This is a genomic window from Bradyrhizobium sp. UFLA05-153 (assembly GCF_054185185.1).
On sequence record NZ_JBBIAM010000001.1, the window covers coordinates 113,945 to 171,137 of the forward strand.

A 57,193-nucleotide genomic window follows, 5' to 3' on the forward strand; every position below is an offset into this window, starting at 1 on the left:
TCCATGCGGCGAAAGACGATGACCTGGAGCAGGATGCCGACCAGCGCTGTCAGGATGAAGGCGATCATGAAGCTCAGAATCCACGAGCCGGTCGAGGCGCTGATGGCGTAGCCGACATAGCCGCCGAACAGATAGAGCGAGCCGTGCGCGAGATTGACGTTGCGCATCAGGCCGAAGATCAGCGTGAAGCCGCTCGCGACCAGGAAGTACAGCCCGCCGAGCGTGATGCCGTTGAAGACGGCGTTGAGGAACACCCGCTTGCGGCCGATCGCCTCTTCCAGCCCCGGCGGCCAGACCGCGAAGATCAGCCATAGCGCGAGCGCAATCGCGATGATGACGATCAGCGCCCAGGTGGGATGGCGTTCGACAAAGCGGGTCATGATGGCCGCTCGCTCTTCACCTCGCCCCGCTCGCGGGGAGAGGTCGGAATTTGCGCAACGCGCAAATTCGGGGTGAGGGGAGGGGACCACGGGTCCAACCGCCACCGACCTCGCGGAGGCTCCCCCTCGCCCCGACCCTCTCCCCGCAGGCGGGGAGAGGGGGCAGGCAGACCGTCACCGGCTGCTAGCCCTGCCATGGACGTGCATCTCCCTGGGTTCGCGATCCTCTTTCGGGATCGCGTTCCGTGTATCCTAGCGAGGAGGCGAGGAGGGTGTTTGATCGAGAGTATCTTTTCGCGCGCGGCTTTATGCGCGCAAAACCTTGGCTGCGCGGCGATAATCGGTCGGGGCCATGCCGACATTGGCAGCGAAGAAGCGGGTGAAACCACTCTGCGAGGAGAAGCCGAGATCGAAGCCGATATCGGCGATCGGCGCTTCGCTCGCGACCAGCGCCTCCAGCGCCTGCTCCATGATCAGCGTGTTGAGATAGAGATGCGGGGTCACGCCGGTCTGGGTGCGGAACAGGCGGTAGAAATGCGGCCGCGACAGGCCGGATTCACGAGCGATGGTGTCGAGCTCCATCTCGGCGCCCGGACTTTCGGACATCAGCTTGATGCATTTGCGCACGCGAAAATCGGTAACGGCGCCGGCCGCGCGGGTATCGCGGGCGATCTCGGCCTGCTGCCAGCTTTCGTCGTAGCAGATGTCGATCAGTCGCCTGAGCTCGGAGTCGAGGCTCGAGAGCGAGGGCGCGCCGCACACCAGCGCCGCGGTCCTGCGGATGTGCTTATCGAGCGCCGGCGTGCGCTTGAATTGGGTGCGGCCGAAACGCAGCCGGTCGGCGCCGGGCGCATCGGGCGCGAACCACTCGGCGTTGACATAGAGCACGAAGAAGATCGCGCCGGCGTCGAGATCGGAGGGCAGGAAATTGTGCGGTTCCCAGGGGTTGACGGCGACAACGGAAGTTTCATTGAGCTGGAAGCGGCCGTCGCAAACGTCGATGCACGCGGGCATGCCGCCGACATGGAAGATCAGATGACCCTCGCGATGCGCGTGGATGTTGAAAGGGCGGTTCAACTGATAGACCGTCGCCCGACCGAACCGGCCGTGGAAGACGGCGAGCGCCCGGCTCATGCCATCCCCTCCCGATGTTCTGTTGTTTTGCCCTTAGCGTTCAACAACCGGGGAGAGATTGCAAGGGCGGTGAGATCCGCGCCTCGCAAATCGCTCCCCGGTCGCCGCAGTTGCGAACGTGATTGCGTCAGTACTTCTTACATTCCGGTACTGTACGGCTCGGCAGTCCGATCTTGGCGAACACCGCCGGATCGTAGCCGAGGGTCTGGTTCACATTCGGGATCACTTTCACGACCTTCGAGAACAGCGCGCCCTTGCCGTCATCGACGACCTCGGTCACGAAGTTGGTGCCGATTGCCTGGCGGTTGGAGTCGAGCTTGATCTTGCCGTTCGGCGCGTCGATCTCGAGCTTGGCGAGCGCTGCCTTGAACTTCTCCTGGTTGTTGGAGAGGTCGCCGTTGACGGCGCGCAGGCCAAGGATCAGCGCCATGGTCGAGCCGTAATAGTTGGTCGCGAGCAGCGACGGGCTCGGGAAGCGCTTGTTCGGCGGGAAGGCGTCCTGATAATCCTTCACGAACTTCTGCCAGCCGGGATCCTCCCAGGTGTCAGCCTGTCCGCTCGCCGCCAGCGTGCCGATCAGTGCGTTCTTGGCGTTGCCCTTGGAGGACAGGATGGTCTGGTCGATCATGATCGAGCCGCCCATCAGATGCGCCTTGCCGCCGGCCTGCTGGTACTGGTTGAGGAAGTTGACGGCGTCGGCGCCGCCCAAGCCCAGATAGATCGCATCGACATCGTCGGGCAGTGCGGCAATGACCGAGGCAAAGTCCTTGGTGCCGAGCGGTACCCATTGCCGATTGGTGACCTGTCCGCCCATGCCGCAGAATTCGAGCACCAGCCCGAACACCTGCGTGTAGATGAAGGAGTAGTCCTCGCCGACCGTCGCGATCTTGCGATAGCCCTTGTTCTCATAGGCGTATTTGCCGAGGCCGACCTGCCACTGCGCGCCGTCCATGTTGTAGCGGAAGAAGTTCGGCGCGGGATCGACAAAGGTGGTTTCCTGGGCGCCCGAGGCCGCGTTGATGAAGGTCAGCTCGGGATGGGTTTTGGCGAAGTTCTTCACGGCGATGCCTTCGTCGCCGGACAGCGGCGAGAGCAGGATCTGCACCTTGTCTTGCTCGATGAGCTTGCGCACGGCGCGCACGGCGGAGTCGGGCGTTGCATCGGTCGAGGCGATGATGAATTCGAGTTCCTTGTCGCCGACCTTCTTGCCGAGCACGTTGAGCGCGGTCTGATGGCCGCGGATGCCGTCCTCGCCGAGCACGGTGTAGGTGCCTTCGAGGGTTGCGGTGACGCCGACCTTGATCTTCTCCTGAGCCATGGCTGCGCCCGAAAGCAACAGGCTGCTCAGCGCGATGAGTCCCACACTGCCTTTCAACATTGCTCTCCTCCCTTTAGTCGTCATTCTTGTCGTCATTATTTGCCGGTAGCTCGTTGGCACGAGGCTCACGGTTCTTGAACTGTCTCTTATACACATCATGTGTATAAGAGACAGGTAGCGGAGCGCCCGCAAATGGTGTTTTTGGTGCTGGCGAGCGGCGCGTCTGTCGTGCCATGCGCGGGTGACAACGAATGAGAAAAGGACCGATACAATGAAGTCGGAAACGGCCAGGATGACACTGACGGCGAAGGACGTTTTGCCGGAGGACGGGACGCGCGGCACGCTGGTCGGACGCGTCTGGCTGCCGCAGGTCAATGGTCCTGCCGTGGTCGCGGTGCGCAGCGATGGCGTGTTCGACGTCACCGCGCGGTTTCCGACCATCAGCTCGCTGTGCGAGGAGGCCGATCCGGCAAAGGCGGTGAGCGAGACCAAGGGTGAGCGGATCGGCGATCTCGAGGCGATTGCGGCGAACACGCCGCCCGACCAGCGCGACCGGCAAAAACCCTGGCTGCTCGCGCCGGTCGATCTTCAAACCCTGAAGGCCGCCGGCGTGACCTTTGCCGTCTCCATGCTGGAGCGCGTGATCGAGGAGCGGGCGAAGGGCAACCCGGCCTCGGCCGAAGCGATCCGGAAAGAGGTGACGCGGCTGATTGGCGACGATCTGTCGAAGCTCAAGCCCGGCTCGGAGGGGGCGATGCGGCTGAAGCAGGTACTGATCGAGCAGAACGCATGGAGCCAATATCTCGAAGTCGGCATCGGCCCCGATGCGGAGGTCTTCACCAAGGCGCCGGTGCTGTCGTCGGTCGGCGCCGGCGTGGATGCCGGACTGCATCCGAAATCGACCTGGAACAATCCGGAGCCGGAGCTGGTGCTGTTTGTCTCGAGCCGCGGCAAGATCGTCGGCGGCGCGCTCGGCAATGACGTGAACCTGCGCGACTTCGAGGGCCGCTCGGCGCTGCTGTTGTCGAAGGCCAAGGACAACAACGCCTCCTGCGCCATCGGCCCGCTGCTGCGGCTGTTCGACGACACGTTCTCTCTCGATGACGCACGCAAGCTGGACATCAGCCTCAATGTGAAGGGGCAGGACGGTTTTGTGCTCAACGGCCATTCCTCGATCAGCAAGATCAGCCGCGATCCCACTGATCTCGTCGCGCAGACGATTGGCAGCGTGCATCAATATCCGGACGGCTTCGTGCTGTTCCTCGGCACGATGTTCGCGCCGGTCGATGATCGCGATGCGCCGGGGCAGGGCTTCACCCACAAGCACGACGACATCGTCACGATCGCTGCGCCCGAGCTCGGCAAGCTCACCAATCGCATGCGCACGAGCGACGAGTGCGAGCCCTGGAGCTTCGGCATCGGCGCGCTGATGAAGAACCTGGCGCAACGGAAGCTGCTGTAACGCTGGGGTGCCAGCATCGGCGTAGACCGCGTTCAAAGCCGGTGCTGGCCTTGCCTCCGCAAAACTATCGAAAACAACCCCATGCAAAGTAGGGCCGCGGGGTGCGTGGCGCGTGTCGACGACAAATCCGGGGATCAGTCATATAGTCAAATAATATTACTATACAGCGCCAAACTTCCGTGAAATGGTGCCTCCCGCCGCCCAGAGGGGCGGTCTAGCAGGTGCCATGATACCAATTGGCACCCGAGATAAACATTTTTTGGGAGACACGCCTGATGACCCTCAAAGCCCTCTTTGCGGCCAGCGCCACGGCCGCGCTGCTGCTTTCGCTGCCGGCCAATGCCGGCCAGCTCACGATCGGTTTTTCGCAGATCGGATCGGAATCCGGATGGCGCGCCGCTGAGACCTCGGTCTCCAAGCAGGAAGCAGCCAAGCGGCAGGTCAACCTGAAGATCGCCGACGCCCAGCAGAAGCAGGAGAACCAGATCAAGGCGATCCGGTCCTTCATCGCTCAGAACGTCGACGCGATCTTCCTTGCGCCGGTCGTCTCGACCGGATGGGACGCGGTCCTGAAGGAGGCCAAGGAAGCCAAGATCCCGGTCGTACTGCTCGACCGCGACATCGATCCCTCCGGCAAGGACCTCTATCTGACCGCGGTCACCTCGGACAGCGTGCACGAAGGTGCCGTCGCCGGCGAGTGGCTCGCCAAGACGGTCGGCGAGAAGGCCTGCAATGTCGTCGAATTGCAGGGCACGGTCGGCGCCAGCGTCGCCACCAACCGCAAGAAGGGCTTTGACTCCGTCGTCGCCAAGCATCCGAACCTGAAAGTGGTGCGGAGCCAGACCGGCGACTTCACCCGCGCCAAGGGCAAGGAAGTGATGGAGAGCTTCATCAAGGCGGAAGGCGGCGGCAAGTCGATCTGCGCGGTCTATGCGCATAATGACGACATGATGGTCGGCGCGATCCAGGCCATGAAGGAAGCCGGCCTCAAGCCCGGCAAGGACGTCCTGACCGTCTCGATCGACGCGGTTCCCGACATCTTCAAGGCGATGTCCGCAGGCGAAGCCAATGCCACGGTGGAGCTGACGCCGAACATGGCAGGGCCCGCGCTCGACGTCATTGCCGCCTTCAAGGACAAGGGCACCGTTCCGCCGAAGTGGATCCAGACGGAATCGAAGCTCTACACCGCCTCCGACGATCCGCAGAAGGTCTACGACAGCAAGAAGGGTCTTGGTTACTGAGCCCTCCCGTGCGCCACCGCGGCTGATGCGCTCCGGTGGCGCACCCCCCTTCGAAACTGCTAAGCGTGGTGAATTGGCCGGACGTCCGCAACCCCACAAGCGGACGCCGGCGGGAGTGACGTCGCAATGGAGACCAGCCCGGATTCTGCCCCTTGTCTGCTCGAGGTGCGTGGGATCAGCAAGAGTTTTGGCGCTGTGCGTGCGTTACAGGACGTCGATTTCACGCTTCGTGCGGGCGAGATCCATGCCCTGCTCGGCGAGAACGGCGCCGGCAAGTCCACACTGATCAAGGTGGTCACCGGCGTATTCCCGCGCGATGCGGGAATCGTTCGGCTGGGCGGCGCCGAGGTCGCGCCGCGATCGTCGAAGGCGGCGCTGGAAGCTGGCATTGCCACCGTCTACCAGGAAGTAAATTTGCTGCCGAACCTGTCGGTGGCGCAGAATCTTTTTCTCGACCGGCAGCCGATGCGCTTCGGCATCGTCCGCGAAGGCGAGATGCGCCGGCGGGCAAAGGCGTTGCTTGCCGAGTTCGGCCTCGACATCGACGTGGCGGCGCCGCTCGGCAGCTACTCCGTCGCAATCCAGCACGTCACCGCGATCGCTCGCGCCGTCGACTTGTCGGCGCGCGTTCTCATTCTCGACGAGCCGACCGCGAGCCTCGACCGTCATGAGGTCGAGATTCTCTTCAAGATCATGCGTCAGCTAGCTGGCCGCGGCATCGGAATCGTCTTCGTCAGCCACTTCCTCGACCAGGTCTACGAAATCTCCGACCGCATTACCGTCTTGCGCAACGGCCGACTGGTCGGCGAACGCGAGACCGCATCGCTGCCGCGGCTCGAACTGATCCGGATGATGCTCGGCCGCGAGCTTGCCGAAACCACCAGCGCACGCGCGCCTGCAAGCGAGCAGCAGGTGCGCGAGATCTGCGCGAGCTTCGAGGGCTACGGCAAGTCTGGCTACGTCGCGCCCTTCAATCTCGAATTGCGCCATGGCGAGGTCGTGGGTCTCGCCGGCCTTCTGGGCTCGGGACGAACCGAAACCGCGCGGCTGGTTTTCGGCGCCGAGCGTTCCGATCAGGGCCGGGCGAAAGTGGAGGGCGCGCCAGTGCGGCTCCAGACGCCGCGTGACGGAGTCCGACACGGTTTTGGCTATTGCCCGGAGGAGCGCAAGACGGAAGGCATCGTCGCCGAGCTCACGGTGCGCGAGAACATCGTACTCGCGCTCCAGGCCAAGCGCGGCCTTTACCTGCCGCTGTCGCGCCGCGAGCAGGACGAGATTGCGGCACGTTTCGTCAAGCTGCTCGACATCCGCCCGCCTGATCCGGAACGTCCGGTCGGCCTGTTGTCCGGCGGCAATCAGCAAAAGGTGCTGCTGGCGCGCTGGCTTGCGACCTCGCCGCGGCTCCTCGTGCTGGACGAGCCGACCCGCGGCATCGACGTTGGGGCGCATGCGGAGATCATCCGCCTGATCCGCGAGCTCTGTGACGATGGGCTGGCGCTGCTCGTGATCTCCTCCGAGCTCGACGAGATCGTCACCTATTCGGATCGCGTCGTCGTGCTGCGCGATCGCGCCCATGTCGAGGAATTGCAGGGCGAGGCGATCGACGTCTCCAATATCTTGGCGGCGATCGCCGCCGACAACAGTGCCATGGCGCAGGAGGGCAGGCCATGACCGCTCTTCTACCGCGCCGTGGCCTTGCCCAGATCTTCGCGCTGATCGTCATCCTGATGGTCGATCGTGCCGTCTCGCCGCAATTCTTTGACCTGCGCTTGCAGGATGGGCGGCTGTTCGGCAGCATGATCGACGTGCTCAACCGCGGCACGCCGGTGGCGCTGCTCTCGCTCGGCATGGTGCTGGTGATCGCGACGCGCGGCATCGACCTCTCGGTTGGCGCCGTGATGGCGATCTCGGGCGCGATCGCCGCGAGCCTCGCCGACAGTCACGGCTTGCCGGTGGTGCTCGCGGCCGCGCTCGGTGCGGGCCTCGTCTGCGGCCTCTGGAACGGTTTCCTGGTCAGCATCCTCGGCATGCAGCCGATCGTCGCGACGCTGATCCTGATGGTCGCCGGCCGCGGCATCGCCCAGCTCATCACCGAAGGGCGCATCGTCACCTTCACCTCGCCCGATCTGGTCTGGCTCGGCAACGGCGCCATCCTCGGCGTTCCCGTGCCGGTCGCGATTGCCCTGGGGATGCTGATCCTCACTGGCGCCGTGGTGCGCGGCTCGGCGCTCGGGCTCTTGATCGAGGCCACCGGCGGCAATGCGCGGGCAAGCGAGCTCGCCGGCGTCGGCACCCGCGCCATGATTTTGGCCGTCTATGTCTGGTGCGGCGTCTGCGCGGCGCTTGCGGGCGTGATCGCCGCGGCCGACATCATGGGGGCTGATGCCAACAATGCCGGCCTTTGGCTGGAGCTCGATGCGATCCTGGCCGTCGTGATCGGCGGAACCTCGCTGTTCGGCGGCCGCTTCAGCCTCTTGCTCGCCGTGCTCGGCGCGCTCATCATCCAGACGATGAACACGGGCATTCTCTTGTCGGGCTATCCCCCGGAATTCAACCTCCTGGTCAAGGCCGTGGTGGTGCTGGCGGTGCTGCTGTTGCAATCGCCGAAGCTGACCGGTATGGCCGGCATCGTGGCGCGTATCCGGGGGACGAAAGCATGAAAGGCCTGCCGCCCGTCCTCATCACGGCCATCGTGCTCGTCGCGGGCTTTGTGCTTTGCGCGCTGCAATTTCCCAACATCGCCTCGACCCGCGTGGTCTGCAATCTCCTGACCGACAACGCCTTTCTCGGCATCGTCGCGACCGGCATGACCTTCGTGATCATCTCGGGCGGCATCGACCTGTCGGTCGGCTCGGTGATCGGCTTCACCACCGTGTTCGTCGCGCTCGCGATCGAGCGCTGGGGCATGCCGCCGCTGGTCGCCTTCGTGGCGATCCTGGCGCTGTCCGCGGCCTTCGGCGCGGCGATGGGCGCCGTCATCCATCTGTTCGACTTGCCGCCGTTCATCGTCACGCTGGCCGGCATGTTCCTCGCGCGCGGCGCGAGCTTCCTGCTCTCGACTGAATCGGTACCGATCGCCGCGCCGATCTATTCAACGGTCTCGGACTTTGCGCTGCGACTACCGGGTGGCGGGCGACTGACGGCGGTTGCGATTATCATGCTGGTCATCGTGATCGGCGGTGCGCTGCTGCTGCAGCTCACCCGCTTCGGCGCCAATGTCTACGCGCTCGGCGGCAGCCGGGTCACGGCGAGCCTGATGGGCGTCGCCGTCGGCAAAATGACGATCCGCATCTACATGCTGTCGAGCCTGCTCGCAGGCATCGCCGGCATCGTCTTCTCCTTCTACACCGGCGCCGGCTATTCGCTCTCGGCCGTCGGCGTCGAGCTCGACACCATCGCGGCGGTGGTGATCGGCGGCACGCTGCTCACGGGCGGGCAGGGCTCGGTGGTCGGAACGTTCCTCGGCGTCCTCATTCAGGGCCTGATCCAGACCTACATCAATTTCGACGGGACACTGTCGAGCTGGTGGACCAAGATCGCGACCGGTGTTCTGCTGTTCGCCTTCATCGCTCTGCAGCAGGTCATGATCGCGCTCGCGCGCCGGCCTGCCGTGAGACCCGCGGGAGCCACGTCATGACCTCGCGCATCGTCGTCATCCCGACGCGGCGGGCCCACTCCAACCATGCGGAGGTATCCCGCTCGATCGGCGTCGACATCATCGCCGGTCGCTATGCCGAAGGCACGCGGCTGCCTGGTGATGCCGAGCTGACCTCGATGTTCGGCGTCTCGCGGCCGGTGCTGCGCGAGAGCGTGAAGACCCTCGTGGCAAAAGGTCTGCTCACCACCAAGGCGCGGGTCGGCACCGTCGTGCGCGAGCGCGGCGCCTGGAACATGTTCGACGCAGATGTGCTGGCCTGGCATCTCGACGCCGGCATCGACAAACGCTTCCTCAACGACCTCGCCGAGATCCGTCTCGCGGTCGAACCGCGCGCGGCGATGCTCGCGGCTGCGCGACGCTCGGAGGAGGACCTCGCCGAACTCAAGCGCAGCATGGACCGCATGCGGCGCGAGGCATCTGATTCCGCGGGCTTCGCCGACGCGGACCTCGCCTTGCACGTTGCGGTCGCGCGGGCGTCGGGCAATCTGTTCATGCGTTCCATCGGCCATGTCATCGAAGCCGCCTTGCGGGCGTCCTTCCTGCTCAGCGCGCCGGTCGAGGTCGAGGATCGTGACACGGTGCTGCTCTGGCACCAGAAGATCGTCGATTCGATCGCGGCGGGCGACGGCGAGGCCGCCTCGGCCGCCATGGTCTTCGTCATCCACAATGGCATGAGCCGCCATGAAGGCACGGTGATCGAGACGGCGCCGGCCGAGCCGGCGCAATCGGCTCAATCTGGAGAACAAGCGTGACTGAACTTCGTATCGCCATCGTCGGTTTCGGCAAGATCGCGCGCGATCAGCACGTCGCCGCCATCGCGGCAACACCGGGCGCAACCCTTGCCGCCATCGCGAGCCGCAATGCCTCGCTGCCGGACCTGCCGCACTTCGCCACCATCGAGGAGCTGCTCGCAAAGGGCCCGCCGATCGATGCGGTGTCGCTGTGCACGCCGCCGCAGGTGCGGCGCGCGCAGGCCTTCGCGGCGCTTGCCGCCGGCAAGCACGTGATGCTGGAGAAACCGCCGGGCCTCAGCCTCGGCGAACTCGATCCGTTGGTCACGATGGCGAAGGATGCGAAGCGGGCGCTGTTTGCGACCTGGCATTCGCGCTTTGCCCCCGCTGTCGAGCCGGCGCGGCAATGGCTCGCCGCGCGCCGGATCAAGTCCGTGCACATCGCGTGGAAGGAGGATGTCCGCGTCTGGCATCCCGGACAAGGCTGGATCTGGGAGCCGGGCGGGCTCGGCGTATTCGATCCCGGCATCAACGCACTCTCGATCCTGACCCGCATCCTGCCGCGTCCGGTGTTCGTGACCGCGGCGCAACTATCCTTCCCGGCCAATTGCGAGGCGCCGATTGCGGCGAACCTGACGCTTGCCGATGTCGACGGCCTGCCAATCATGGCCGAATTCGACTTCCGCCAGACCGGCCCGCAGAGCTGGGACATCGTGGCCGAGACGGATCAGGGCCGAATGACGCTGTCGGGCGGCGGCGCCCGCATGGCCATCGACGGCAAAGTGCTTGCGGAGGAGCCCGAAGCCGAATATCGCGGGCTCTACCGGCGTTTCGTCGAGCTTGCGGCGACGGGGGAGAGTGACGTCGACCTGACGCCGTTCCGTCTCGTCGCCGACGCCTTCATGCTCGGCAAGCGCAACGTCGTCGAACCGTTCGTGGAATGATCATGGCTAGCGCACGCATCACAAGGGACGTCTTCGGAACGCTGCCGGATGGCCGCGCCGTCGAGCGCGTGGTGCTGTGCGGGCAGGGTGGTTTCGAGGCGCGCATCATCACTCATGGTGCAGTGATTCAGGCGCTGATCGCGCCCGATGCCAAGGGCGGCACCGGCGACGTCGTGCTCGGCTATGACGACTTTGCCGGCTATCTCGCCGAGCGGAAGTTTTTTGGCGCGACCGTCGGCCGCTATGCCAACCGTATCGCGGACGCGCGCTTCGTGCTCGATGGCGAGACGGTGCAGCTCGCCGCCAATAATGGCCCGAACGCGCTGCACGGTGGCCTGGACGGCTTTGACCGCAAGCTCTGGCAGATCGCCGACCTCGCTGACGGCGCGGAGCCTGCGGTCACGCTCACTTACACAAGCGAGCACGGTGAGGAAGGTTACCCGGGCCGGCTCGACGTTCGTCTCACCTATCGGGTGACCGGTCCCGCCCAACTGTCGGTCAGCATGGAGGCGACGAGCGATCGTCCGACCATCGTCAATCTCACCAATCACAGCTTCTTCAACCTCGAAGGCGCGACGTCGGGGACGCCGATCCTCGATCACAAGCTCATGGTCGCAGCTGATCATTTCCTGGCGATCGATCCGACCGCGATCCCGCTGGCCGGGCCGCCGCACGCGGTTGCCGGCACGCCCTTCGACTTCCGGACGCCGACGCCGGTCGGTGCGCGTATCCGTCAGAACGATCAGCAACTGCGCAACGGCAAGGGCTACGACCACACGTTCTGCCTTCCGCTTGACGGCGGCTTGCGTCTCGCCGCGCGCGTGGAGGCGCCGCGCTCGGGACGCGTCATGGAGCTATTCACGGATCAGCCGGGCTTGCAGGTGTACTCTGGTAACTACCTCGACGGCTCGGTGGCGGGCAAAGGCGGCCGGTTGTATCGGCAGTCCGACGCGCTGTGCCTGGAGCCGCACATCTGGCCGAATTCGCCGAACCGGCCGGATTTTCCGAGCTCGCGTCTTGCGCCCGGCAGCGTTTACAAGCACCACACCGTGTATCGATTTGGGGTGAGCTCGTCATGACCGAGCAGGTGCCGACCTCCGTACTTTGCACCGAGCATTGCCATCTCGGCGAGGGCCCGACCTATGACGTCGCCACCGATACCGCCTGGTGGTTCGACATCCGTGAAGGCCGCCTTTATGAGGCCCATCTCGCGAGTCGCAATATTCGCGTCCATGTCCTCGGCCGGATGGCGAGCGCGCTCGGCCGCATCGATGCCGAGCGGCAGTTGATCGTGGCCGAGGATGGCCTCTACGTCCGCAAGCTCGCCGACGGCGCGATGACGCTCTATCGTCCGCTTGAGGCCGATAACCCGACGACGCGGTCGAACGACGCACGCGTGCATCAGTCCGGCACGTTCTGGATCGGCACCATGGGCCGCAAGGCTGAAGCGGGCGCCGGCGCGATCTACGCGCTCCATCGCGGCAAGATCTCGACGCTGTTTCCCGGCATCAGCATTCCGAACTCGATCTGCTTTTCGCCGGACGGCGCCATCGGATACTTCGCTGACACTGCGCGTCACGTGCTCTATCGCGTTTCGCTCAATCCGGCGACGGGGTTGCCGCGCGGTGAGCCGGAGGTGCTGGTGCGCCACACCGGCGTCGGCGGTCTCGACGGCTCGGTGGTCGATGCTGACGGATTGATCTGGAACGCGCGCTGGGGCGGCGCCTGCGTCGACGTCTATAGTCCCGAAGGCGAGCGCTTGCGCTCGCTGGCGGTGCCGGCGCAGCAGTCGAGTTGTCCCGCCTTCATCGGGCCCGATCTGTCACGCCTTCTTGTCACCTCGGCGTGGCAGGATATGGATGCGGCGGCACGCGCCGCCGATCCGCAAGCCGGCTGCACCTTCATCCTCGAGGCTGCCGCGCGCGGTCGCGCGGAGCCCGACGTCACGCTCGAATAGGAGATCCAAGGAGTCACTTAAAGGCACAACACACCTGAGTTCTTGCTGTAACTACAAACGTTCTTACACCCCAAGGGAGTGAAGCATGCTGAAACTGAAGACGACCGTACTCGCGCTCGCATTCGCGGGCGCCGCCGCGATGGCCTCATCGGCCCCGGCATTGGCCCAGGACAAGCCGACCGTTGGTATCTCGATGCCGACGAAATCATCGGCGCGCTGGATCGATGACGGCAACAACATGGTCAAGGTGCTGAAGGAGCGCGGTTACAACACCGACCTGCAATATGCCGAAGACGACATTCCGAACCAGCTCTCGCAGGTCGAGAACATGGTGACGAAGGGTGCCAAGGCGCTGGTGATCGCCGCGATCGACGGCACCACGCTCTCCGACGTGCTCAAGCAGGCCAAGGCCAAGGGCATCACCGTCATCGCCTATGACCGCCTGATCCGCGGCACGCCGAACGTCGACTACTACGCGACCTTCGACAACTTCCAGGTCGGCGTGCTCCAGGCGGAATCGCTCGTGCAGGGTCTCGGCCTCAAGGATGGCAAGGGTCCCTTCAACATCGAGCTGTTCGGCGGCTCGCCCGACGACAACAACGCCTACTTCTTCTACAACGGCGCGATGTCGGTGCTGCAGCCTTACATCGACAGCAAGAAGCTCGTCGTCGTGTCCGGCCAGATGGGCATGGACAAGGTCGCGACCTTGCGCTGGGACGGCGCCACCGCGCAGGCCCGCATGGACAACCTGCTCAGCGCCTACTACGGCAACAAGAAGGTCAACGCGGTGCTGTCGCCCTATGACGGCCTCTCGATCGGCATCATCTCGTCGCTGAAGGGCGTGGGCTACGGCAGTGCCGACCAGCCGATGCCGATCATCAGCGGCCAGGACGCCGAGGTGCCCTCGATCAAGGCGATGCTGCGCGGCGACCAGTACTCGACCATCTTCAAGGACACCCGCGACCTCGCCAAGGTGACCGCCGATATGGTCGACGCGGCGCTGGCAGGCAAGCAGGTCACGGTCAACGACACCAAGACCTATGAGAACGGCTCCAAGACCGTGCCGTCCTTCCTGCTCAAGCCGGTCGTGGTCTACAAGGACAATTGGGAGAAAACCCTGGTTGACAGCGGCTACTACAAGAAGTCGCAATTCCAGTAAGCTGCGCCTGCTCCCTCTCCGCGTTCTTACGGGGAGAGGGAGCATAGGCCGCCTTTGGGCCGCCGTTGTAGAAGATTGGGGTGAGGGGAAGTCTCTACGGGGCGGCGAGAGTTGCTCTTGCGGAAGCTCCTCCTCGCCCGATCGCTTCGGCGTTTTTGAACGGCAGCCAAAGGCGGCCTGTGCTCTCCCCGCAAGCGGGGTGAGGTGGGTTAAAAGACGGGACACGAAGCCATGACGGCAATGTTGGAAATGCGCGGCGTCAGCAAGAGCTTTGCGGGTGTGCAGGCGCTGCGTGACGTCAATTTCTCGGTTCAGGCCGGGCAGATCCATGCCCTGGTCGGCGAGAACGGCGCCGGAAAATCCACCCTGATGAAGGTGTTGAGCGGGGTCTATCCCCACGGCAGCTATGAGGGAACCATCGTCTTCGAGGGCGAGGAGCGACACTTCCGCGACATCAACGATTCCGAGGCGCTCGGCATCATCATCATCCACCAGGAGCTGGCGCTGATCCCGTTGATGTCGATCGCGGAGAATATTTTCCTCTCGCATCCACCGTCGCAGATGGGCGTCATCGACCGCGACGAGGTCTACCGCCGGACGCGGGAACTCCTGGCGCAGGTCGGCCTGAAGGAGTCGCCGGACACGCTGATCACCGATCTCGGCGTCGGCAAGCAGCAGCTGGTCGAGATCGCCAAGGCGCTCTCCAAGCGCGTGCGCATGCTGATCCTGGACGAGCCGACCGCCAGCCTGAATGAGGCCGACAGCGCCGCTCTGCTCGAGCGCCTGATGAAATTTCGCGAGCAGGGCATCGGCTCGGTCCTGATCTCCCACAAGCTGAACGAGGTTGCCAAGGTCGCCGACCACATCACGGTGCTGCGCGACGGACGCACCGTTGATGGCATCGACTGCCGGACCGAGCAGGTCCAGGAGGACCGCATCATCCGCAGCATGGTCAACCGCGATCTTGCCCACCGCTTTCCCGAGCGCACCGCCAAGATCGGGGAGCCGGTTCTCAAGGTCGAGAACTGGTCGGTCTATCACCCGATCCATCCCGAGCGGCAGGTCATCAAGAACGTCAATTTCGGCGTAAAGCGCGGCGAGGTCGTCGGGATCGCCGGGCTGATGGGGGCGGGGCGCACCGAGTTCGCCATGAGCCTGTTCGGCCGCTCCTGGGGCACCAATATCACGGGCCGCATCAGCCTCGAGGGTAACGAGATCGTCCTGCCGAGCGTGGCGGCGGCGATCGATGCCGGCCTTGCCTATGTCACCGAGGACCGCAAGCAGCTCGGGCTGATCCTGGCCGACGACGTCCGCAAGAATATTACGCTGGCCAGCCTCGACCAAGTGGCCCCCGGCAAGGTCATCGACGACATTGCCGAGCTGAAAGTGGCAAGCGACTACCGCAACCGGATGCGCATCCGCTGCTCCGACGTCTACCAGGAGACCGGCCAGCTCTCGGGCGGCAACCAGCAGAAGGTCGTGCTGTCGAAATGGCTGATGACCGACCCCAAGGTTTTGATCCTGGACGAGCCGACGAGGGGTATCGACGTCGGTGCCAAATATGAGATTTATTGTATCATCAACGAGCTGGCGGAGGCCGGCCGGGGCGTCGTGGTGATCTCGTCGGAGATGCCGGAGCTGCTCGGCATCTGCGACCGCATCTGCGTCATGAACGACGGCGCTTTCGTCGGCGAGTTCGCGGGCCATGAGGCGACGCAGGAGAAGATCATGCGCGCTATCATGCGCAATGAGAGAAACAATGGGAACGGCGTGCCTGTGGCCGCGGAGATGGGAGGAATGCAGCCATGACCGACAAGACGGTTTCGCTGCCTGAAGAGCGCCGGCACACGGGCTTCATCAAGAACAACTTACGCAACTACGGCATGCTGATGTCGCTGGTCGCGATCATGCTGTTCTTCCAGGCCATGACCGGCGGCACGCTGCTGCAGCCGCTCAATCTCACCAATCTCGTGCTGCAGAACAGCTACATCGTCATCATGGCGCTGGGCATGCTGCTCGTGATCGTCACCGGGCATATCGATCTGTCGGTCGGCTCGGTCGCGGGGTTCGTCGGCGCCGTGGCCGCGCTGCTGATGGTGAGCTACAAGGTCGACTACACGGTCGCCTTCATCGCCTGCCTGCTGCTGGGCGCGGCGATCGGTGCCGCGCAGGGCTATTGGGTGGCCTATTTCAAGATCCCGTCCTTCATCGTGACGTTGGCCGGCATGCTCGTGTTCAAGGGCCTGGCGCTCGCGGTGTTGCAGGGCCAGTCGCTCGGACCGTTCCCGTCGACGTTCCAGAAATTGTCCTCGGGCTTCATTCCGGAGTTCCTGCCTGAGGCCGGCACGCTGCACCCGACCTCGATGTTGATCGGCGCCGTGTTGGCCCTCGGACTGGTCTATGCTGCCGCGAAGAACCGTTCGCGCGAGCAGTCGCACGGCATCGAGGTCGAGCCTTACGCGTTCTTCCTCGGAAAGAACGTCGTGCTGGCCTGTGCGGTGCTCTACTTCACCTATCTGATCGCGACCTATCGCGGCCTGCCGAACGTGCTGGTGATCATGAGCGCGCTGATCGCGCTCTATGGCTTCGTAACCCGGCGCACCGTGATCGGGCGGCAGATCTACGCGGTCGGCGGCAATGCCAAGGCGGCAAAGCTTTCAGGCATCAAGACCGAGGGGCTGACCTTCTTCACCTTCGTCAACATGGGCGTGCTGGCCGCACTCGCCGGCCTCGTCTTCGCCGCGCGGCTCAACACCGCAACGCCGAAGGCGGGCCTTGGCTTCGAGCTCGACGTCATCGCCGCCTGCTTCATCGGCGGCGCGTCGGCCTATGGTGGCGTGGGGCGCGTCGGTGGTGCCGTGGTCGGCGCCATGATCATGGGCGTGATGAACAATGGCATGTCCATCCTCGGCATCGGCATCGATTACCAGCAGGTCATCAAGGGCCTGGTGCTGCTCGGCGCGGTCTGCATCGACGTGTACAACCAGCGGCGGTAGCCAATTCGACGGTGGCGTAGGGTGGGCAAAGGCGCGCGAGCGCCGTGCCCACCGTCTTCTCTCTACGTTGCGCAGAAGAGGTGGGCACGCTTCGCTTTGCCCACCCTACATCTTGGTCTGTTTGCGCAATGTCGTGGGCACACCAACGGGCAATGCTCGTGCGACATTGTTGGCTATGTTAGGCTGATCGGATCGAGGACGGGCTTCACTTTCTCTCGCGCGAAGCGGCTCTGGATTCAGGACCCGCTTCGTCGAAGGCGACAACGGAGCCTTCCCGGAAAGGGGCAAGGGCAGGCTGCGGCGCCGACAATTCCTGGCAATACATCTGATCGATCTTGCGCTGCATGAGCCCATAGCAGTCGCATGCGGCCCTCTCCAGCCGCGCCCGGTGGATCTCTACGAAGCCGCGCCGGTCGGACGGGATGGCGCCCGCAGCGCGAAGCTTGCTCATGGTCAGAGTCACGGTCGTCCGCCGCACCCCAAGCAATTGCGCAAGCGCCTCCTGCGTCACGGGAAGATGATCATCGGGAACGCGGTCGTGCAGTTGCAGTAGCCATCGCGCCATGCGGCCGTCCACCCGATGCAGCGCGTTGCAGGCGGCCACGTGCTGGAGCTGCAACAACAGCGCGCGGGCGTGGACCTGCACGACATGCCTGATCGCTGCGCTCCGCGCGTAGGCAGCCCGGAACTTCGCCGCTGATATCAGCGATGCCGTGCCGGCCAGGCGTGCAGTCGCTGTGACGGATGAATGCGACGGACCGAGTACGGAGAACGAGGCCAAAGCACCTTCCCGTCCCATCAACGTGGTTGCGACCGTTTGCCCGTCCGGCATCTCGAGCATGAAGGCGATCGCGCCGCTGTGGGGAAAATAAACCGGGTCGAGTTCGTCGCCCGACCGCACCAGGATGGCATCGGGTTCGAACGAGACCTTCTGGAAGTGGGGCGCGAGCAAGGCCAAATCCTCGGGCGGCAGCGCCGCCAGAAGCCGATTCCCAATGCCGGTGCGGTGAGCGGTCACGATGCCTCTTGGTGAACGAGCAACCCAGGAACGACGGTGGCTAGCATCCATGAAAGTGCGCTTGAGTCAACGCAGCGCGCGTCGGCATGGGCGTTTTCACGTGTGCGGCAGCCCCGAGGCGGTTCCCACTGAGTGGTCGAGGCAAAGGCAATCAACAACGCAGCAAACGACATTTCGATTCCAAAAAATCAGATTATTCGAAATTGAAGTGCCGAACGGAATTCATCCAAACAGAGCCGTTGCTGGAGATCAAGCACGGGCGATTGCGGGGACCTGTCTCGTCCTCGCCGAGCAGGATGGGCCGCGCTCTTGCGTCAGGATGGCAGCACCGGAACCAACCCGTAGCGCAGCATCGTTTCCTTCATTCTTGCCGGATCGGGCGTGCCGGCCGAGAGCAGGGCGGCCATTTCCTTGAAGTATTGCGGGCCAAGTACACCTGGGCTGAGGATACACAGGCAGGTCGCCGGTCGGGCCGAACGATTGATGAAGCCATGCACGACGCCGCGCCTGATGAACACGGTCTCGCCCGGCGCCACGTCGGTGTCTTTTCCATCGATCCGCCAGGTCGAGATGCCGCTCAGGCCGTAGATCGTTTCGTCCCAGCGATCGTGATAGTGAGGGATCGGCATGCGCGCGTTGGGCTGGAGCGTCATCTCGAACAGATCGAGACTGCCGCCGGTGTCGTCCTTGCTCTGCAGAAACGTCAGCTGCAATGCGCCAAGATTGATGATCTGAGGCATGGCGGACTCATCGGGTAGCGAGCGATGACGAATATTAGCGCCCTGCGGCGCTAAGCCAAGGAGGATGAGTGGCACCATCCGGTGGCAGTGGAGACCGGCGCCCGTGCGGTCTGTCCCCCTCCGGATGAGGAACCGACGCTCTACTGCGTCGTGAACAGCACCACCGCGATCGCGACCGACAGACATACCGCGGATACGGTCGCCGCCGTCGACAGCACGCCCATCCGCCGGAGCGCTGCGGCGAACAGGATGATGATGGGGGTTGCGGTCATCAGACCAAGTTGCGCCTCGCTCATGGTTGGCCTTCGCGAAAATGATGGAACCTCGACGGTCACTCTACCGACTGCCGCCGTCACGGAGGTTGCGACGGCGCAAACGGCACGAAAGCTGCCTCCGGTTTGTCCGCCGACAAATTGCGATGCGCTCCTGCGCGATATTGCATCCCGGCATCGCGCCTTGCGGAGACCAGATGTCGGCGACGGACTACGAGCAGCAGGGAAGTGGCTGGGGCATCCTCGAGGATCTACCCGGCGATCCCATGATCTGGGTGCTGATTTTCAGCGAGCTCGCTGCCTTCGGGCTGTTCCCGGGCGCCTTCGCAATCGCCCAGCTCGTGCAGCCAGCGCTGTTCGCCTCCGGGCAGGCGGCGCTCGATTCGGGGCTTGCTGGCATGAACACCGTGGTCCTGGTGACCAGCGGCTGGGCGGCCGCGCGCGGCACGCTGGCGGCGCGGAACGGGACGAGGCGGATCGCGCGCCGTTGGCTGCTCGGTGCCATGGCACTTGGCGGCGTCTTCATTGCGATTAAGCTGATGGAGTATGCGCAGGAGATCGGCCACGGCAACGGTCTCGAGACCAGCCCGTTCTTCACGCTGTATTTCCTCCTGACCGGCTTTCACCTCCTGCATGTCGGCCTCGGCATCGTGATCCTCGCCGTGGTCTGCCGGCGTGCGGAAGCTGCGAGCGTCGAGACAGGAACGGCATTCTGGCACATGGTCGACCTGGTCTGGATCGTCATGTTCCCCATCGTCTACCTGGTGCGGTGATGAACCGTCTCGACGTGAATCGACTCAATGTGACTTGGGCCGTGCTGATCGCCCTTGCGATCGCAACCGTGCTGGTGCCCTGGCTCGTGCCGCGCGCACTCTTTGCCAACGCCGTGTTGCTCGCCCTGGCCGCAGTCAAGGGCCGCCGGATCGTGCTCGACTATCTCGATTTGCGCGCCGCGCCGGCGCTGTGGCGCGGCCTGATGAACGCCTGGATCGTCATCCTCGTGCTGTTCGCCTGGCTCGCTTCCGCGGCCGTCGCCCTGGTCTGATCGTTGCGCATCGTCGCGCTCATTGCGCCGCAACAAAGAGCTCCGGCGCCCAATCGGCAAAATATCGTCACCGCTTTTCTCGACAGGACTTAAAACCGGAAAGGATTGGCAATGGCTGAACGCCTAACCAAGTCGGCCGCCCGAAACGTCTTCTACGGCGGATCGGCCTTTTTCTTCGCCATCTTCTTGGGGCTGACGGCGCACAGCCACTACTACATGATCACGAGCTCGACGGACGCAGCCACGCTGACGTCGTCGGTCGCCCGCGGCAAGCACGTCTGGGAGAAGAACTCCTGCATCAACTGCCACACTCTGCTGGGCGAGGGCGCCTATTTCGCTCCTGAGGTCGGCAATGTCTGGGACCGCTGGGGCGGCAAGGAAGATCCCGCCAGTGCCCGCGAGACGCTGAAAGCCTGGATGCAGTCGCAGCCGTCCGGCGCGCCGGGCCGCCGGCAGATGCCGCAGTTCAACCTCACCGACCAGGAGCTCAACGATCTCGCCGACTTCCTGCAATGGGTGAGCACCATCAAGCGCCAGGATTGGCCGCCGAACAAGGCCGGTTGAGCGCTCAACAATCCCTCAAGACAGAGAGCCTGAGATGAAATATCAGACCCAGAAAGTCGCGATGCTGTATTTCTACGGCGCGCTGACGCTGTTCCTGGCGCAGGTCACGTTCGGCCTCGTCGCCGGAACCATCTATGTCCTTCCCAACACCCTGTCCGTTGTCCTGCCGTTCAACATCGTCAGGATGATTCACACCAATGCGCTGATCGTGTGGTCGCTGATCGGCTTCATGGGCGCGACCTACTATCTCCTGCCCGAGGAAACCGAGACCGAGCTGTTCAGCCCGATACTCGCAAAAATCCAGTTCTGGATGTTCTTCTGTGCCGCCGGCATCGCGGTGGTCGGCTATCTCTTCCACTATCACGAAGGCCGCGAATTCCTCGAGCAGCCTTTCATCATCAAGGTCGGCATCGTCGTCGTCTGCCTGATGTTCCTGTTCAACGTGACGATGACGGCACTGAAGGGACGCAAGACCACGGTCACCAACATTCTGCTGTTCGGCCTGTGGGGCGTTGCGATCTTCTTCCTGTTCGCCTTCTACAACCCGGCCAATCTTGCGGTCGACAAGATGTACTGGTGGTACATCGTCCACCTCTGGGTCGAGGGCGTGTGGGAGCTGATCATGGCTTCGGTGCTTGCCTTCCTCATGATCAAGCTCAACGGCATCGATCGCGAGGTCGTCGAGAAGTGGCTTTACGTTATCATCGGCCTGGCCTTGTTCTCCGGCATCCTCGGCACCGGCCACCACTTCTACTGGATCGGCGCCCCCGGTTACTGGCAGTGGATCGGCTCGCTGTTCTCAACGCTGGAAGTCGCGCCTTTCTTCACCATGGTGATCTTCACGGTGCAGATGACCTGGAAAGCCGGACGCAAGCATCCGAACCGCGCCGCGCTGTTGTGGTCGGTTGGCTGCTCGGTGATGGCATTCCTTGGTGCGGGCGTCTGGGGCTTCCTGCACACGCTGTCCTCGGTGAACTACTACACCCACGGCACCCAGGTGACCGCGGCGCATGGGCATCTCGCCTTCTTCGGCGCCTATGTGATGCTGAATCTGGCGATGATGGCCTACGCCATCCCGCAGCTGAAGGAGCGCGCGCCGTATAACCAGTGGCTCAGCATGACAAGCTTCTGGATCATGTGCACGGCCATGATGGTGATGACCTTTGCGCTGACCTTTGCCGGCGTGATCCAGGTCCATCTCCAGCGCGTGCTCGGCCAGAGCTACATGGACGTGCAGGACCAGCTTGCGTTCTTCTACTGGATCCGGCTCGGCTCCGGTGTGTTCGTGGTGATCTCCGCGGTGATGTTCGTCTGGGCCGTGCTGGTGCCCGGGCGCGAGAAGCAGGCGGTCATCCCCGGTGCACTGCAACCCGCCGAATAGGCTTATGGCGGCCGCGCCAGTCGCGGCCGCCCCTTCCAGGGAAATACCGGAGAGACATCATGAAACCCGCACTCCATGCCGTCCCAGCGCCCGCGCCCGAGCTTCCGGCCTATGTCGCAAGCGGCAACGAATGCGCGTTGTTCGAGCACGCCTGGCGTCATCGCCTGCCGGTTCTCCTCAAAGGTCCGACCGGCTGCGGCAAGACACGCTACGTCGCCCACATGGCGGCACGGCTCGGATTGCCGCTTCACACCGTCGCCTGCCATGACGATCTGACTGCTGCCGATCTCACCGGCCGTTATCTGCTCAGGGGCGGTGACACCGTGTGGACCGACGGTCCGCTGACCCGGGCCGTAAGGGAAGGCGGCATCTGTTATCTCGACGAGGTGGTGGAAGCGCGCAAGGACGTCACCGTGGTCCTGCATCCGCTCACCGACGACCGCCGTATCCTGCCGCTCGAGCGCACCGGTGAAGAGCTTGTCGCGCCCGCGAGCTTCATGCTGGTGGTGTCCTACAACCCCGGCTACCAGACCCTCTTGAAAGCGCTGAAGCCGTCGACGCGGCAGCGCTTCGTCGCGATCGAGTTCGGCTTCCTGCCGGCGGAGCAGGAGATCGCAGTGGTCTCCGTCGAAAGCGGGCTTGCGCCCGATCGCGTGCGGCCGCTGGTTCAGCTTGCCGCTCGCCTGAGGGCACTGAAGGGCCACGACCTGGAGGAGGGCGTCTCGACCCGGCTGGTCGTCTATTGCGCGACACTGATTGCGGCCGGGGCCTCGATCGCCGACGCCGTGCTGGCGGGTATGATCGAACCGCTGACCGATGATACCGACGTCAAGGCGGCGCTGCTCGACGTCGCGCGCGCCGTGATCGGGTGAGGGGAGGCCGATGCTCGACTTCCTCGAGCTGGAAGAGACGGTCGGCCGTGCCTGGCATCGCCTGGTTGGCGGCACCGCGAGCTATCCGGTCCATGCCGAGCATGCGGTTTCGCTGGCCGAGGTTCGCCCGCGGATCGCCGTGATGTTCCGCGCGCTCGGTGGCGAAGCCGGCGTGCAGATCGCGAGCGCCGGCGCGCGCCGCTCCGGCCACAGGCTCGGCTGGCGTCAGCGCATCGGGCTCGGCGATGAGCGCCTCGAGCAGCCGGGGCGTGATGCCGCTACCATCTTTCTGCCTGATAGCATCGCGATTTTCGAGGACCGCGCGCTGAATGTGTCGCTCTATCGATGGCTCGCCGCCTGGTTCGCGACCGCGCCGATCGAGGCGATCGACGAGGTTGATCCGCTGCGGCGCGATCTCTTGACGCTGCGACGGGCCAGCGAGACGGCGGTGTGGGTGCTCACGCAGTTTCCCGGATTGGCTGATGACTACGCGAAGCTCGCCGCGGCAACGGCGCTGGCGCGTCCGCGCCGGCCACTGCCGCGCATCGAACGGGAAATGGAAGAGATCGTGCTCGCCTTGCTCGGCGCGCGCAAGCCACCTTCAGGCGAACTGTGGAAGGCCATGGCCGGCACGGGCGCGCTGCCGACAAAGGCGCCACCGGGATATCGCTCCATTCTGCCGTGCCCTCTATGGGGCGATTGCTGGGCGCGCGAGCTCTCGACCGCGGGCGCAAGCGACGATGAGCACGCGCAGGGCGCAGAACCTGCGCCAGCGGACGATCGCAAGCGCTTCGCCGTACGCGAGCGCGACGAGGATGCGAGCCGCCGAGATCCCTTCGTGCTCAACCGCTTCGAAAAGATCCTCGCAATGGCCGAGATGGTCAATGTCGATCGCCCCGCCGATGACAGCGAGGATGAGGACGCACAGAAGGCGGCTGACGATCTCGAAGAAATCACGCTCAGCCGCCGCAGCGGCAAGCCCGCAACCCGGCTCAAATTCGATCTCGACCTGCCGCCGGAAGCCCTCGACGCATCGCGGCTGAACGCGGACCTCACCTATCCCGAGTGGGATTATCGTAGCGGAACTTATCTGCCCGATCATTGCCGCGTCCTTGCCGCTGCGGCGTCCGAGATCGGCGAGAGCTGGGCGCCGGATGAGACCATGCGCTGCCACATCCGCCAGGTGCGGCGCCGGTTCGAGGTGTTGCGGCCGCGCCACGAATTGATGCGCGCGCAAGCCGATGGGCACGACCTCGATCTCGACGCGCTGGTGCGCGCGCGTTGCGACCTTCGCGCCGGCAGCGGCGCGCTCGACCGCGTCCATTTGGCGATGCGGCCGCAGGGCCATGATCTCGCCGTCACGCTGCTGGTCGACGTCTCGCTGTCGACGGACGCGTGGGTTGATGGTCACCGCGTGCTCGACGTCGAGAAGGAGGCGCTTCTGGTACTCGCGCATGGACTTTCGGCCTGCGGTGATCACCACAGCATTTTGACCTTCACCTCGCGCCGGCGCTCCTGGGTGCGGCTCGAGACGATCAAGGCCTTCGGCGAGCCGATGAGTGGGGCAGTGGAGCGCCGGATCGGGGCGCTGAAGCCTGGCTACTACACCCGCATTGGCGCGGCGGTGCGCCATGCAGCGGCCGGGCTCGCCCGCCAGCCGCAGCGCAAGAAGCTGCTGCTCGTTCTGACCGACGGCAAGCCGAACGATGTCGATCACTATGAGGGGCGCTTTGCGATCGAGGACACCCGTAAATCCGTGCAGGAGGCGCGCCGGCTCGGCATTGCCGTGTTCGGCGTCACGGTCGACGCGACGGCGCAATCCTATTTTCCGACCCTGTTCGGGCGTGGCGGCTACGCGATCGTCGGCAATATCCGCCGGCTGCCTGCGGCACTGCCGGCGATCTACCGGCAGGTGGCACATTAAGGCCCGGGAAAGCCGCAAGAGGCCGGTGCGTCAGTGCTGCTGGCCCGATTGGGGGCAAGAAAACTCGCGTGAGGAAACGTTGATCTAGCGCAAGGCGCGCACCGATCGCGAGGGCACATCGTTTCCGACGGGCAGGAAACCGTGGAGCCAATCCATGAACCAGATGAGTTTGAAAAAAATTGCAATAGCGACCTCGACCTTCGCGTGCGCGACATTGCTCTCCTTCAGCTGGACTGAGCAACGCGGCGTCTCGCTATCGATCGACAGTGCTCAGGCGCGAGTCGGTCGTCCGCTCACTCCAGTGAGCGTTGCGGGTGTTGCACGCCGGCAAAACCGGCGGGCCGCGTACCAGTACGACTCGGCTGGCATTGCAGGCCCGATGGCGGTCAACTACGCCGGCCTTGCAAGCGCGGCTGGCACGGCAACCGTCGCCGCCACCCAGCCTTGGGGCTGGGGTGGTACCGGTTACTATGGCGGCCGGCCCTACGTCGGTAGCGGGGCTTTGGCGGCCAATGCCTATTATGGCGGCGGCGCCATCCAGACCAGTCCGTTCTACCTGCAAAGGGCCTATCCCGCGAACGGTCCCTGGTACGGCGTCAACGGATGGGCTGGCTACAAGGCGCGCTATGGAATCGTCTGTGATCCAGGCAGCCTGATCAAAGGCGATGACGGCCTGATGCACGTCTGTCAGTAGGAAACCCGTATGGCGACGACAAGGGGCGGCTCAAAGAGCCGCCTCTGCTCGTGTCGCAAGACGGCGCTCGGTCGTCCCTTAGTGAATGGTCACCTTCAACATCGAGGACGTGTCGAGATTGGGCAAGGGTACGATCAAGCTTCCAATCTGGCTGCGCATCGCGGTCGTCGCGGGCCTGGTTATCCTCGCCGCCGCTGCAAGCCTCATCGCGTACCGCTGGTACGTCCGGCCGGTGACCCTATCGATCGCGGTCGGGTCGCTGGACGGCGACGCGCCAAAAATCGTATCGGCGTTGGCGAGTAGACTTGTCGTCAATAACGCGCCGGTGCGGCTCAAGGTGGTGGAGACCAGCGGCCTGATCGAATCCGCGGCAGCGTTCTCCTCCGGCAAGACGGACCTTGCCGTCGTTCGCGGCGATGTCGGCGACCTCTCGCATGCGCAGGCCATTGTGGTCCTGGCCCAGGCGGTGGCGATGCTCGTTGCGCCTCCGGGCTCCGCGATCACCGACATGGCGGGCCTGAAGCGCACCACGGTGGGGGTGGTCGGTAGCGACACCAATCAGAAACTCGTCGACGTCTTGAGAAGGACATATGACCTTGACCGCGCCAACGTTGCGTTCAAGGGCGTTGCGCTCGATCAGGTCCGCCGGGCGCTCGAAACCAAGGAGATACGTGCCGTCCTGTTCGTGATGCCGCTGAGCGACAAATACCTGTCGCTGGTGCGAGGGCTGTTCCCTCAGAACGCGAAGACCGCCCCGGTTCTGATTCCGATCGAGAGCGCAGGAGCAATTGCCGAGAAGGAACGAGCCTACGAGAGCTTCGACATCCCCAAGGGCACGTTGCGCGGATCCCCTCCCGTTCCCGAAGACGATGTGACCACGCTTCAGACCGCCTTCTATCTGGTCGGCAAGAAGAGCCTCGACAACGATATGATTGCCGGCTTCACGCAAGCCATTACGACCGCTCGCAGGGACCTTCTGGCCGAATTGCCAATTCTTGCGCAGTTCAAGGCGCCGGACACCGATGCCGGCGCCTTTCTTCCCGTCCATGCCGGAGCGGCGGAGTTTTACAATGGCAATCAGCTCACGTTCCTGGACAAGTGGAGCAACGCCATCTTTCTCGCACCAATGGCGCTTGGCGCGCTTGTCACAGTGCTCGCGGCGGCCTGGCGGTTTCTCCGATCCGGCGAGCTGAAGCCGAGCGAGCCGGCGCTCGACACGCTTTATGCGTTGGGGCAACGGATACGGCACGTCGGAAACGCCTCGGAATTGCTGGAGATCGAAAATCAGATCGACGAGGTCTTGCGCGCGCAACGCGCCAGGACGGACGACGATGAACAAGCTCTGGATGCTGCCACCCTGAATGTTGCGGCCCATCGTCTCGAGAATCTGATTCATGATCGCAGGGCAGCGCTCGCTGCCGCGAATTCGGTGGCGCCGCAAAAAACAAAACTGTGACGAATCCGGATTTGAGGGGCGGGGGCTTCCCATCATCTGTCGTCGGGCGGTGCCCACCCGCGCCTGCAAGTGACATGCGTCTTACGCAATGTGGGTCTCCCACCTTGCTCCCCTCATGGCTTCGTCGCTGACGTTCCTCGCATGCACTCCCCCAGCCACCGTTTCCTGCCTCGGGCGCAACGCCGCACGGTGAGCTATTGCTCAGCGCGTGAGTATATGATCGAATGTCACGATGGACGCTACCAGGCCCGATCTGATCATCTTCGACTGCGACGGCGTGCTGGTCGACAGCGAGCTCCTGAGCTGTCGCTGCCTGTCGGAAGTGCTGTCCGAATTCGGCATCGTGCTCAGTGCGGAGCAGGCGCTCGAGCTGTTCCTCGGGCGCAGCACGAAGGCGATCGAGCAGCATTATCGGGATCTCGGACAGGTCGTGCCGGAAAGCTTCTTGCCTCGCTTCAAGTCGAGGGTGCTGAGCACCTTCGCAAGTGCATTGCGGCCGATCCCCGGGATCGGCGCGTTGGTATCGGAGTTGAACAGGCCGTTTTGCGTCGCCTCGTCGAGCGACATCGATCGCGTCTCGCTTTCCCTCGAAGTCACCGGTCTCAAGCCGCATTTCGGCGACCGGCTGTACACGGCGCAGATGGTGCGACACGGCAAGCCGGCGCCCGATCTCTTCCTTTATGCCGCGGAGAAGATGCGCACCGATCCGGCGCGTGCGCTGGTCATCGAGGACAGCGTCAGCGGCGTGCAGGCGGCCAAGGCGGCCGGCATGACGGTCTGGGGATTTGTCGGCGGCAGCCATTATCGCGCCCGCGACGGCCGCGCTATATTGACCGCCGCCGGAGCCGATCGGGTCTTCGCGCAAATGGACGATTTCTGGAAGGACGCGTGACGCCGGCCATGGCGGTGGAGAACGAAAAATCCAGACTCGACGATGCCGCGCGCGCCGGCTGGCTCTACTTCATTGCCGGTCACACGCAGGACGAGATCGCCAGAATGCTCCAGGTCTCGCGCGCCTCGGCGCAGCGACTAGTCTCGTTGTGCCTGGCCGAGCGCCTGATCACCTTTCGCCTCGAACATCCCATTGCCGCCTGCATGGAACTGGCCTCGCGGCTGAAGGCGCGCTTCGAGCTTGCCCATTGCGAGGTGGTGCCGACAGACCCGGCGGCGCCGCAGGCGACCGCAGGGATCGCCGAGCGCTGCGCCAACCTCCTGGACTCGACGCTGCGTTCGGAGACCCCCGTCATCGTCGCGCTCGGGACGGGGCGCGCGGTGCGCGCGGCGGTCGAGCGCGTCACCCCGATCGAGCGACCGAATCACCAGATCGTCTCGCTGGTCGGCAACATCTCCGCCGATGGTTCGGCGAGCTTCTACGACACCGTCGGGCGCCTGGCCGACCGCACCGGCGCGCGGCATTATCCGATGCCGCTGCCGTTCCTGATGTCTTCGGAGGACGAGCGCAACAAGATGGGCCGGATCGAGCCGATCGCGAAGGTGAAGGCGATCGCAACCAAAGCCGACCTGCGGCTCGTCGGCATCGGCCAGATGGACCAGAAAGCGCAGGTCCACGTTGATGGCTTCGTCACCCGCGACGAGTTGTTCGAGATGATGCGGCTCGGCGCCATCGGCGAGATCACCGGCTGGGCCTATGACGCCAAGGGCCGCCTGCTCAAGGGCGGCACCAACAAGCGCCTCACCAGCATCCCGCCTGAGGTGCCGGTCAAGACCACGACGATCGGCGCTGCGGTCGGCGCGGCAAAAGTGTCGGCGATCTCGGCCGCGCTGAACGGCCGCCTGATCAACGGCTTGATCACGGACGAAGCGACCGCCCGCGCGATCCTCGAGCGCTGAAGCCGCGGCGTCGCGGCGCATCTCCACCACCATCTCTCTTGCACTGCACCACCCGGAATTGAGGGGAGGGCGCGCGCGCCTGCTTGACAAAGCGCCGGCCTGAGTTGAACATACGCCCAACGCGTGGGCATATGCTCAAAACGCGAGTTAAGGGAGGTCACCGTGAAAAAAGTCCTAGGCGCCGTCTGCGGCGTGTTTGCACTGCTGTTTTCCGTTCCCTCGATGGCCGAAACGACCCTGACGATCGCCACCGTCAACAACAGTGACATGATCCGCATGCAGGGACTGACCAGCGAATTCACCGCGAAGAACCCGGACATCAACGTGAAGTGGGTGACGCTCGAGGAGAACGTGCTGCGCCAGCGCGTCACCACCGACATCGCCACCAAGGGCGGGCAGTTCGACGTCCTCACCATCGGCACCTACGAGGTGCCGATCTGGGCCAAGAAGGGCTGGCTGGTGCCGCTCGCGAATCTCGGCGCCGACTACGACGTCGCCGACCTCTTGCCGAAAATCAAGGATGCGGTCTCCGTCGACGGCAAGCTCTACGCCGCGCCGTTCTACGGCGAGAGCTCGATGATGATGTACCGCACCGATCTGTTCGAAAAGGCCGGCCTGAAGATGCCGGAAAGCCCGACCTGGGATTTCGTGATCGATGCGGCCAAGAAGCTCACCGACAAGAATGCCGGCGTCTACGGCATCTGCCTGCGCGGCAAGGCCGGCTGGGGCGAAAACATGGCGTTCCTGACCGCCATGTCGAACTCCTACGGCGCGCGCTGGTTCGACGAGAAGTGGGAGCCGCAGTTCAACTCGCCGGAATGGAAGACGACGCTGACGACCTATGTCAATCTCATGAAGGAAGCCGGCCCTCCCGGCGCGAGCTCGAACGGCTTCAACGAGAACCTGGCGCTGTTCAACGCCGGCAAGTGCGCGATGTGGATCGACGCGACGGTTGCGGCGTCCATGGTCTCCAATCCGAAGGAATCGAAGGTCGCCGACAAGGTCGGCTTTGCGCTGGCGCCGAACACCGGGCTCGGCAAGAACGCAAACTGGCTGTGGGCCTGGAGTCTGGCGATCCCGGCCGGCTCGAAGAAGACGGACGCTGCCGAGAAGTTCATCGCCTGGGCGACGAGCAAGGACTACACCAAGCTCGTGGCTTCCAAGGAGGGCTGGGCCAACGTGCCGCCGGGCACGCGGACCTCGCTCTACCAGAATCCTGATTACCTGAAGGTCGCGCCGTTTGCGAAGCTGACGCTGGCCTCGATCGATGCGGCGGACCCGAACAAGCCGACCGTGAAGCCGGTGCCTTATGTCGGCGTGCAATACGCCGCGATCCCCGAGTTCCAGGGGCTCGGCACGCAGGTGGGGCAGCAGTTCTCCGCCGCATTGTCCGGATCGACCACCGTCGATGCCGCGCTTTCGGCGGCGCAATCCACGACCGAGCGCGAGATGAAGCGCGCCGGCTATATCAAGTAAGACCAAGGCTCACCCTCCTGAGAGCCTAACCTCCGGCCATCCACCTCTTGGGATGGATGGCCGCCTTCTTCCCGGAAGAGGAGAAGCTGACAATGGCAACCCGGCAGACCCAGTATCTTGCGCGGTCGCTCCTGGCCCCGGCCGTCGGGCTGCTGTTCATCTGGATGATCGTCCCGCTCGCGCTGACGCTCTATTTCTCGACGCTGCATTACAGCCTGCTCGATCCCGGCTCCGAAGCGTTCGTCGGCCTGGAAAACTTCCGCTACTTTCTCACCGATCCGGCCTTTCTGGCCTCGCTCCAGAACACGCTGGTGCTGGTCGGCTCGGTGCTGGTGCTGACCATTTTGCTCGGCATTCCCCTGGCGCTCCTGCTCGATCAGCCCGTGGTCGGTCGCAACATCGTGCGGCTGATGGTGATCGCGCCGTTCTTCGTGATGCCGACGGTGAGTGCGCTGGTCTGGAAGAACCTGCTGATGCATCCGGTTTCCGGATTGTTTGCCTGGCTCGCAAAAGTGTTCGGGCTGACGCCGATCGACTGGTTCAACGACATGCCGATGTTCGCCATCATCCTGATCGTCGCCTGGCAGTGGCTGCCGTTCGCGACCCTGATCCTCCTGACCGCGCTGCAATCGCTCGACGAGGAGCAGAAGGAAGCCGCCGAGATGGATGGCGCGAGCGGGGTTTCGACCTTCATCTACATCACGCTGCCGCATCTCGCGCGGCCGATCACGGTGGTGGTCCTGATCGAGACCATCTTTTTGCTCACGGTGTTTGCCGAGATCTTCGTCACCACCGGCGGCGGACCCGGCCTCCAGACGACCAACATAGCCTTCCTGATCTACTCGCAGGCGCTGATCCAGTTCGACGTCGGCAGCGCCTCGGCCGGCGGCCTCGTCGCGGTGGTGATCGCCAACATCGTCGCCTTCTTCCTCGTTCGCATCGTCGGCCGCAATCTGGAGGCTTAGACCATGGCACGCATCGCAACGACGCAGCGGGTCGCGGTCTCTACGGCAGGCGCCTGGCTTTGCGGTTTCCTGATCTTCTTCCCGATCCTCTGGATGGTGCTCGCAAGCTTCAAGACCGAGCTGGAGGCCTTCGCCATTCCGCCTTCATTCCTGTTCTTCCACTGGACTCTCGAAAATTACGCGACGGTGCAGGAGCGCAGCGACTACCTCCACCATGCGCTGAACTCGATCATCATCGCCGGCGGCTCGACGTTGATCGCGCTGCTGATCGCCATTCCGGCCGCGTGGTCGATGGCGTTCTCGCCCACAAAGCGCACCAAGGACATCCTGCTCTGGATGCTCTCGACCAAGATGATGCCGCCGGTTGGCGTGCTCGTGCCGATTTACCTGATCTACAAGAACGTCGGCCTGCTCGATTCACGCATCGGCCTCATCTTCATCCTGTGCCTCGGCAATTTGCCGATCGTGATCTGGATGCTCTTCACCTATTTCAAGGAGATTCCGCGCGACATCCTGGAAGCGGCGCGCATGGACGGCGCCACCGTCGGCCGCGAGCTCGTCTATGTGTTGACGCCAATGGCAATCCCTGGCCTGGCGTCGACCTTGCTGCTCAACCTTATCCTCGCCTGGAACGAGGCGTTCTGGACGCTCAACCTGTCGACATCAGAGGCGGCGCCGCTGACGGTGTTCATCGCTTCCTATTCGAGTCCCGAGGGATTGTTTTGGGCAAAATTGTCGGCCGCCTCGACGCTGGCAATCGCGCCTATTCTCGTCCTCGGTTGGTTCAGCCAGAAGCAGCTCGTGCGCGGGCTCACCTTTGGCGCGGTCAAGTAGCGAAAGGGCTGTCGCATCATGGGTCAAATCACACTTCAAGGCGTGCAGAAAGCCTTCGGGCCCGTGCACATTATCAAGGGCGCCGACCTCGATATCGCGGACGGTTCCTTCGTGGTGTTCGTCGGTCCATCCGGCTGCGGCAAGACCACGCTCTTGCGGTTGATCGCCGGGCTCGAAGACGTGACGGATGGACGGATCCTGATCGACGGCAAGAACGTCGTCGCGGTTCCGCCCGCCAAGCGCGGTCTGTCCATGGTGTTCCAGTCCTACGCGCTGTACCCGCATATGAGCGTGCGCGGCAATATCGGCTTTGGACTCAAGATGGCGGGCCTCGCAAAGGACGAGATCAACCGCAAGGTCGAAGCGGCGGCCGCGACCCTGAACCTCACGCCCTATCTCGAGCGTAAGCCGCGCGAGCTGTCCGGCGGCCAGCGCCAGCGCGTCGCGATCGGGCGCGCGATCGTGCGCGAACCCAAGGCGTTCCTGTTCGACGAGCCGCTGTCGAACCTCGACGCCGCGCTGCGCGTGCAGATGCGGATCGAGGTGACGCGGCTTCAGAAGCAGCTCGGCACCACCGCGATCTACGTCACCCATGACCAGGTCGAGGCCATGACGATGGCCGACAAGATCGTGGTGCTCAATGGCGGAAAAATCGAGCAATATGGCTCGCCGCTCGATCTCTATGAGAAGCCCGCCAACCTGTTCGTCGCGGGCTTCATCGGCTCGCCAAAAATGAACTTCGTCACCGGCGAGTCTGCCCTTCAGCGCGGCGCGTTCACCATCGGCGTGCGGCCCGAGCATTTGAAGATCGAGCGCGACGGTGGAGGCGGCTGGCCGGGCACGATTGCGGTCGCCGAGCATCTCGGCAGCGACACTTTTCTCTATGTCGACGCCGGCCAGCTCGGCATGCTCACCGCCCGCTATATCGGCGAGTTGAGCCTGCATGCCGGCGACCGCGTGTCGCTGGTGCCCGAACCTGCGCGCATTCACCGCTTCAACGAGAGCGGCAACGCGATCCGGGGCTGACAAGCTGGGCGAACAAGAAACGGGAAGAGCAACATGTACCTGGAAAAATTCAAGCTGAACGGCAAGACCGCGATCATTACCGGCGGCGGGCAGGGCATCGGGCTCGCCTGCGCAGAGGCGCTGGCGGAAGCCGGCGCGAAGGTGATCATTGCCGACCGTGACGGCAAGGTTGCCCAGGCCGCTCAAACCGGCCTCAAGGCCAAGGGCTACGATACCGAGACCGTCGTCATGGACGTGACCGACACCAGGCGCGTCGCCGACGTGGCGAACGATCTCGTCGCCCGTCACGGCAAGGTCGATATCCTCGTCAACAATGCCGGCATTGCCCGCAGCGAGACCCCGGCGGAGACCGTCACCGACGAGCACTGGCTCAACGTCATCGACGTCAATCTCAATGGGACCTTCTGGTGTTGCCGCGAATTCGGCAAGCACATGCTGAAGGCAAAAGCGGGAACCATCGTCAACGTCGGCTCGATGTCGGGCTTCATCGTCAACAAGCCGCAGGAGCAGTCCTTCTACAACGCCTCCAAGGCCGCGGTGCATCATCTGACAAAATCGCTTGCCGCGGAATGGGGGGCGCGCGGCATCCGCGTCAACGCGGTCGCGCCGACCTATATCGAAACGCCGTTGAACGCCTTCGTGAAAAGCAATCCCAGAATGTATGACGCCTGGATCGGTGGAACTCCGATGGCGCGGATGGGGCAGGTGGAGGAGATCGCCTCGGTCGTGCTGTTTCTGAGCTCCGAGGCCGCGAGCCTGATGACGGGCAGCATCGTGCTAGTGGATGGCGGTTACACTTGCTGGTAGGCTCCTCGTCAAAATTGACGGGAGCGACAATGCCGCAGGCGTATATCGGTGTCGATGTCGGGACGACCAGCACGCGGGCAGGGGTTTTTGACGAGGCCGGGAATCTGCTGGCGACCGCGCGGCATCCGATCAGGATCTGGCACGAGGCCGGCGATATCGTCGAGCAATCGTCGTCGGACATCTGGGACGCTTGCTCCAAATCCGTCCGCGCGGCCATGGCTGAGGCCGCCATCGCGCCCGACTCCGTGAAGGGCATCGGGTTCGATGCCACCTGCTCGCTGGTCGTGCTCGGCAAGGACGGCGAGCCGGTCACGGTCAGTGGCTCCGGCGACAGCCAGCGCAATGTCATCGTCTGGATGGACCACCGCGCTACGACCGAGGCGCGTCTGATCAATGACACGCAGGACGATGTGCTGCGCTATGTCGGCGGCTCGATCTCACCCGAGATGGAGATGCCGAAGCTGCTATGGCTGAAGCGGCATCTGCGCCAGAGTTTTGATGCCGCCGGCCATTTTTTCGACCTTGCGGACTATCTGACCTGGCGCGCGACCGGCTCGCTCCAGCGCTCGACCTGCACGGTGACCTGCAAATGGAACTACCTGGCGCATGATGGCGGCGGCTGGAGTGCGCCGTTCTTCCAGCGCATCGGGCTGTCGGACTTCGTCGCCGAGAAATACGCCCGCATCGGCACCGAGATCGTCGCGCCCGGGACGCGGCTCGGGACGGGCCTGACCCGGACGGCGGCGTCTGATCTGGGATTGAGTGCCGGAACCCCGGTCGGCGCGTCGTTGATCGATGCCCACGCCGGCGGCATCGGCGCGATCGGCGGACGGGATGCCTCGGGCGGCACCGCCGATGTCTGCGACCGCCTCGCCTACATCATGGGGACATCCGCCTGCATCATGGCGACGACCACGGAGCCGTGCTTCGTTCCCGGCGTGTGGGGGCCCTATTACTCCGGCATGGTGCCGAATTTCTGGCTGAACGAGGGCGGGCAGTCGGCTGCGGGAGCTGCAATCGACCACCTTCTCAGGTCCCATGCGGGATATGCCGAGGCAAGCACGGCCGCACGCAAGGACGGGCTTGATATCATCGACTTCCTGGAGAAGCGCATCATCGCGCGCGCGGGCGATGTGAGTCGTGCCGCGCTGCTGGCACGCGATATCCACGTTCTTCCGGAGTTCATCGGCAACCGCTCGCCCTACGCCGATCCCGATACGCGCGCGGTGATCGCGGGCCTCGATCTCGATACCGACATCGGCGCGATGGAGCGCCTGTTCGTCGCCGGGCTCTGCGGCCTTGCCTATGGTCTTGCCGAGGTGAACGAGGCCTTTGCCGCGCACGGTGTTCACTCCAGCATCATGATCATGGGCGGTGGGGCGAGCCGCAGCCCGCTGGTGCGGCAGATCATGGCGGATACAACGGGGCTGACCGTCGCGCTGCCGCAGACCAGGGAGCCGGTGCTGCTCGGTGCCGCCATGCTTGGCGCGGTCGCCGGCGGCGCCTTCGCCTCGATCGGCGAGACCATGGCCAAAATGTCGGCGCTCGGCCGCCTCAGCGAGCCTACAGCGCCCGGCATGGCCGAGTTTCACAGCCGCAAGCGAAAGGCCTATAAGATGCTGCGCGAGGTCGACTGCGGCAGCCGCGAAGCTATGGCCGGCTTCGAGCTGACGCTGCCGGGATAAGGGCGGGATAAGGGTACGGGTGATGCTGCTCAGTTGTGGCGATGCGTTGATCGATTTCGTGCCGACGCGCGCAGCCGACGGCCGCGAGGCCGTGATGCCTGCGGTCGGCGGCTCCTGTCTCAACGTCGCGATCGGCATGGCGCGGCTGGGCGCGCCGACCGGTTTCGTCGGCGGCCTCTCGACCGACATGTTCGGGCAGATGATCGCGGCGCATGCCGAAGCCTCCGACGTCGATCTCCGCTACGCCGCGCGCAGCGATCATCAGACAACGCTCGCTTTCGTGCGCATCGTTGCCGGCGAGTCGCACTACGCCTTCTACGACGCCGAGACCGCGACGCGGAACTGGACCTATCGGCGCGGGTCCATTCCGTTCGAGACCATCGAAGCGCTCCATGTCGGCTCGACGACGCTGGTCAACGACACCGGTGCGGCCGAGACCGGGGCGCTGATTGCAGACGCGCGGGCGTCTTCCACCATCTCGTTCGATCCGAACTGCCGGCCCAACCTCGTCAAGGACAAGCCGTCCTATGCCGCGCGCATGGCCGAATTCGCTGCGAACGCCGATATCGTCCGCATGTCCGACGTCGATTTCACCTATCTCTATCGTGACGAGCCGTACCAGCAGAGGGCCGATACGTTGCTTGGGCAAGGCGTGAGCCTCGTCGTCATTACCCGTGGCATCGACGGCGCCGTCGCCTGGCACAAGACGGCGGGGAAGATCGATGTCGCCGCGCCCAAGGTGACGGTCGCGGACACGATCGGCGCTGGCGACAGCTTTCAAGCGGCGCTGCTGTTCGCCCTGCACAAGCAGGCGCGCTTGCGTCGGCAGCAACTCGCGGACATCGGCGCCGATGAGCTGCGCCGCGCGCTGTCCTTCGCGGCCAATTGCGCCGGCTTCACCTGCACTCGGCCCGGCGCCGATCCGCCGCGCCTGAGCGAGATCGACTGGCGCTGGTAGCTCTTCGCGCGTCAGATCCGCGCGACCGCCTTCTCGGCGCATTTGAGAAAGCTTTGGATGAGCGGGCTCAGCGAATCCCGCCGCCAGCAGACTGCGATCTCGATGGCATCGGCGGCGTCGAGGAATGGCCTGAAGACGATGCCGCGCGGCGAAGCAAGCTGCGCGCAGGCCGGCAGGATCGCAACGCCTTCGCCGGCCAGAACGAGGCTGAGCGCGGAGTGCACGGTTTCGACCCGGCTCGCGATCGGCATCACCACCTGGTGCCGTCGCAAGAGCGCCGCGACCGCAGAGGAGGTCGGCTCTTCATCCGGCCGCGGCAGCGCGATGAGTGGTCGCCCCTGCAATCTCGTCACCGGCACGGTCGCAAGCCGAGCGAGCGGCGAACGCGCCGGAACCGCAAGCATCAGCCGCTGGCTGCCGATCTGGCTTGCCTGAATTTCCGGATGGCGGATCGCGGGCATGCTCAGGGCGGCGGCGACGGTCCGGTCGAGCAGCATGCTCTCGCGCGTCGATGCACTCAATTCGACGAAGTCGAGATCGACCCCCGGCAGCGACCGGCGCAATTCCGGAACGAGTCGCGGCAGGACTGCATTCGCAAGAACGAACATGTATCCGACCGCGAGGCGACCGCGCCGTCCGGCCGCCACGGCGCGCGCGGCCTCGACGCCCTCGGCGGCGAGCGCAAGGGCTTCGCTTGCCCGCGACAACAGCGCGAGCCCCGCCTCGGTCAGATCCATGCCGCGCGTGCCGCGATGGAACAGAGGCGTGCCGATTTCGGCCTCGAGCTTGCGAATCTGGACCGAGAGCGGTGGCTGCGCCATCCGCAACCTCTCCGCGGCCTTGCCGACACTGCGCTCTTCGGCCACCGCCACGAAGTAGCGGAGCCGGCGAAGATCCATAGGCATACTGAAAACGTATGGGTTGGCCGTCAAAATCGTATTGGACGGCGAGTTAACATGGGTGCCATTCTCGCTGTCAATGCCATCGGCCAACGCGGGCCGGCTTTCCGGAGCATGGTTTGATAATGAACGGCGACCTTTGCCTGCTGTCCGCGGTTGATCTGCGCGACCTCATTGCCCGCAAGCAGGCCTCGCCGGTCGAGATCGTCAAGGCTGTGCTCGCCCGCGCCGAAGCATTGCAGCCGAAGCTGAACTGTTTCATCACCCTGTGCGCCGACGAGGCGCTTGTCGAGGCGCGCGAGGCGGAGCGCAAGGTGATGGCGGGCGACCCGATTGGCCTGCTTCACGGCATTCCCGTTACCGTCAAGGACATCGTCAACACCAAGGGCGTGAAGACCACCTTCGGCGCCGTTCCCTACAAGGACAATGTGCCGGAGGAGGACGCCGTGGCGGTGGCGCGGCTGCGCGCCCACGGCGCGATCCTGATCGGCAAGACCACGACGCCGGAATTCGGCTCGAAATGTCTGACCGACTCGCCGCTGTTCGGCCGCACTCGCAACGCCTGGAGTGCCGAGCGCTCCTCTGGCGGCTCCAGCGGCGGCGCGGCGGTGGCGGTTGCTAGCGGCATCGCGCCGCTGGCGATCGCAACCGATGGCGGCGGCTCTACCCGGATTCCCGCGGCCTGCAACGGCGTCGTCGGCCTGAAGCAGAGCAATGGCGTCATTCCGCACAGCCAGGTGCAGGATGCCTTCGGCAACCAGACCTATGTCACGCCGACCACGCGGACCGTCGCGGACACCGTTTTGATGATGCAGGCCATGGCCGGGGAGGATGCCTGCGATCCCTGGTCGATCGGTCTTCCCGCGCCCGATTTCATTGGTACGGCCGCGCAGCTCGGCGATCTGCGCGGGCAGAGGATCATGTACTGCCTGTCGCCGCCCGGACGACCTGTCTCGGCCGATGTCGCCAATGCCTTCAAGTCAGGCCTCGACCAGCTGGCGGGTCTCGGCGCGGAGCTCGAGGAGTTCTCCGGCGAGGGGTTCGACATCGAGCCGATCTGGCGCGCGATCAACCACACCGTCTGGCGGACGCGTTTCTCCAAGCTCGCGGCCGACCACAAGGACGAGTTGAGCGAAGCGTTCCTCAAGCAACTCGCGCTCGCGACGAAGGTGAGCGGCGTCGACTACCAGGAGGCGATGTTCGCGCGCACGGCGTTATTCCGCCGTGTGCAATCGCTGCTCACGCGGGGCCATTTGCTGGCGATGCCGACCCTGACCCGGACGGCATTGCCGATCGACCAGGACCTGTTCGGTACCATCGAGATCGACGGCCGGAGTTTTGACAGCGTCCGGCCGCATTGGTTCCCCTGGACCATGCTGTTCAACATGACCGGTCACCCCGCGATCAGCCTGCCTTGTGGGTTCGGCCGGGACGGGCTGCCGATCGGCCTTCAACTCGTGGGCCGCTTCCGCGACGATGCCGAGCTGTTGCGCGTGAGCGCGCTGTTCGAGGCCTCGCACGATCTTTTGTCCCGCCGGCCCGGCTGAGGTGGGACACATGCACCAAGACACTTGCACCAAGGCACTTGCGTCCGGCGCCGGGACATGTTGATCGTGCCGGGGGAAGCCTTGAATTCCCGAGCCTGAACCTGAGAGCGCATGAGCGTATTTGTCCTAAGGCGGCTTGTGACCTTGCTGGCGACGCTGGTCGGCGCATCCCTGATCATTTTCCTGGTGCTGGACGCGCTTCCTGGCAACGCCGCGCAGATGCTGATGGGCGCCGATGCTTCGCCGGATGCGGTGCGGGCGCTGACCATCAAGCTCGGCCTCGATCAACCGCTCACCGTGCGCTACCTGCAATGGGTCAAGGGCATGGCGGTGGGCGACCTCGGCAACAGCTATGTCTACGGCACGCCCGTCGCCGGCCTGATCGGGGAGCGGCTGGTGCTGACCATTCCGCTCGCGATCATGTCCATGCTGATCACGGTGACGCTCGCGCTCGCCGCCGGCATCTACACCGCCGCCAACCACAACAGGCTCGGCGATGTCGGCGTGATGTCGCTGACCCAGGTCGGCATCGCGCTGCCGAACTTCTGGTTCGCTATTCTGCTGATCCTGCTGTTCTCGGTGAAGCTGCAATGGCTCTCGGCCGGCGGCTTTGCCGGCTGGGACGACGGCATCTGGCCCGGCGTCAAATCGCTGCTGCTGCCGGCGATCTCGCTCGCCGTGGTGCAGGCCGCGATCCTGGCCCGCGTCACGCGCTCGGCGGTGCTGGAAGTCCTGCGCGAGGATTTCGTCCGCACCGCGCGCGCCAAGGGGCTCGGCAAGCGCGAGGTGCTCTGGAGCCACGTGCTGCGCAACGCGATGATCCCCGTGATGACCGTGATGGGCCTGCAATTCGCCAATCTGCTCGCCGGCACCATCGTGATCGAGAACGTCTTTTATCTGCCCGGCCTCGGCCGGCTGATCTTCCAGTCGATCGCCAATCGCGACCTGATCGTGGTGCGCAACTGCGTGATGCTGCTGGCTGCCATGGTCGTCATCGTCAATTTCGTGGTCGATGTGCTCTATGCCTTCATCGATCCCCGCATCAAGGTTCACGACCTGTGAGCGATCCACTGACCGCTGCCGTCGGCCTGCCGACGACTTCAGCTCCCTCGCGGCCCGCGACCGGCTTCTGGCGCCGCGCGTTCCGCCATCGCAGTTTCGTGCTGGGCGGCGCGTTGGTTCTCCTGGTGATCGGTTCGGCGCTGCTCTCGCTGGTGTGGACGCCCTGGTCGGCTTACGAAATCGACATCGCCTCGAAGCTCAAGCCGCCGTCGTTCTCGCACTGGCTCGGCACCGACTCCTTCGGCCGCGATATCGTCTCGCTGCTGCTGGTCGGTGCGCGCTCGACCATCCTGGTCGGCATCATCGCGGTCGGAATCGGGCTGACTTTCGGTGTCTGCCTCGGACTGATCGCCGCCGCGCGCAAAGGCTGGACGGAAGAGCTCATCATGCGCATGAGCGATTTTACCTTCGCGTTTCCGGCCGTGCTGTCGGCGATCATGCTCGCCGCGGTGGTCGGTCCCGGCATGCTGACCTCGATCACCGCGATCGGCATCTTCCAGATCCCGGTCTTCGTTCGCGTCACCCGCGGCTCGGCCAACGCGATCTGGGCGCGCGAGTTCGTGCTGGCGGCGCGCGCGTCGGGGAAGGGGGCTTTTCGCATCACCATCGAGCACGTGCTGCCGAACATCCTGTCGATCCTGATCGTACAGGCGACGATCCAGTTCGCGCTCGCGATCCTGGCCGAAGCTGCGCTGTCCTATCTCGGGCTCGGTACGCAGCCGCCGCAGCCGTCCTGGGGTCGCATGCTGAACGACGCGCAGACGCTGCTGTTCCAGTCGCCGATGCTTGCGGTCTATCCGGGCGCGGCGATCGCGGTCGCCGTCCTTGGCCTCAATATCCTCGGCGACGGATTGCGCGATCTGCTCGATCCCCGTCTGGCGCGGGAGCGGTGACGATGGGCAATCCCGCAAACGCGCCGCTGATCGACGTCGACAATCTCGGCGTCCGTCTCAACACGAGCCGTGGCCCGGCGCAGGCCGTGCGCGGCATCAGCTTTTCTCTCAGGCGCGGCGAGACGCTGGGGCTGGTCGGCGAATCCGGCTGCGGCAAGTCGGTCACCGCGCTCGCGCTGATGGGCCTGTTGCCTGATAGCGCGGTGGTCACCGGCAGCACCCGCCTCGATGGCCGCGAACTCGTCAAGCTTTCGGACGCGGATTACTGCAAGCTGCGCGGCAACCGCATCAGCATGATCTTCCAGGAGCCGATGACCGCCCTCAATCCCATGCACACGATCGGGCATCAGGTCGCCGAGCCGCTCCGGCGCCACAAGAATTATTCGGCGGCGCAGGCACGCGCCGAGGCGATCGCCTTGCTCGACCGCGTCGGGCTTCCGGACGCGGGAAAGCGCGTCGATGCCTATCCGCACCAGTTCTCCGGCGGGCAGCGCCAGCGCGTCACCATCGCCATGGCGCTCGCCTGCGAGCCCGATCTGTTGATTGCCGACGAGCCGACCACCGCGCTCGACGTCACCATCCAGGGGCAGATCCTCGATCTCATTGCCGATCTCGTCGAGGAGCGGGGCATGTCCATGATCCTGATCTCGCACGATCTCGGCGTCATCGCCGAGAACGTCGGGCGCATGATGGTGATGTATGGCGGCACCGTGGTCGAGAGCGGACCGACCGACGAGGTGTTCAGGCGCATGGGTCATCCCTACACGCAAGGCCTGTTCCGCGCCCGGCCGCAGCTCGGCGCGCGGAAGGGAACGCGGCTGAAGACCATCACCGGCACGGTGCCCGAGCTTGCCGATCTGCCGTCCGGCTGTACCTTCGCCGATCGTTGTCCGCTGGTGATCGATCGTTGTCGCGCGGCGCCTCCGCCGGTGGTGGACGTCGGCCCCGGCCATGGCGTGCGCTGCATCAGGACGGACGTATCGATGGCTGATCGCGTAGGGGCGGTGTCCGCATGACCGCCACCTCACAGCCGCTTCTCCACGTGAACGACCTTGTGCAGCGCTACACGCTGCCGCGCGAAAGCCTATTCCGGCCGCCCGGCCAGGTGCTGGCGCTCAACGGCGTGAGCGTGCGGATCGAGGCGGGGAAAAGTCTCGGCGTGGTCGGCGAATCCGGCTCGGGCAAGTCGACCTTTGCCCGCGTGGTGATGGCGCTCGAGCGGCCGACGTCGGGGCGGGTAGAGCTGCTCGGCCGCGACCTCAATCAATTGCCCGCAGATGAGCTCCGCCGCGCGCGGCGCGATTTTCAGATGGTGTTCCAGGATCCGTACGGATCGCTCGATCCGCGCCAGACGATCGCGCGCATCGTCGCCGAGCCGCTCACCGCACTGGAGCGGACCGATCGTGCGACGCTGCGCGCGCGGGTCTCAGCGGTGCTGCGGCAGGTCGGCCTGCGCGATGCGGACATGGACAAATATCCGCACGAATTCTCCGGCGGCCAGCGCCAGCGCATCGCGATTGCGCGCGCGTTGATTACCCAGCCGAAGCTGATCGTCGCCGACGAGCCGGTCTCCGCGCTCGACGTCTCCGTACAGGCGCAGGTCCTGAACCTGATGCAGGACCTCCAGGAGCAGTTCGGCCTGAGCTACATCCTGATCAGCCATGATCTCGCGGTCGTGGACTATCTCTGCGACGAGGTCGCAGTGATGTATCTCGGCCGGATCGTCGAGCAGGGCCGGCCGGAGGACCTGTTCGAACATTGCGCCCATCCCTATACGCGCGCGCTGCTGGATGCCGTGCCGCGCGCGCGCGCCGGGCGTGTGCGCCGCCGCCGCGGCGCGCAGGCGATCGCCTCGCAATCATCAGCTGCGACCGGATGCCCCTATATTTCCCGCTGTCCGCTCGCCGACCAGCATTGCCGCGAGGCCGCCCCTGCGCTACGCAGGGTCGGAGAGACGCATCTTGCGGCCTGCCACAAGGCGGAACAGGTGATGGCGCTGCCGGCCGTGACCGCGGAGGTCGGTTAGCGTCAGGCTGCGGATTGGCATGGATTGATCGGGTTACCGGCCGGGGAGAGAAAATATGTTCAAGAGATTCACCATCGTCGCACTAGCTGCCGCGTTCGCCGCGGCGTCGCTGCCGGCTCTGGCGCAGGGCAAGAAGGACAGCGTCGTCATGGGCATGACGCTGGAGCCGCCGGGACTTGATCCCACCAACGCAGCCGCGGCGGCGATTGCCGAAGTCACGCTCTACAACATCTATGAGACGCTGACCAAGATCAACGAGGACGGCTCGGTGTCGCCGCTGCTCGCCGAGAGCTGGACGGCGTCGCCCGACCTGAAGACCTATACGTTCAAGTTGCGCAAGGGCGTGAAGTTTCAGAACGGCGAGCCATTCGATTCCGCGGCGGTGAAGTTCTCGTTCGAACGCAACGCGGCCTCGAACAGCACCAACAAGGACAAGAGCCTGTTCCAGAGCTTCGAGAAGGTTGACGCGCCGGACGCCGACACGGTCGTGCTCGCGGCGAAATATTCCGAGCCCAACTTGCCGTTCCTGCTCGGGCAGGCGAGCGCCTCGATCGTCGAGCCGAAGAGCGCGGCGACCAACGTGACCCAGCCGGTCGGCACCGGGCCGTACCAGCTCGGCGCCTGGGTCAAGGGCTCCTCGATCACGCTCAACAAATGGGCGGACTATCGCAATGCCCCGGCGATCAAGCTCTCCAAGGTGACGATCCGCTTCATCGGCGATCCCGCGGCGCAGATTGCTGCCCTGCTGTCCGGTGACGTCGACGCGTTTCCGCGCGTCACGACTCGCGGCGTCGCTCAGTTCAAGTCCGATCCGCGCTTCACCGTGCTGGTCGGTGGCTCCAAGGCCAAGACCATCGTCGCCATCAACGAGAAGAAGAAACCGCTCGACGACGTGCGGGTGCGCCGCGCCATCCTCGCCGCGATCGATCGTAAGGCGATGATCGACGGCTCGGTCGAAGGTTACGGCACGCCGATCGGCAGCTTCTACACGCCGGGTTCGCTCGGCTATGTCGACACCACCGGCGTCAATCCTCACGACCCCGAGAAGGCGAAGAAGCTGCTGGCGGAAGCCGGCGTCACCGCGCCGCTCGAAATCAGCCTGAAGCTGCCGCCGCCGCCTTACGCGCGGCAGGGCGGCGAGATCCTCGCGGCCCAGCTCGCCAAGGTCGGCATCACCGCCAAGATCGAGAACGTCGAGTGGGCGCAGTGGCTGTCCCAGGTGTTCGCGCCGAACGGGCCGCACAACTATGATCTCACGATCGTCTCCCATGTCGAGCCGTTCGATCTCGTGAAGCTGACCGAGCCCGACTACTATCTCGGCTACAACAACGAGGCCTTTAACGCGCTCTACAAGCAGATCGTGACGACGCCGGACGAGGCCGGTCGCGCAAAATTGCTCGGCGATGCGCAGCGCATGCTGGCAACCGATGCGGTTGCCGGCTTCCTGTTCCAGCCGCAATGGGTCACCGTTACCAGCAAGAAGCTGAAGGGTGTCTGGAAGGAAGTCCCGCAGTTCGAGAACGATTTCTCGGCCTGGTCGTGGGAGTAGCGCTCGCACACCGACGTTGATGTGATCTTCATGGCCGGGCTTGTCCCGGCCATCATCGCCCGTCATCAGCCCTTGAACGTCGGCTGACGCGGATGGACGACATCGCTGAAGTCCGCAAATCCCTTCCACTTCGGCTCCGGAGCGTCGCACCCGGCCTGCGGCGTGTAGATCGATGGCCCGGTGAGCTGCATCGTCGGAATGTAGCGCGGACAGTTCGGGAAGATCGCGCGCGCGGTGACGCGCACGATGAGCTGCGCGCCGACGGTCTCGGCCAGAAGCGGATCGCGATCGCTCACCTTCGCCGTGCCATTGACGCGCAGGCGCCGCGGCTTGTCGTGCATGGCGATGAAGAGCAGGCCGACGTTCGCGTTGACGACGATGTTGCCGAGGCTCTTGAACATACCGTTGCCGTCATAGTCCGGAAAGGCGATCTCCGACGACCCGGTCACGCGCACGAAGCCGGGAGGCCCGCCCTTGAACGAGCAATCCGGCTGCCCTTTCGCATCCGCTGTCGCCAGAAAGAAATAGGGCAGGCTGCCGATGAACAGCCTGTCGTCGTCGGAAAATTCTGTCCGCGTCAACTTCTCCTCCAGCCGGTCGGAAATCCGCCGGCTGTCGAACTGGTCCTGCAACTGCCGATTTCCATCGTGAAACATCACGCTCTCGGGCATTGAGGTCCTCCCGCTGCGATAACTGTTCGGCCGAACAGGTGCGGGAGGAGCATACGCCTTTCGTGCGATCTCGGATATGGTCGATCCGTTATTCAAGACGCGTTCCATCCGCCAGTGGAGGCCACGATGCTTCAGCTCTACGGAAATCTGCGATCGCGCGCGACGCGCTGCCTTTGGATGCTCGAGGAGATCGGAGAGCCCTACGAACTGGTCGAAAGGAGCACCAGTCCCGCTGATCTGCAAACGCCGGACTATCTCCGTCTCAATCCGAACGCGTTGATACCGACGCTTGTCGACGGCGATCTCGTGCTGTGGGAATCCATGGCGATCAATCTCTATCTTGCACAGAAGTATGGTGGGCCCATGCATTGCGGGCCGGAGGTCACCGGCCTTGCCTCGCAGTGGAGCATCTGGGCGATGCTGGAGCTGGATGGCCTGCTGCTCGATCTGTTGATGCATCGCGCGCTGTTACCGGACTTTTGCCGCGACCCCTCGCATGCCACGCGATCCGAACTCCTGTTGAAAAAGCCGCTCGGCATCCTCGACAAGGCGCTTGCCGCACGCGGCCATCTCGCTGGCGACGGCTTCACGGTTGCCGACCTCAACGTCGCCTCCATCCTTGCCTGGGGCAGGATTTCCCGGCTCGATCTGTCGGCCTGTCCGCATCTGGCGCGGTGGCTCGACGGCTGCCTCGCGCGACCGGCCTACGCGCGCCTGCGCGCGCTGTCGGGGCGTAACTGACACGCGCACTGCGCTGCGTTGTCCGCAAATCTGCGGGCTTCGAGTGGTCTCCCTTTTTGCGCCTCAATTTGCGCGTGTGCTTGCGCTCTCAACATCTGAGCAGTGGGGCAAACATGCAGTTCAATCGAATGTTGGCAGGCGCGGTCGGCGGCCTGATCCTGGCGTGCGCTTCGATCTCTCCCACCTACGCCGCTGCCGGATGCGCGGTGGATAAGCTGCAGGGCGCCTACGTCTTCGACGGACAGGGCACCAACGTGCACTACGGTGTCTTCAATTTCGACGGCAGTGGCAGGTTCTCGGGCAAGCAAACTTCGATCCGCCAGACCAACAGCCTGGTGCGCGAAACGCTTCAGGGCACGTACACCATCAACGCCGATTGTACCGGCGCCCTGATCATGGACGGCCAGCCCGGCGGCACCGCGCATTGGGATATCTTCGTCACGTCCGACGGCAAGAAGGGGCGGATGATCCGCACCGATGCCGGCATTCACGGCGTGCGTACCTTCGAGCAGTGAGCCGAGGCCGCTTGAAGCGACTTTGCGCGCATGAGGCTGCCGGGCTATGAAAGGCGCGGCAGAGAGGTGTTGCGCATGGCCGATCATCAGCAGCAGGACGTGCGGGTTGCGATCGCTGGATTGGGCTCGATCGGCACGAAGATCGCCGTCGAGCTCGATCGCGGCATCGAGGGGCTCGTCCTGTCGGCGATTGCAGCACGCGACCCCGACAAGCACCGCGCGTTTCTGAGCAGCCTGCGCCAGCCGCCGGCCATCCTGCCGATCGAGCAGCTCGCCGAGGCCGCCGACATCGTCGTCGAGTGCGCTCCGAGCCATCTGTTGCGCAGCATCGTCGAGCCGGTGGTGAGGCGAGGCAAGGCGGCGGTGGTCGTCAGCGTCGGCGCGCTCCTGGACAATTCCGACCTCATCGATCTCGCCAAGGCAAATCGCGGCCGCATCATCGTGCCGACCGGTGCGCTGATCGGGCTCGATGCGGTCAACGCGGCAGCCGTCGGCACCATTCATTCGGTCAAGATGGTCACGCGCAAGCCGATCGACGGATTGAAGGGCGCGCCGTTCATCGTGCGGAACGGCATCGACATCGACAATTTGCGCGAGCCGCTCAGACTGTTCGCGGGCACGGCGCGCGAGGCGGCCAAGGGCTTTCCGGCCAATCTCAACGTCGCGGTCGCGCTGTCGCTGGCGGGCATCGGCCCCGATCGCACCATGGTCGAGATCTGGGCCGATCCGAGCGTGACTCGCAACGTGCACCGCATCGAGGTGGAGGCGGATTCCGCGCGCTTCTCGATGGGAATCGAGAACATCCCCTCGGAGAACCCGAAGACCGGCATGATCACGGCATTGTCCGTGATCGCCCTGTTGCGCAAGCAGCGCGCCACGCTCAGCGTGGGGACGTGAGCGCGCTTACGCGCCCGTCACGCGCCAGATGACGTTGCCGACGTCGTCGGCCACCAGCAGCGAGCCGTCAGGCCCGAGCGCGACGCCGACCGGCCGGCCATAGGACTCCTTCTCGTCGGGTGCGAGGAATCCCGACAGGATGTCGCGCGCGGGACCAGAAGGTTTGCCGTTCTCGAACGGCACGAACACCACCTTGTAGCCGCTCAGCGTCGAGCGGTTCCAGGAGCCGTGCTGGCCGATGACCATGCCGTCGGGAAAACCGGGCAGGGTGCCGGCCGGCATCCAGCACAGGCCGAGCGAGGCCGTGTGCCCGCCGAGCGCATAGTCCGGCGTGAGCGATTTTGCGACCATCGCCGCATCCTGCGGCACGCGATCATCGACCGTCTGGCCCCAATAGCAGTAAGGCCAGCCGTAGAAGCCACCGTCGCGCACTGACGTCAGGTAATCGGGCGGGGTCTCGTCGCCGAGCCCGTCACGCTCGTTGACGACGGTCCACAGCATGCCGGTGTTCGGCTCGAAGGCGAGGCCGACGGGATTGCGTAGGCCCCCGGCGAAGATGCGGCTCGTGCCGTTCACGAGATCGAGCTCATACACGGCGGCGCGGCCCTCCTCGACCTCCATGCCCATCTCGGCGATGTTGCTGAGCGAGCCGACGCCGGCATAGAGCTTCTTGCCGTCCGCGCTCGGCAGCAGGCTGCGCGTCCAGTGTCCGTCTGGTTTGAATGTGATGAGCTTGCGTCCCGAGGCCTTGATGCTTTCCGCGCCCGCGACATAGGGAAACGCGACCACGCCGTCGGTGTTACCGACATAGAAGGTGTCGCCGATGAGCGCCATGCCGAACGGCTGGCTCAGTCCTTCCATGAACGTTCCGCGCTGCTCGGCAACGCCGTCGCCGTCCGCATCACGCAGCCGCGTGATGCGGTTGGCGCTGACGCCGAGCGCTGCGGCGCGCCGCATCGTCGCCTGCATCGCATAGTGAAACACGCTCCTCGGCGCGCCCGCGATCTGCGTTGCCTCGGCGATCAGCACGTCGCCATTCGGCATCACGTTGATCCAGCGCGGGTGGTCGAGCCCGCTCGCGTATGCGTTGACCTTCAGTCCGGGCGCGGCGACCGGCTTCTCGCCATCGCGCCAGCCCCGCGCGGTCGGCATCTTCAGCGTCGGGATGGCGCCTTGCGGCTTGGCTTCCGGAATCTGTGGCGCGCCGCCCCAGGCCGGTTGTGGTTGGGTCTCCGACATCCGCCGCCAGACGAGCGCAGCTCCGCCGATCAGCGCGACGATGCGCGCGAACACGCTGGAAAAACTCATGAAAATCCCCTGTTGAGCCCGCGGAACCGATCCGGCCTGCGTGGCAGTCGCGATGGTCCTGCGGCCGGCCCGCTAGCAGCAAGGCAGACGCAGATGACAGTAGTTATACGATCTTACCGTTTCCAATCGAATCGCAGAGATTGCATAGCGCTCCCTTGTCAGGGCGCTTCCTCCCTTAAAAATCCTGCCCGCCCCGGTTGGCGGGCCTCTTTTTGGACCGCTGGAGCTCCGGCGCTGGTGCGCTCTCTTTCGGGGCCGATCAGACCGGCCAGCGCGTGCAGGGATGCCTGCCGGAGCGTGTCCAGCTCACGGCCTGCGGTCCGGCACTCCACAATCGACATCGATGCGGCCGCAAGCTCGATCGCGTTGCAGGCTTCGAACAGGCGAACGAGGCCAAGCGCGCTGGCGGCGCTGCCAAGCCGGTGCGCGCATTTCGCAAGCTGCGCGCGATCATCTGCGGCTGCGGCTCTGGCGATGTCGGTAGCGAGCGTCTCACTCGTCTCCTCGAGCAGCTCGCAGAGCTTGGCGATCTGCTGTGCGCCCAGCAGCTCTTTTTGATCGCTCAGGAAGCGCTCGTCGATCAGCGTGCCCGCGGCCAGCCGGGCTGTCTCCGATCCCTCTTGCGGATCGTCTTCGAGCGCGTCGCACAGGTTCTTGATCAGGATCGGCTTGCCGACGATCTTGTTGATCCCGGCACCGGCGAGGCGCTCGCGCGCATTCCGCGACACATCCGCGGTCACCGCAATGATGCGCGGTGTCTGCTGCAATCGAAGCTGGCGGATGCGCGCCGCGGCCTCCACGCCGTCCATGTCGGGCATGTGCAGGTCCATCAGGATGACGTCGAACGCCGCCTCGCGGGCCCGCTCGACCGCGGACGCGCCGTCTGTGGCAATCACGGCATGATGCCCGAGCCGCCCGAGCATGGCTTCGCCGATCTCGCAATTGACGGGATCGTCGTCGACCAGCAGCACGCGCAGCGCGCGCGACGGCGCGCGTGGAACACCCTGTGAGGTCGCTGACTCGACAAGTCCGAGCGGGACGGCGAGGTGGAACACGCTCCCGGAGCCTGGCGTGCTCTCCACCGTCACGTCCCCGCCCATCAACCGCGTCAGGCGGCGGGCGATCGCAAGTCCTAGCCCGGTGCCACCGAAGCGTCGTGCAATGCTGTCGTCGGCCTGCACGAAATCCTCGAAGATCCGCTCGTGCATGGCGGATGCGATGCCGATGCCGGTATCGGCGACAGACGCGCGCAGCAGCAGGGCATCCTGCTGCTGCGCGAGCGCGGCCTTGAGCGTGATGCTGCCCTTCGCGGTGAACTTGACGGCGTTGCCGATGAGATTGAGCAGCACGCGATTGAGCCGCACCGGATCGCCATGCACATGCGCATTGAGGCTCGCATCGCAAGACAGCTCGAATGCCAGCCCCTTCGCCACCGCCTGCGGACGCATCAGCTCAGCGGCCGTCTGGATGAGCTGATCGAGGCGGAAATCGCGGGTCTCAAGTGCTTCCGTGCTCGCTTCCAGCCGCGCATACTCCAGGATCGCATCGACCAATGCGATCAGGGTTTCGCCGGATCCGGCCGCAGTCGCGAGGTGTCGCCGCTGCGCCTCGTTCAGGCTGCCGTCGTCGAGCAGTTGCAACACGCCCATGACGCCGTTGAGCGGTGTGCGCAGCTCATGGCTGACGACGGCCAGGAAGCGCGACTTGGTCTCGTTGGCCTCTACGGCGGCGTTGCGCGCGCGCTCGGCGGCATCGTGCTCGGCGAGCGCATGATCGCGGGCCTTTTCGAGCTCGGCCGTGCGTTCTGCAACTTTGCGCTCCAGCGTCGCGTAGGAATCGCGCAAATGCGCGGCCATCACGTTGAACTGGTCGCCGAGCGCCTCCAGCTCGTCATTGGTCCTGATGGCAAGCCGTAAGGAGAGATCGCCGCTGCCGATCCGTTTTGCGCCCTGCGTCAGCATCTGGATGGGGACGGTCATGCGCCGGCTGAGCAGGAACGCCGCCAGAACGGCGAATGCGAGCATGGCGACCAGCAAGAACGTCGAGCGCCCGATGGAGGCGTAGATCGGCGCATAGGCTTCGCTGATCGGCAGCTCGACGAAAACGAGCCAGCCGAGCGGAGGGACGGTTGCGTAAGTCGACAACACGCGCCGTTGCGACAGGTCGTCCTTGACGAGTCCTCCCGCGGCGGGCGGGGTGCCGGCAAGCGCCGCCTGGACGTCGGGACGGCCGGAAAGATCGGTGTGGCGTAGCGCCGGCCACAAGTCCGGATGTGCGATCAACTGTCCCTTGCGGTCGACGACATAGGCCTTGCCGGTGCTGCCCACCTTGATCCTGGCGACGAGGTCCCAGATGAAGCGCAGATTGACCTCGGCGACCGTGACTTGCGGATCGTTGCCGCCGCCGAGAACGGCAAGCGTCATGAACGGCTCGGTATCGCCGAAGAAGTAGACAGGTCCGTAATAGATGCCGCTCGCCCTGGCGCCGAGAAAGGCCGGCGAGGCCGCAAGATCGGCCTGGCTGCCGACCTTGTCGGCGAGGCGGCGCGACACGCGGACCTGCTCGCGTCCGAGGGCATCGAGCGTTGCGATCTCGGCGATGGCGGGCGAGAGGCGGAAGAGGCGGATGGCGTTCAGCCGCTCGTCCTCCTGCGCCGACAGATCCGGCGGCAGACGCGACAGCCATCTGAGCTGGCTCTCGATCTGACCGATGAACTGGCCGATCTGGATCGCCGCCGATGCGGCCTGTTCGCGCTGGGTCGCCGCGAGGAGCTGCTGCTGCTCGCGGTAGGAGAACCAGACCTCGAGCGCGGTGTTGACGGCGAGCGCCGCGAAAGCAAGCGCGACGAACGAATAGAGATATTTGCGGAACAGCCGGCTCGGAGGCGTGCGCGAGGTGTCCTGGTCGGCCGGCTCGTTCACTCGCGGATCTCGTCGGCGCGGGCGAGCAAAGTGGCTGGCAGCTTCAGCCCCAGGGCATCGGCAGCCTTGCGGTTGATCAAAAGCTCGTATTTGCGCGGCGACTGCACCGGAAGGTCGCCGGCCCTGGTCCCGCGCAGGATGAGGTCGACATAGTCCGCCGAGCGCACCTCGAGGGAGGCGCCGTAGCTCATCAGCCCGCCGACGTCGATGAAATAGTGAAAGGGATAGATTGCCGGAACGCGGTGCTGCGCGGCGGCGGTGACGATGGCGCGCCGGTTGATGACCAGGAAGCTGTCGACGAGCGCGATCATCCCGCCCGCGGGCGCACCGGCGTAGCCGCGGATGGTCTGGTCGATTCCGGTTGCGTCGTTGATCGGCACCGGCGTGACAGTCACGCCCGTCGATGCGGCTTCGGATTCGATCGAGTCGAGAAAGAAGTGCCCTGCGCGCGGTGCGGTCTCCGGATTGAAAAGCACGCCGACGCGCTCGATGGCGGGAGCTGCTTCCCGCAGGAGCTGAAGCCATTTGCCGCCCATTTCGGCGGTGCTGTTGGTAAAGCCGGTGACGTTGCCGCCGGGGCGCGCGAGACTCTCGACGAAGCCGTTGCCGACGGGATCGTTGGCGGTGGCAAACACGATCGGGATCGTCTTGGTGGCCGCCGTCAGAGCTGCGGTCTCGATCGTCGACGAGGTCAGGATCACGTCCGGCTTGAGTGCTAGGATTTCCCGGATCGCAGCTTCCTGCTGCGCCGGGCCGCCGAAGCTCGAACGGGTCTCGTAGCGGACATTGACGCCTTCCACCCATCCGCGCTCGGTCATGCCCTGGATCAGCGCGCTCAGTCGCGAGGTCGCGCTCTCCGGCGCACTCCGGTTGGTCAGGGGATCGCCGAGCGGCAATCCGATCAGGGAGGCGACGACGCGGACCCGGTCCGGCGATGCGCCGAGCGCAAGCCATCCCGCGGCCGATGCTCCGGCGAGGCGAATGAAGTTTCGGCGGTCAACCGCCACCGGGGCGAGGGGACGCGCGGACTGCCCGATCATGTAATGGGTTGCACGATGGCCTGTTCCAGCCGGAGTGAATAGCGCGAAAGCGCCGTGATAACAAATGGTGGGGGATCGCGCCTGTGAATGTTCGTTCGCAGCTATCGGGGCGTGTCGGACGCCAAGTGAACCTAGAGTACGATAATTCCGAATTCCGTCAATATGAATATTTTGGGTGACGCGAATTGCCCGGCGCTGGCGGGATTGGCCGGGCGGCGCACGTGATTTCTCATTTCGCGAAAACAACCCCATGCAAAGTAGAAATCGTAGCCCGGGTGAGCGAAGCGATACCCGGGATTCCGCGTGTGATCGTCCCGGTGTTGCTTCGCTCGCCCGGGCTACGGGCTTTCGGCTGATTTGCCTGCTCCGATCAAAGCGAACGGGCCCTCGGTTGCACGTCCGGAGGGTTTCTGGTACGTTTGAGGTGCGTGCCTCATTTTTCTTCCTTGAAGGCTGAAGCCGACGGCGCCGCGACCTCCGTTGATCCGGAGCCGGGCTTCGTTGGTCCAGTGGCGGGGGAAACAGGGCGATTGCGTAAATGACATGAAGAGTTGGCCGCGATCGACGGTCAACCGCTTAAAAGGGAGGGATGTATGCAGCGTCTCTTGGTTGCAGGTGTATCCGTTGCGTTCGCGGTCGCGCTGGGTCTCGGCTCGGCCAACGCGGCGGACAAGAAGGTTCTGGCCTTCGTCGTCAACGGCGCGTCCGACTTCTGGAAAATCGCCGAGGCCGGCGTGAAGAAGGCGCAGGGCGAACTGCCCAATTTCGAGCTTCAGTTCAAATACCCGGAACAGGCCGCGGCTGCCGTGCAGCAGCGGGTGATGGACGACCTCGTCGCGGCAGGTGCTGCCGGCATCATGGTCAGTGCCGTCGATCCCAAGAACCAGACCGAGCAATTGAACAAGGTCGCCTCGCAGACGGTGCTGTTCACCACCGACAGCGACGCTCCGGCCTCGAAGCGAGTGGCCTATATCGGCTCGTCGAATACCGATCTCGGCAAGGAAGCCGGCAAGCTGATGCTGAAGGCGCTGCCGAGCGGCGGCAAGTGTGTCGGCTTCGTCGGTCTGCCCGGCGCCGACAACGCCCGCGAGCGCATCGAGGGCGTCAAGGAGACGATCAAGGGCTCGAAGGTCGAGCTCGTGGACGTCCGCGGCGACGAGATCGACCAGACCCGGGCCAAGCGAAACGTCGAGGACATCCTCGCCGCCATGCCCGACGTCAGCTGCCTCGTCGGCTTCTACTCCTACAACACGCCGCGCATCTACGAGGTGCTCAAGGAGGCCGGCAAGCTCGGCAAGATCCAGATCATCGGCTTCGACGAGGATCCGATCACGCTCGGCGGCGTCAAGGAAGGCAGCATCGCCGGCACCGTCGTCCAGCAGCCGTTCGAGTGGGGCTATCAGGGCATGAAGCTGATGGCCGCCTACATCGGCGGCGACAAGTCGGGGATTCCGGCGAACGGCATTATCATCGTTCCCGGGAAGGTCATCGACAAGGCGAACGTCGACGACTTCATGGCCTCGATGAAAGCGATGCTCAAGAAGTAGGAGTGTCAGCGCTGCTCGCAGCCGCCAATGCCTGAGCCGTTCCTCGAGCTGGTCGACATCAGCAAGACCTATCCCGGCGTGGTCGCCCTCGACCACGTCGACCTCAAGGTCGCGCCGGGCGAGGTGATCGCGCTGATCGGCGAGAACGGCGCAGGCAAGTCGACCTTGATGCGCGTGCTCGGCGGCGTCGTCGAGCCGAGTGGCGGCCTGATCCGGGTGGATGGCGTCGAGCGGGGCTCGTTCACCGTGGCGGAGGCGATCCAGGCCGGAATCGCCTTCGTCCACCAGGAACTCAACCTCTTCGACAATCTCGACGTCGCCGGCAACGTCTTCATCGGCCGCGAGCCGGTGCATGGTGGGCCGCTCAGGCTGATCAACCGGCAGGCTCTCTATGCAAAGGTGCGACCGCTGCTCGAACGGCTGGGCGCCGATTTCGAACCCGACGCGCCGCTCGCCGAGCTGTCGCTCGCCCAGCGCCAGCTCGTCGAGATCATGAAGGCGCTCTCGCTCGATGCGCGCCTCGTCATCATGGACGAGCCGACCTCGAGCCTGACCTTGACCGAGACGGACCGCCTGATGCGCGTCATCGCGGGCCTCAAGGCCGACGGTGTCAGCATCATCTTCATCACACACCGCCTCAACGAGGTGATGCAGTGCGCCGATCGCGCGGTGGTGCTGCGCGACGGCCGCATGGTCGGCGCGCTGACCCGCGCGGAGCTCTCGCCGGCAGCGATGATCCGCCTGATGATCGGGCGTGACCTCAAATCGCTGTACGTTCCGCCGGCAGCTCCTCCCGGCGAGGCCGTGCTCGACATCGTCCAGGCCGTCACCGATACCTATCCGGAGCGCGCCGTCAGCCTGTCGGTGCGCCGCGGCGAGATTTTGGGGCTTGCCGGCCTGGTCGGCTCGGGGCGCACGGAGCTTGCGCGGGCCATTTTCGGCGTCGATCCCTTGCGCGGCGGCGCGATCAGGCTGGACGGCACGCCGATCCGGATTGCCAGCCCGCGCGCCGCGATCGAGCACGGTATTTATCTCGTCCCGGAGGACCGCAAAAGTTCCGGCCTCCTGCTCGACTTCTCGATCGCCGAAAACATCTCGCTGCCGGATCTGTCCTCATATCTGCGCCTCTGGCTCGTCAACACCGCGCGCGAGACCGAGAACGCCCGTCGCCAGCGCGAGCGCCTCAAGATCCGCGCGCCTGACGTCGAAACCGCCGTCGGCTCACTGTCCGGCGGCAACCAGCAGAAGGTCGTGCTCGCCAAATGGCTGTCGATGCGGCCGAAAGTCTTGATCTTCGACGAGCCGACGCGCGGCATCGACGTCGGCGCCAAGCAGGAGATCTACGACATGCTGCGCCGCCTGACCGATGCGGGCGTCGCGGTCCTGATGATCTCCAGCGACATGGAGGAGGTGATCGGGGTGAGCGACCGCATCGCCGTCATGCATGAGGGGGCGATCTCGGGTTTCCTTGATCGCAGCCAGTTCAGCGAGCACAATGTGCTGCAACTGGCGGTCGGCCACACAATTTGAGGCGAGGGGACCTTGAACAAGAAAGATCTGAGCCTCCTGATTCTGATCCTCGCGGTCGGTGCGGTCGTCACCTTCATCAACCCGCGTTTCCTCCTGGTCGGCAATCTCTCCAACACCGCCAACCAGGTCGGGATGTTCGGCATCTTTTCGATCGCAGAAGCCTTCGTCATCATCATCGGCGGAATCGAGCTCTCGGTCGGCTCGGTCATCGCGCTGTTAGGGGTGCTCTTCATCGACCTTATCGTCAATCACGACGTCAACTGGATGCTCGCCTTTGCCGCGATCATCGCCGGTGGGCTCGCGATCGGTCTCGTGCACGGCACGCTCGTCACCCGGATGCACATCCAGCCTTTCGTGGTGACGCTGTGCGGACTTCTGATCTATCGCGGCGCAGCGCGCTACTATACCGAGGACGCCACCGCCGGCTTCGGCTTCGGCGCGAGCTTTCCGACGCTGGAATGGCTGACCGCGGGCCGCACCAATGTGCTCGGCTTTCCCTTGCCGCACAGCGTGGTCGCGCTCTTCATCGTCGCCGCCATCGCCTGGGTGCTGCTGCACCGTTCCGTGTTCGGCCGCTATCTCTACGCCGTCGGCAAGAACGAGGAGGCGGCGCGCTATTCCGGCATCCGTTCCGATCGCGTCGTGATTTCCGCCTACATCATCTGCGGGGGGCTGACCGCGTTCGCCGCGATCCTGATCGCGATGTACACCCGCTCGATCTCGCCGGCGGTGCACGGCTCCTTCTACGAGCTGTACGCGATTGCCGCCGCCGTGCTCGGCGGCTGCTCCTTGCGCGGCGGCGAGGGCTCGATCATCGGTGTCGTGCTCGGCACCGTGCTGCTCCAGGTGCTGCAGAATCTCGTCAATCTCCTGGGCATTCCGAGCTCGCTGAATTTTGCCGTCATGGGCACGGTGATCCTGATCGGCGTGCTCGGCGACCAGTATCTCATGCAGCGTCGCCGCGCGACGACGGCGAAGGCGCGGCCGCAGGCGAGCGTTGCAGCAGCGCCGCTGGAGCGGGCGAACGCGGAGTGAAATAGAGGTTAGTACTTCGCGTCCTCGAGGCCACAAGAGGGATCAACGGGACTGTTCCGGTTCCAGGGATGTCGTCCCATCAACAGGTCGACGACGGCTGCCTGCATCTCGTCGATCGTGCAATACGCGTTGATGTAGACGGGCACGCGGGGCGCGTCATAGAGGTGATAGGGATAGCCGAACGAGACCATGATGGTCGGAATGTCGTGCCAATAGCGCCGCATGGCACCGACGAAATCACCGCCAAGCCGTGCCCAATCGAGGAAAATGCGCCCGCGCGTAAGCAACGTCTCTTCTCCAAGGAGATAGAGGACGAGATCGAAACCGGCCGGATCGACCGCGGGCTGCTGGGTGTGCAGCGTAACCTCGAATCCCTCCCTGGCCAGCATATCCGGCAGGCTGAATTCGTGCGGTGAGTCATGAAGCGGACTGATGATTCCGCCGGATATTACCAGCACGCGCCG

At 64.6% G+C, this 57,193-nt stretch carries 53 protein-coding genes (2 of these 53 cut by a window edge); 41 read left to right on the forward strand and 12 right to left on the reverse strand.

The genetic code is table 11. From position 1 onward, the window contains the following. From Q2941_RS00530 to Q2941_RS00540, 3 genes are all read right to left on the reverse strand, one after another. Positions 1-380 carry the 5' end (the start) of a branched-chain amino acid ABC transporter permease gene (locus Q2941_RS00530; RefSeq protein ID WP_458191237.1) on the reverse strand. Its footprint begins 631 nt before the window's first position, so the window shows 380 of its 1,011 coding nt (coding positions 1-380); the start codon lies at positions 378-380; the stop codon falls past the left edge of the window. A gap of 306 nt (positions 381-686) precedes the next feature. Continuing rightward, on the reverse strand, positions 687-1,514 hold the full coding sequence (locus Q2941_RS00535; RefSeq protein WP_027521166.1) for a helix-turn-helix domain-containing protein: 828 nt from the start codon (positions 1,512-1,514) through the stop codon (positions 687-689). Between the two features lie 127 nt (positions 1,515-1,641). Continuing rightward, positions 1,642-2,892, reverse strand: coding sequence for an ABC transporter substrate-binding protein (locus Q2941_RS00540; protein ID WP_254113227.1), 1,251 nt, complete (start codon positions 2,890-2,892; stop codon positions 1,642-1,644). Between the two features lie 211 nt (positions 2,893-3,103). Between Q2941_RS00540 and Q2941_RS00545 the strand changes: the two genes are divergently transcribed. The 12 genes from Q2941_RS00545 to mmsB all read left to right on the forward strand — a co-directional run bounded on the left by Q2941_RS00545 (position 3,104) and on the right by mmsB (position 16,980). Further along, complete coding sequence (locus Q2941_RS00545) at positions 3,104-4,294, forward strand: fumarylacetoacetate hydrolase family protein (protein ID WP_458191240.1); 1,191 nt, start codon at positions 3,104-3,106, stop codon at positions 4,292-4,294. Between the two features lie 275 nt (positions 4,295-4,569). After that, positions 4,570-5,535, forward strand: a complete 966-nt coding sequence (gene ytfQ / locus Q2941_RS00550) for a galactofuranose ABC transporter, galactofuranose-binding protein YtfQ (RefSeq protein WP_027521163.1) — start codon at positions 4,570-4,572, stop codon at positions 5,533-5,535. Positions 5,536-5,661: 126 nt separating this feature from the next. Then, positions 5,662-7,206 carry a sugar ABC transporter ATP-binding protein gene (locus Q2941_RS00555; protein WP_458191242.1) on the forward strand — a complete coding sequence of 515 codons (1,545 nt, stop codon included), beginning with the start codon at positions 5,662-5,664 and terminating at the stop codon, positions 7,204-7,206. Beyond that, a complete protein-coding gene (locus Q2941_RS00560; RefSeq protein ID WP_027521161.1) occupies positions 7,203-8,195 on the forward strand; it encodes an ABC transporter permease in 993 nt (330 codons plus the stop codon). Before Q2941_RS00555 ends, Q2941_RS00560 begins: the two co-directional genes overlap by 4 nt. Continuing rightward, positions 8,192-9,172, forward strand: coding sequence for a galactofuranose ABC transporter, permease protein YjfF (gene yjfF, locus Q2941_RS00565; RefSeq protein ID WP_458191244.1), 981 nt, complete (start codon positions 8,192-8,194; stop codon positions 9,170-9,172). The genes Q2941_RS00560 and yjfF overlap by 4 nt, the downstream gene beginning before the upstream one ends. Beyond that, on the forward strand, positions 9,169-9,945 hold the full coding sequence (locus tag Q2941_RS00570; protein WP_027521159.1) for a FadR/GntR family transcriptional regulator: 777 nt from the start codon (positions 9,169-9,171) through the stop codon (positions 9,943-9,945). Before yjfF ends, Q2941_RS00570 begins: the two co-directional genes overlap by 4 nt. Continuing rightward, a complete protein-coding gene (locus tag Q2941_RS00575; RefSeq protein ID WP_027521158.1) occupies positions 9,942-10,868 on the forward strand; it encodes a Gfo/Idh/MocA family protein in 927 nt (308 codons plus the stop codon). The genes Q2941_RS00570 and Q2941_RS00575 overlap by 4 nt, the downstream gene beginning before the upstream one ends. Positions 10,869-10,870: 2 nt before the next feature. Further along, positions 10,871-11,947 (forward strand): aldose epimerase family protein, encoded by a 1,077-nt coding sequence (locus tag Q2941_RS00580; RefSeq protein ID WP_458191247.1) that lies wholly within the window; start codon positions 10,871-10,873, stop codon positions 11,945-11,947. Beyond that, a complete protein-coding gene (locus tag Q2941_RS00585) occupies positions 11,944-12,825 on the forward strand; it encodes an SMP-30/gluconolactonase/LRE family protein (RefSeq protein ID WP_027521156.1) in 882 nt (293 codons plus the stop codon). The genes Q2941_RS00580 and Q2941_RS00585 overlap by 4 nt, the downstream gene beginning before the upstream one ends. 85 nt (positions 12,826-12,910) lie before the next feature. Further along, positions 12,911-13,984 carry a multiple monosaccharide ABC transporter substrate-binding protein gene (chvE, locus tag Q2941_RS00590; RefSeq protein WP_027521155.1) on the forward strand — a complete coding sequence of 358 codons (1,074 nt, stop codon included), beginning with the start codon at positions 12,911-12,913 and terminating at the stop codon, positions 13,982-13,984. A 231-nt stretch (positions 13,985-14,215) separates the two neighbouring features. Beyond that, positions 14,216-15,793, forward strand: coding sequence for a multiple monosaccharide ABC transporter ATP-binding protein (mmsA, locus tag Q2941_RS00595; protein ID WP_458191250.1), 1,578 nt, complete (start codon positions 14,216-14,218; stop codon positions 15,791-15,793). Next, positions 15,790-16,980 (forward strand): multiple monosaccharide ABC transporter permease, encoded by a 1,191-nt coding sequence (mmsB, locus tag Q2941_RS00600; protein WP_027521153.1) that lies wholly within the window; start codon positions 15,790-15,792, stop codon positions 16,978-16,980. Before mmsA ends, mmsB begins: the two co-directional genes overlap by 4 nt. Before the next feature lie 205 nt (positions 16,981-17,185). Here the strand turns inward: mmsB and Q2941_RS00605 are convergent, their stop codons facing one another. The 3 genes from Q2941_RS00605 to Q2941_RS00615 form a co-directional block, all read right to left on the reverse strand. Then, the gene (locus Q2941_RS00605) at positions 17,186-17,998 is read right to left on the reverse strand and encodes a Crp/Fnr family transcriptional regulator (protein ID WP_458191252.1); all 813 of its coding nucleotides are present in this window, start codon (positions 17,996-17,998) and stop codon (positions 17,186-17,188) included. Positions 17,999-18,312: 314 nt separating this feature from the next. After that, a complete protein-coding gene (locus Q2941_RS00610) occupies positions 18,313-18,738 on the reverse strand; it encodes a cupin domain-containing protein (protein WP_027521151.1) in 426 nt (141 codons plus the stop codon). A gap of 140 nt (positions 18,739-18,878) precedes the next feature. Beyond that, a complete protein-coding gene (locus Q2941_RS00615) occupies positions 18,879-19,034 on the reverse strand; it encodes a hypothetical protein (RefSeq protein WP_198031690.1) in 156 nt (51 codons plus the stop codon). A gap of 173 nt (positions 19,035-19,207) precedes the next feature. On the opposite strand from Q2941_RS00615, the gene Q2941_RS00620 reads away from it, so the two are divergent. From Q2941_RS00620 to Q2941_RS00700, 17 genes are all read left to right on the forward strand, one after another. Continuing rightward, the gene (locus Q2941_RS00620) at positions 19,208-19,783 is read left to right on the forward strand and encodes a cytochrome c oxidase subunit 3 family protein (protein WP_458191254.1); all 576 of its coding nucleotides are present in this window, start codon (positions 19,208-19,210) and stop codon (positions 19,781-19,783) included. Further along, positions 19,783-20,055: a cytochrome C oxidase subunit IV family protein gene (locus Q2941_RS00625; protein ID WP_035661122.1), complete on the forward strand. Its 273-nt coding sequence runs from the start codon at positions 19,783-19,785 to the stop codon at positions 20,053-20,055. Before Q2941_RS00620 ends, Q2941_RS00625 begins: the two co-directional genes overlap by 1 nt. A 111-nt stretch (positions 20,056-20,166) precedes the next feature. Then, entirely contained in the window at positions 20,167-20,619 is a 453-nt protein-coding gene (locus Q2941_RS00630; RefSeq protein WP_027521148.1) for a c-type cytochrome, read from the forward strand. Between the two features lie 34 nt (positions 20,620-20,653). Next, a complete protein-coding gene (locus Q2941_RS00635) occupies positions 20,654-22,000 on the forward strand; it encodes a cbb3-type cytochrome c oxidase subunit I (RefSeq protein WP_027521147.1) in 1,347 nt (448 codons plus the stop codon). 59 nt (positions 22,001-22,059) lie between these two features. Next, entirely contained in the window at positions 22,060-22,872 is an 813-nt protein-coding gene (locus Q2941_RS00640; RefSeq protein ID WP_254113217.1) for a CbbQ/NirQ/NorQ/GpvN family protein, read from the forward strand. A gap of 10 nt (positions 22,873-22,882) precedes the next feature. Beyond that, positions 22,883-24,796 (forward strand): nitric oxide reductase activation protein NorD, encoded by a 1,914-nt coding sequence (locus tag Q2941_RS00645; protein ID WP_027521145.1) that lies wholly within the window; start codon positions 22,883-22,885, stop codon positions 24,794-24,796. Between the two features lie 154 nt (positions 24,797-24,950). Then, positions 24,951-25,490: a hypothetical protein gene (locus tag Q2941_RS00650; RefSeq protein ID WP_245287937.1), complete on the forward strand. Its 540-nt coding sequence runs from the start codon at positions 24,951-24,953 to the stop codon at positions 25,488-25,490. A gap of 85 nt (positions 25,491-25,575) precedes the next feature. Beyond that, positions 25,576-26,946, forward strand: a complete 1,371-nt coding sequence (locus tag Q2941_RS00655) for a TAXI family TRAP transporter solute-binding subunit (RefSeq protein ID WP_254113215.1) — start codon at positions 25,576-25,578, stop codon at positions 26,944-26,946. A gap of 232 nt (positions 26,947-27,178) precedes the next feature. Continuing rightward, complete coding sequence (locus Q2941_RS00660) at positions 27,179-27,838, forward strand: HAD family hydrolase (RefSeq protein ID WP_458191256.1); 660 nt, start codon at positions 27,179-27,181, stop codon at positions 27,836-27,838. A gap of 8 nt (positions 27,839-27,846) precedes the next feature. Then, on the forward strand, positions 27,847-28,797 hold the full coding sequence (locus tag Q2941_RS00665; protein ID WP_027521142.1) for a sugar-binding transcriptional regulator: 951 nt from the start codon (positions 27,847-27,849) through the stop codon (positions 28,795-28,797). A gap of 162 nt (positions 28,798-28,959) precedes the next feature. Next, a complete protein-coding gene (locus Q2941_RS00670) occupies positions 28,960-30,273 on the forward strand; it encodes an ABC transporter substrate-binding protein (protein WP_458191257.1) in 1,314 nt (437 codons plus the stop codon). Positions 30,274-30,365: 92 nt separating this feature from the next. Then, on the forward strand, positions 30,366-31,238 hold the full coding sequence (locus Q2941_RS00675) for a carbohydrate ABC transporter permease (RefSeq protein ID WP_027521140.1): 873 nt from the start codon (positions 30,366-30,368) through the stop codon (positions 31,236-31,238). 3 nt (positions 31,239-31,241) lie between these two features. After that, the gene (locus tag Q2941_RS00680; RefSeq protein ID WP_254113214.1) at positions 31,242-32,072 is read left to right on the forward strand and encodes a carbohydrate ABC transporter permease; all 831 of its coding nucleotides are present in this window, start codon (positions 31,242-31,244) and stop codon (positions 32,070-32,072) included. Positions 32,073-32,090: 18 nt separating this feature from the next. Further along, entirely contained in the window at positions 32,091-33,098 is a 1,008-nt protein-coding gene (locus tag Q2941_RS00685; protein WP_458191258.1) for an ABC transporter ATP-binding protein, read from the forward strand. Between the two features lie 33 nt (positions 33,099-33,131). Beyond that, positions 33,132-33,905, forward strand: coding sequence for an SDR family NAD(P)-dependent oxidoreductase (locus Q2941_RS00690; RefSeq protein ID WP_027521137.1), 774 nt, complete (start codon positions 33,132-33,134; stop codon positions 33,903-33,905). Between the two features lie 29 nt (positions 33,906-33,934). Then, positions 33,935-35,590 (forward strand): FGGY-family carbohydrate kinase, encoded by a 1,656-nt coding sequence (locus tag Q2941_RS00695; RefSeq protein WP_458191259.1) that lies wholly within the window; start codon positions 33,935-33,937, stop codon positions 35,588-35,590. Positions 35,591-35,612: 22 nt separating this feature from the next. Next, the gene (locus tag Q2941_RS00700) at positions 35,613-36,548 is read left to right on the forward strand and encodes a carbohydrate kinase family protein (protein ID WP_254113212.1); all 936 of its coding nucleotides are present in this window, start codon (positions 35,613-35,615) and stop codon (positions 36,546-36,548) included. Positions 36,549-36,559: 11 nt separating this feature from the next. Here Q2941_RS00700 and Q2941_RS00705 read toward each other — a convergent pair whose 3' ends face one another. Next, the gene (locus Q2941_RS00705; RefSeq protein WP_027521134.1) at positions 36,560-37,447 is read right to left on the reverse strand and encodes a LysR family transcriptional regulator; all 888 of its coding nucleotides are present in this window, start codon (positions 37,445-37,447) and stop codon (positions 36,560-36,562) included. Positions 37,448-37,572: 125 nt separating this feature from the next. Here Q2941_RS00705 and Q2941_RS00710 point away from each other — a divergent pair, with 125 nt between their 5' ends. From Q2941_RS00710 to Q2941_RS00735, 6 genes are all read left to right on the forward strand, one after another. Next, positions 37,573-38,994 (forward strand): amidase, encoded by a 1,422-nt coding sequence (locus Q2941_RS00710; protein ID WP_027521133.1) that lies wholly within the window; start codon positions 37,573-37,575, stop codon positions 38,992-38,994. Between the two features lie 111 nt (positions 38,995-39,105). Beyond that, on the forward strand, positions 39,106-40,056 hold the full coding sequence (locus Q2941_RS00715; protein ID WP_027521132.1) for an ABC transporter permease: 951 nt from the start codon (positions 39,106-39,108) through the stop codon (positions 40,054-40,056). Further along, positions 40,053-40,949 carry an ABC transporter permease gene (locus Q2941_RS00720; protein ID WP_027521131.1) on the forward strand — a complete coding sequence of 299 codons (897 nt, stop codon included), beginning with the start codon at positions 40,053-40,055 and terminating at the stop codon, positions 40,947-40,949. The genes Q2941_RS00715 and Q2941_RS00720 overlap by 4 nt, the downstream gene beginning before the upstream one ends. Before the next feature lie 2 nt (positions 40,950-40,951). After that, the gene (locus Q2941_RS00725) at positions 40,952-41,965 is read left to right on the forward strand and encodes an ABC transporter ATP-binding protein (protein WP_027521130.1); all 1,014 of its coding nucleotides are present in this window, start codon (positions 40,952-40,954) and stop codon (positions 41,963-41,965) included. Next, positions 41,962-42,975, forward strand: coding sequence for an ABC transporter ATP-binding protein (locus Q2941_RS00730; RefSeq protein WP_254113207.1), 1,014 nt, complete (start codon positions 41,962-41,964; stop codon positions 42,973-42,975). The genes Q2941_RS00725 and Q2941_RS00730 overlap by 4 nt, the downstream gene beginning before the upstream one ends. Before the next feature lie 55 nt (positions 42,976-43,030). Beyond that, positions 43,031-44,524 (forward strand): ABC transporter substrate-binding protein, encoded by a 1,494-nt coding sequence (locus Q2941_RS00735; protein WP_458191260.1) that lies wholly within the window; start codon positions 43,031-43,033, stop codon positions 44,522-44,524. Positions 44,525-44,589: 65 nt separating this feature from the next. Here the strand turns inward: Q2941_RS00735 and Q2941_RS00740 are convergent, their stop codons facing one another. Continuing rightward, complete coding sequence (locus Q2941_RS00740; protein WP_458191261.1) at positions 44,590-45,195, reverse strand: pyridoxamine 5'-phosphate oxidase family protein; 606 nt, start codon at positions 45,193-45,195, stop codon at positions 44,590-44,592. A 126-nt stretch (positions 45,196-45,321) separates the two neighbouring features. Here Q2941_RS00740 and Q2941_RS00745 point away from each other — a divergent pair, with 126 nt between their 5' ends. The 3 genes from Q2941_RS00745 (at position 45,322) to Q2941_RS00755 (ending at position 47,348) form a co-directional block, all read left to right on the forward strand. After that, positions 45,322-45,936, forward strand: coding sequence for a glutathione S-transferase family protein (locus Q2941_RS00745; RefSeq protein WP_458191262.1), 615 nt, complete (start codon positions 45,322-45,324; stop codon positions 45,934-45,936). Between the two features lie 128 nt (positions 45,937-46,064). Beyond that, a complete protein-coding gene (locus Q2941_RS00750) occupies positions 46,065-46,451 on the forward strand; it encodes a hypothetical protein (RefSeq protein ID WP_458191263.1) in 387 nt (128 codons plus the stop codon). Between the two features lie 75 nt (positions 46,452-46,526). Then, positions 46,527-47,348, forward strand: coding sequence for an aspartate dehydrogenase (locus Q2941_RS00755; RefSeq protein WP_027521126.1), 822 nt, complete (start codon positions 46,527-46,529; stop codon positions 47,346-47,348). A gap of 6 nt (positions 47,349-47,354) precedes the next feature. On the opposite strand, the gene Q2941_RS00760 is transcribed toward Q2941_RS00755, so the two are convergent. The 3 genes from Q2941_RS00760 to Q2941_RS00770 form a co-directional block, all read right to left on the reverse strand. Continuing rightward, a complete protein-coding gene (locus Q2941_RS00760; RefSeq protein ID WP_458191264.1) occupies positions 47,355-48,656 on the reverse strand; it encodes a PQQ-dependent sugar dehydrogenase in 1,302 nt (433 codons plus the stop codon). A gap of 158 nt (positions 48,657-48,814) precedes the next feature. Further along, positions 48,815-51,577: a hybrid sensor histidine kinase/response regulator gene (locus Q2941_RS00765; RefSeq protein ID WP_458191265.1), complete on the reverse strand. Its 2,763-nt coding sequence runs from the start codon at positions 51,575-51,577 to the stop codon at positions 48,815-48,817. Further along, positions 51,574-52,617, reverse strand: a complete 1,044-nt coding sequence (locus tag Q2941_RS00770) for an ABC transporter substrate-binding protein (protein WP_458191266.1) — start codon at positions 52,615-52,617, stop codon at positions 51,574-51,576. The genes Q2941_RS00765 and Q2941_RS00770 overlap by 4 nt, the downstream gene beginning before the upstream one ends. Before the next feature lie 593 nt (positions 52,618-53,210). Here Q2941_RS00770 and Q2941_RS00775 point away from each other — a divergent pair. The 3 genes from Q2941_RS00775 to Q2941_RS00785 are packed head-to-tail and all read left to right on the forward strand — an operon-like array spanning position 53,211 to position 56,729. Continuing rightward, a complete protein-coding gene (locus Q2941_RS00775) occupies positions 53,211-54,164 on the forward strand; it encodes a sugar-binding protein (RefSeq protein WP_027521123.1) in 954 nt (317 codons plus the stop codon). A gap of 27 nt (positions 54,165-54,191) precedes the next feature. Continuing rightward, positions 54,192-55,694, forward strand: coding sequence for a sugar ABC transporter ATP-binding protein (locus tag Q2941_RS00780; protein WP_027521122.1), 1,503 nt, complete (start codon positions 54,192-54,194; stop codon positions 55,692-55,694). A gap of 12 nt (positions 55,695-55,706) precedes the next feature. Further along, the gene (locus Q2941_RS00785; RefSeq protein WP_458191267.1) at positions 55,707-56,729 is read left to right on the forward strand and encodes an ABC transporter permease; all 1,023 of its coding nucleotides are present in this window, start codon (positions 55,707-55,709) and stop codon (positions 56,727-56,729) included. Positions 56,730-56,737: 8 nt separating this feature from the next. Here Q2941_RS00785 and Q2941_RS00790 read toward each other — a convergent pair whose 3' ends face one another. Next, on the reverse strand, positions 56,738-57,193 hold the end of the coding sequence (locus tag Q2941_RS00790) for a glycoside hydrolase family 3 protein (RefSeq protein WP_458191268.1). Its footprint extends 1,203 nt past the window's final position; 456 of the gene's 1,659 nt are visible here — the last part of the coding sequence; its start codon lies beyond the right edge, outside the window; the stop codon is at positions 56,738-56,740.

Excerpts from the sequence above, each read along its gene's own strand:
- Q2941_RS00535 (WP_027521166.1), bottom strand. The coding sequence starts at position 1,514 with ATGAGCCGGGCGCTCGCCGTCTTCCACGGCCGGTTCGGTCGGGCGACG.
- Q2941_RS00540 (WP_254113227.1), bottom strand. The coding sequence starts at position 2,892 with ATGTTGAAAGGCAGTGTGGGACTCATCGCGCTGAGCAGCCTGTTGCTT.
- Q2941_RS00545 (WP_458191240.1), top strand. The coding sequence starts at position 3,104 with ATGAAGTCGGAAACGGCCAGGATGACACTGACGGCGAAGGACGTTTTG.
- ytfQ (WP_027521163.1), top strand. The coding sequence starts at position 4,570 with ATGACCCTCAAAGCCCTCTTTGCGGCCAGCGCCACGGCCGCGCTGCTG.
- Q2941_RS00555 (WP_458191242.1), top strand. The coding sequence starts at position 5,662 with ATGGAGACCAGCCCGGATTCTGCCCCTTGTCTGCTCGAGGTGCGTGGG.
- Q2941_RS00560 (WP_027521161.1), top strand. The coding sequence starts at position 7,203 with ATGACCGCTCTTCTACCGCGCCGTGGCCTTGCCCAGATCTTCGCGCTG.
- yjfF (WP_458191244.1), top strand. The coding sequence starts at position 8,192 with ATGAAAGGCCTGCCGCCCGTCCTCATCACGGCCATCGTGCTCGTCGCG.
- Q2941_RS00570 (WP_027521159.1), top strand. The coding sequence starts at position 9,169 with ATGACCTCGCGCATCGTCGTCATCCCGACGCGGCGGGCCCACTCCAAC.
- Q2941_RS00580 (WP_458191247.1), top strand. The coding sequence starts at position 10,871 with ATGGCTAGCGCACGCATCACAAGGGACGTCTTCGGAACGCTGCCGGAT.
- Q2941_RS00585 (WP_027521156.1), top strand. The coding sequence starts at position 11,944 with ATGACCGAGCAGGTGCCGACCTCCGTACTTTGCACCGAGCATTGCCAT.
- chvE (WP_027521155.1), top strand. The coding sequence starts at position 12,911 with ATGCTGAAACTGAAGACGACCGTACTCGCGCTCGCATTCGCGGGCGCC.
- mmsA (WP_458191250.1), top strand. The coding sequence starts at position 14,216 with ATGACGGCAATGTTGGAAATGCGCGGCGTCAGCAAGAGCTTTGCGGGT.
- mmsB (WP_027521153.1), top strand. The coding sequence starts at position 15,790 with ATGACCGACAAGACGGTTTCGCTGCCTGAAGAGCGCCGGCACACGGGC.
- Q2941_RS00610 (WP_027521151.1), bottom strand. The coding sequence starts at position 18,738 with ATGCCTCAGATCATCAATCTTGGCGCATTGCAGCTGACGTTTCTGCAG.
- Q2941_RS00615 (WP_198031690.1), bottom strand. The coding sequence starts at position 19,034 with ATGAGCGAGGCGCAACTTGGTCTGATGACCGCAACCCCCATCATCATC.
- Q2941_RS00620 (WP_458191254.1), top strand. The coding sequence starts at position 19,208 with ATGTCGGCGACGGACTACGAGCAGCAGGGAAGTGGCTGGGGCATCCTC.
- Q2941_RS00625 (WP_035661122.1), top strand. The coding sequence starts at position 19,783 with ATGAACCGTCTCGACGTGAATCGACTCAATGTGACTTGGGCCGTGCTG.
- Q2941_RS00630 (WP_027521148.1), top strand. The coding sequence starts at position 20,167 with ATGGCTGAACGCCTAACCAAGTCGGCCGCCCGAAACGTCTTCTACGGC.
- Q2941_RS00635 (WP_027521147.1), top strand. The coding sequence starts at position 20,654 with ATGAAATATCAGACCCAGAAAGTCGCGATGCTGTATTTCTACGGCGCG.
- Q2941_RS00640 (WP_254113217.1), top strand. The coding sequence starts at position 22,060 with ATGAAACCCGCACTCCATGCCGTCCCAGCGCCCGCGCCCGAGCTTCCG.
- Q2941_RS00645 (WP_027521145.1), top strand. The coding sequence starts at position 22,883 with ATGCTCGACTTCCTCGAGCTGGAAGAGACGGTCGGCCGTGCCTGGCAT.
- Q2941_RS00650 (WP_245287937.1), top strand. The coding sequence starts at position 24,951 with ATGAACCAGATGAGTTTGAAAAAAATTGCAATAGCGACCTCGACCTTC.
- Q2941_RS00655 (WP_254113215.1), top strand. The coding sequence starts at position 25,576 with ATGGTCACCTTCAACATCGAGGACGTGTCGAGATTGGGCAAGGGTACG.
- Q2941_RS00660 (WP_458191256.1), top strand. The coding sequence starts at position 27,179 with ATGGACGCTACCAGGCCCGATCTGATCATCTTCGACTGCGACGGCGTG.
- Q2941_RS00665 (WP_027521142.1), top strand. The coding sequence starts at position 27,847 with ATGGCGGTGGAGAACGAAAAATCCAGACTCGACGATGCCGCGCGCGCC.
- Q2941_RS00675 (WP_027521140.1), top strand. The coding sequence starts at position 30,366 with ATGGCAACCCGGCAGACCCAGTATCTTGCGCGGTCGCTCCTGGCCCCG.
- Q2941_RS00680 (WP_254113214.1), top strand. The coding sequence starts at position 31,242 with ATGGCACGCATCGCAACGACGCAGCGGGTCGCGGTCTCTACGGCAGGC.
- Q2941_RS00685 (WP_458191258.1), top strand. The coding sequence starts at position 32,091 with ATGGGTCAAATCACACTTCAAGGCGTGCAGAAAGCCTTCGGGCCCGTG.
- Q2941_RS00690 (WP_027521137.1), top strand. The coding sequence starts at position 33,132 with ATGTACCTGGAAAAATTCAAGCTGAACGGCAAGACCGCGATCATTACC.
- Q2941_RS00695 (WP_458191259.1), top strand. The coding sequence starts at position 33,935 with ATGCCGCAGGCGTATATCGGTGTCGATGTCGGGACGACCAGCACGCGG.
- Q2941_RS00700 (WP_254113212.1), top strand. The coding sequence starts at position 35,613 with ATGCTGCTCAGTTGTGGCGATGCGTTGATCGATTTCGTGCCGACGCGC.
- Q2941_RS00705 (WP_027521134.1), bottom strand. The coding sequence starts at position 37,447 with ATGGATCTTCGCCGGCTCCGCTACTTCGTGGCGGTGGCCGAAGAGCGC.
- Q2941_RS00710 (WP_027521133.1), top strand. The coding sequence starts at position 37,573 with ATGAACGGCGACCTTTGCCTGCTGTCCGCGGTTGATCTGCGCGACCTC.
- Q2941_RS00715 (WP_027521132.1), top strand. The coding sequence starts at position 39,106 with ATGAGCGTATTTGTCCTAAGGCGGCTTGTGACCTTGCTGGCGACGCTG.
- Q2941_RS00725 (WP_027521130.1), top strand. The coding sequence starts at position 40,952 with ATGGGCAATCCCGCAAACGCGCCGCTGATCGACGTCGACAATCTCGGC.
- Q2941_RS00730 (WP_254113207.1), top strand. The coding sequence starts at position 41,962 with ATGACCGCCACCTCACAGCCGCTTCTCCACGTGAACGACCTTGTGCAG.
- Q2941_RS00735 (WP_458191260.1), top strand. The coding sequence starts at position 43,031 with ATGTTCAAGAGATTCACCATCGTCGCACTAGCTGCCGCGTTCGCCGCG.
- Q2941_RS00740 (WP_458191261.1), bottom strand. The coding sequence starts at position 45,195 with ATGCCCGAGAGCGTGATGTTTCACGATGGAAATCGGCAGTTGCAGGAC.
- Q2941_RS00745 (WP_458191262.1), top strand. The coding sequence starts at position 45,322 with ATGCTTCAGCTCTACGGAAATCTGCGATCGCGCGCGACGCGCTGCCTT.
- Q2941_RS00750 (WP_458191263.1), top strand. The coding sequence starts at position 46,065 with ATGTTGGCAGGCGCGGTCGGCGGCCTGATCCTGGCGTGCGCTTCGATC.
- Q2941_RS00755 (WP_027521126.1), top strand. The coding sequence starts at position 46,527 with ATGGCCGATCATCAGCAGCAGGACGTGCGGGTTGCGATCGCTGGATTG.
- Q2941_RS00760 (WP_458191264.1), bottom strand. The coding sequence starts at position 48,656 with ATGAGTTTTTCCAGCGTGTTCGCGCGCATCGTCGCGCTGATCGGCGGA.
- Q2941_RS00770 (WP_458191266.1), bottom strand. The coding sequence starts at position 52,617 with ATGATCGGGCAGTCCGCGCGTCCCCTCGCCCCGGTGGCGGTTGACCGC.
- Q2941_RS00775 (WP_027521123.1), top strand. The coding sequence starts at position 53,211 with ATGCAGCGTCTCTTGGTTGCAGGTGTATCCGTTGCGTTCGCGGTCGCG.
- Q2941_RS00780 (WP_027521122.1), top strand. The coding sequence starts at position 54,192 with ATGCCTGAGCCGTTCCTCGAGCTGGTCGACATCAGCAAGACCTATCCC.